Annotated in this window: 72 protein-coding genes, 3 riboswitches and 1 other annotated feature (2 of these 76 cut by a window edge); of the genes, 61 read left to right on the forward strand and 11 right to left on the reverse strand. The window is 28.6% G+C overall.

Translation table 11 applies throughout. The features are described from left to right. The 3 genes from ACYQ1T_RS11070 to ACYQ1T_RS11080 form a co-directional block, all read right to left on the reverse strand. A protein-coding gene (locus ACYQ1T_RS11070) for a tyrosine-type recombinase/integrase (protein ID WP_459834702.1) crosses the window boundary here: on the reverse strand, positions 1-728 show its 5' portion. Its footprint begins 424 nt before the window's first position; only the first 728 of its 1152 coding nucleotides appear in the window; the start codon lies at positions 726-728; the stop codon falls past the left edge of the window. Then, complete coding sequence (locus ACYQ1T_RS11075) at positions 659-859, reverse strand: hypothetical protein (protein WP_459834703.1); 201 nt, start codon at positions 857-859, stop codon at positions 659-661. Before ACYQ1T_RS11075 ends, ACYQ1T_RS11070 begins: the two co-directional genes overlap by 70 nt. Positions 860-1066: 207 nt before the next feature. Continuing rightward, positions 1067-1444: a helix-turn-helix domain-containing protein gene (locus ACYQ1T_RS11080; protein ID WP_459834704.1), complete on the reverse strand. Its 378-nt coding sequence runs from the start codon at positions 1442-1444 to the stop codon at positions 1067-1069. A 190-nt stretch (positions 1445-1634) separates the two neighbouring features. On the opposite strand from ACYQ1T_RS11080, the gene ACYQ1T_RS11085 reads away from it, so the two are divergent. The 55 genes from ACYQ1T_RS11085 to ACYQ1T_RS11355 all read left to right on the forward strand — a co-directional run bounded on the left by ACYQ1T_RS11085 (position 1635) and on the right by ACYQ1T_RS11355 (position 42405). After that, on the forward strand, positions 1635-1871 hold the full coding sequence (locus ACYQ1T_RS11085) for a helix-turn-helix transcriptional regulator (RefSeq protein WP_459834705.1): 237 nt from the start codon (positions 1635-1637) through the stop codon (positions 1869-1871). Between the two features lie 25 nt (positions 1872-1896). Then, a complete protein-coding gene (locus ACYQ1T_RS11090; RefSeq protein WP_459834706.1) occupies positions 1897-2124 on the forward strand; it encodes a helix-turn-helix domain-containing protein in 228 nt (75 codons plus the stop codon). Between the two features lie 3 nt (positions 2125-2127). Beyond that, entirely contained in the window at positions 2128-2337 is a 210-nt protein-coding gene (locus tag ACYQ1T_RS11095; protein ID WP_459834707.1) for a helix-turn-helix domain-containing protein, read from the forward strand. 4 nt (positions 2338-2341) lie between these two features. Next, entirely contained in the window at positions 2342-2641 is a 300-nt protein-coding gene (locus tag ACYQ1T_RS11100; protein ID WP_459834708.1) for a hypothetical protein, read from the forward strand. Between the two features lie 202 nt (positions 2642-2843). Continuing rightward, positions 2844-3008: a hypothetical protein gene (locus ACYQ1T_RS11105; protein WP_459834709.1), complete on the forward strand. Its 165-nt coding sequence runs from the start codon at positions 2844-2846 to the stop codon at positions 3006-3008. A 127-nt stretch (positions 3009-3135) separates the two neighbouring features. Next, positions 3136-3291 carry a hypothetical protein gene (locus ACYQ1T_RS11110; protein WP_459834710.1) on the forward strand — a complete coding sequence of 52 codons (156 nt, stop codon included), beginning with the start codon at positions 3136-3138 and terminating at the stop codon, positions 3289-3291. Positions 3292-3637: 346 nt separating this feature from the next. Continuing rightward, the gene (locus tag ACYQ1T_RS11115) at positions 3638-4501 is read left to right on the forward strand and encodes a rolling circle replication-associated protein (RefSeq protein WP_459834711.1); all 864 of its coding nucleotides are present in this window, start codon (positions 3638-3640) and stop codon (positions 4499-4501) included. Continuing rightward, the gene (locus ACYQ1T_RS11120; RefSeq protein WP_459834712.1) at positions 4498-4791 is read left to right on the forward strand and encodes a hypothetical protein; all 294 of its coding nucleotides are present in this window, start codon (positions 4498-4500) and stop codon (positions 4789-4791) included. The genes ACYQ1T_RS11115 and ACYQ1T_RS11120 overlap by 4 nt, the downstream gene beginning before the upstream one ends. 12 nt (positions 4792-4803) lie before the next feature. Then, a complete protein-coding gene (locus tag ACYQ1T_RS11125) occupies positions 4804-5322 on the forward strand; it encodes a Holliday junction resolvase RecU (RefSeq protein ID WP_459834713.1) in 519 nt (172 codons plus the stop codon). After that, positions 5323-5700, forward strand: a complete 378-nt coding sequence (locus ACYQ1T_RS11130) for a hypothetical protein (RefSeq protein WP_459834714.1) — start codon at positions 5323-5325, stop codon at positions 5698-5700. It abuts the gene before it with no gap. Between the two features lie 28 nt (positions 5701-5728). Further along, positions 5729-7321: a PcfJ domain-containing protein gene (locus ACYQ1T_RS11135; RefSeq protein WP_459834715.1), complete on the forward strand. Its 1593-nt coding sequence runs from the start codon at positions 5729-5731 to the stop codon at positions 7319-7321. A 14-nt stretch (positions 7322-7335) separates the two neighbouring features. Further along, positions 7336-8331: a DUF3102 domain-containing protein gene (locus tag ACYQ1T_RS11140; RefSeq protein WP_459834716.1), complete on the forward strand. Its 996-nt coding sequence runs from the start codon at positions 7336-7338 to the stop codon at positions 8329-8331. A gap of 20 nt (positions 8332-8351) precedes the next feature. Next, positions 8352-8678, forward strand: a complete 327-nt coding sequence (locus tag ACYQ1T_RS11145; protein WP_459834717.1) for a helix-turn-helix transcriptional regulator — start codon at positions 8352-8354, stop codon at positions 8676-8678. 129 nt (positions 8679-8807) lie between these two features. Further along, entirely contained in the window at positions 8808-9020 is a 213-nt protein-coding gene (locus ACYQ1T_RS11150; RefSeq protein ID WP_459834718.1) for a hypothetical protein, read from the forward strand. Positions 9021-9135: 115 nt separating this feature from the next. Continuing rightward, a complete protein-coding gene (locus ACYQ1T_RS11155) occupies positions 9136-9516 on the forward strand; it encodes a hypothetical protein (RefSeq protein WP_459834719.1) in 381 nt (126 codons plus the stop codon). Positions 9517-9579: 63 nt separating this feature from the next. Next, positions 9580-10125 (forward strand): hypothetical protein, encoded by a 546-nt coding sequence (locus tag ACYQ1T_RS11160; protein ID WP_459834720.1) that lies wholly within the window; start codon positions 9580-9582, stop codon positions 10123-10125. Positions 10126-10141: 16 nt separating this feature from the next. Further along, positions 10142-10387 carry a hypothetical protein gene (locus ACYQ1T_RS11165; RefSeq protein WP_459834721.1) on the forward strand — a complete coding sequence of 82 codons (246 nt, stop codon included), beginning with the start codon at positions 10142-10144 and terminating at the stop codon, positions 10385-10387. Positions 10388-10398: 11 nt separating this feature from the next. After that, positions 10399-10638 carry a hypothetical protein gene (locus tag ACYQ1T_RS11170; protein WP_459834722.1) on the forward strand — a complete coding sequence of 80 codons (240 nt, stop codon included), beginning with the start codon at positions 10399-10401 and terminating at the stop codon, positions 10636-10638. Between the two features lie 22 nt (positions 10639-10660). Continuing rightward, entirely contained in the window at positions 10661-11248 is a 588-nt protein-coding gene (locus tag ACYQ1T_RS11175) for a hypothetical protein (RefSeq protein ID WP_459834723.1), read from the forward strand. A gap of 259 nt (positions 11249-11507) precedes the next feature. Next, positions 11508-11804 carry a hypothetical protein gene (locus tag ACYQ1T_RS11180; RefSeq protein ID WP_459834724.1) on the forward strand — a complete coding sequence of 99 codons (297 nt, stop codon included), beginning with the start codon at positions 11508-11510 and terminating at the stop codon, positions 11802-11804. Positions 11805-11861: 57 nt separating this feature from the next. Then, positions 11862-12188, forward strand: a complete 327-nt coding sequence (locus ACYQ1T_RS11185) for an HNH endonuclease (RefSeq protein WP_459834725.1) — start codon at positions 11862-11864, stop codon at positions 12186-12188. A gap of 131 nt (positions 12189-12319) precedes the next feature. Then, on the forward strand, positions 12320-12634 hold the full coding sequence (locus ACYQ1T_RS11190; RefSeq protein WP_459834726.1) for a P27 family phage terminase small subunit: 315 nt from the start codon (positions 12320-12322) through the stop codon (positions 12632-12634). Next, entirely contained in the window at positions 12618-14282 is a 1665-nt protein-coding gene (locus ACYQ1T_RS11195; RefSeq protein WP_459834727.1) for a terminase TerL endonuclease subunit, read from the forward strand. Before ACYQ1T_RS11190 ends, ACYQ1T_RS11195 begins: the two co-directional genes overlap by 17 nt. A 23-nt stretch (positions 14283-14305) precedes the next feature. Further along, positions 14306-14581 carry a hypothetical protein gene (locus tag ACYQ1T_RS11200; protein WP_459834728.1) on the forward strand — a complete coding sequence of 92 codons (276 nt, stop codon included), beginning with the start codon at positions 14306-14308 and terminating at the stop codon, positions 14579-14581. 60 nt (positions 14582-14641) lie between these two features. Then, complete coding sequence (locus tag ACYQ1T_RS11205; RefSeq protein ID WP_459834729.1) at positions 14642-15799, forward strand: phage portal protein; 1158 nt, start codon at positions 14642-14644, stop codon at positions 15797-15799. After that, the gene (locus ACYQ1T_RS11210; protein WP_459834730.1) at positions 15792-16526 is read left to right on the forward strand and encodes a head maturation protease, ClpP-related; all 735 of its coding nucleotides are present in this window, start codon (positions 15792-15794) and stop codon (positions 16524-16526) included. The genes ACYQ1T_RS11205 and ACYQ1T_RS11210 overlap by 8 nt, the downstream gene beginning before the upstream one ends. A gap of 15 nt (positions 16527-16541) precedes the next feature. After that, complete coding sequence (locus tag ACYQ1T_RS11215) at positions 16542-17783, forward strand: phage major capsid protein (RefSeq protein WP_459834731.1); 1242 nt, start codon at positions 16542-16544, stop codon at positions 17781-17783. A 12-nt stretch (positions 17784-17795) separates the two neighbouring features. Then, positions 17796-18119, forward strand: coding sequence for a hypothetical protein (locus tag ACYQ1T_RS11220; protein ID WP_459834732.1), 324 nt, complete (start codon positions 17796-17798; stop codon positions 18117-18119). Continuing rightward, positions 18116-18460 (forward strand): hypothetical protein, encoded by a 345-nt coding sequence (locus ACYQ1T_RS11225; RefSeq protein ID WP_459834733.1) that lies wholly within the window; start codon positions 18116-18118, stop codon positions 18458-18460. The genes ACYQ1T_RS11220 and ACYQ1T_RS11225 overlap by 4 nt, the downstream gene beginning before the upstream one ends. Next, positions 18457-18843: a hypothetical protein gene (locus ACYQ1T_RS11230; protein ID WP_459834734.1), complete on the forward strand. Its 387-nt coding sequence runs from the start codon at positions 18457-18459 to the stop codon at positions 18841-18843. The genes ACYQ1T_RS11225 and ACYQ1T_RS11230 overlap by 4 nt, the downstream gene beginning before the upstream one ends. Beyond that, on the forward strand, positions 18830-19147 hold the full coding sequence (locus tag ACYQ1T_RS11235) for a hypothetical protein (RefSeq protein ID WP_459834735.1): 318 nt from the start codon (positions 18830-18832) through the stop codon (positions 19145-19147). The genes ACYQ1T_RS11230 and ACYQ1T_RS11235 overlap by 14 nt, the downstream gene beginning before the upstream one ends. 2 nt (positions 19148-19149) lie before the next feature. Then, positions 19150-19689, forward strand: a complete 540-nt coding sequence (locus ACYQ1T_RS11240) for a hypothetical protein (protein ID WP_459834736.1) — start codon at positions 19150-19152, stop codon at positions 19687-19689. A gap of 27 nt (positions 19690-19716) precedes the next feature. Next, entirely contained in the window at positions 19717-20043 is a 327-nt protein-coding gene (locus tag ACYQ1T_RS11245; protein ID WP_459834737.1) for a hypothetical protein, read from the forward strand. Between the two features lie 307 nt (positions 20044-20350). Beyond that, positions 20351-23050 (forward strand): phage tail protein, encoded by a 2700-nt coding sequence (locus ACYQ1T_RS11250; RefSeq protein WP_459834738.1) that lies wholly within the window; start codon positions 20351-20353, stop codon positions 23048-23050. Positions 23051-23061: 11 nt separating this feature from the next. Further along, entirely contained in the window at positions 23062-23934 is an 873-nt protein-coding gene (locus tag ACYQ1T_RS11255; RefSeq protein WP_459834739.1) for a phage distal tail protein, read from the forward strand. Positions 23935-23949: 15 nt separating this feature from the next. Continuing rightward, positions 23950-24576 (forward strand): hypothetical protein, encoded by a 627-nt coding sequence (locus ACYQ1T_RS11260; protein WP_459834740.1) that lies wholly within the window; start codon positions 23950-23952, stop codon positions 24574-24576. Beyond that, entirely contained in the window at positions 24558-25841 is a 1284-nt protein-coding gene (locus tag ACYQ1T_RS11265) for a siphovirus ReqiPepy6 Gp37-like family protein (protein WP_459834741.1), read from the forward strand. The genes ACYQ1T_RS11260 and ACYQ1T_RS11265 overlap by 19 nt, the downstream gene beginning before the upstream one ends. An 18-nt stretch (positions 25842-25859) precedes the next feature. Beyond that, a complete protein-coding gene (locus tag ACYQ1T_RS11270) occupies positions 25860-27548 on the forward strand; it encodes a hypothetical protein (protein ID WP_459834742.1) in 1689 nt (562 codons plus the stop codon). Then, the gene (locus ACYQ1T_RS11275) at positions 27548-28060 is read left to right on the forward strand and encodes a hypothetical protein (protein ID WP_459834743.1); all 513 of its coding nucleotides are present in this window, start codon (positions 27548-27550) and stop codon (positions 28058-28060) included. Before ACYQ1T_RS11270 ends, ACYQ1T_RS11275 begins: the two co-directional genes overlap by 1 nt. Before the next feature lie 17 nt (positions 28061-28077). After that, the gene (locus tag ACYQ1T_RS11280) at positions 28078-28656 is read left to right on the forward strand and encodes a gp53-like domain-containing protein (RefSeq protein WP_459834744.1); all 579 of its coding nucleotides are present in this window, start codon (positions 28078-28080) and stop codon (positions 28654-28656) included. An 11-nt stretch (positions 28657-28667) separates the two neighbouring features. Then, entirely contained in the window at positions 28668-29078 is a 411-nt protein-coding gene (locus ACYQ1T_RS11285; protein WP_459834745.1) for a hypothetical protein, read from the forward strand. After that, entirely contained in the window at positions 29078-29215 is a 138-nt protein-coding gene (locus ACYQ1T_RS11290; RefSeq protein WP_459834746.1) for an XkdX family protein, read from the forward strand. Before ACYQ1T_RS11285 ends, ACYQ1T_RS11290 begins: the two co-directional genes overlap by 1 nt. A gap of 44 nt (positions 29216-29259) precedes the next feature. After that, positions 29260-29493 (forward strand): hemolysin XhlA family protein, encoded by a 234-nt coding sequence (locus tag ACYQ1T_RS11295; protein ID WP_459834747.1) that lies wholly within the window; start codon positions 29260-29262, stop codon positions 29491-29493. Between the two features lie 17 nt (positions 29494-29510). Next, positions 29511-29762 carry a phage holin family protein gene (locus ACYQ1T_RS11300; RefSeq protein ID WP_459834748.1) on the forward strand — a complete coding sequence of 84 codons (252 nt, stop codon included), beginning with the start codon at positions 29511-29513 and terminating at the stop codon, positions 29760-29762. Between the two features lie 147 nt (positions 29763-29909). After that, positions 29910-30812 (forward strand): N-acetylmuramoyl-L-alanine amidase, encoded by a 903-nt coding sequence (locus tag ACYQ1T_RS11305; protein ID WP_459834749.1) that lies wholly within the window; start codon positions 29910-29912, stop codon positions 30810-30812. A 213-nt stretch (positions 30813-31025) separates the two neighbouring features. Next, positions 31026-32159 carry a hypothetical protein gene (locus tag ACYQ1T_RS11310; protein ID WP_459834750.1) on the forward strand — a complete coding sequence of 378 codons (1134 nt, stop codon included), beginning with the start codon at positions 31026-31028 and terminating at the stop codon, positions 32157-32159. A 460-nt stretch (positions 32160-32619) separates the two neighbouring features. Beyond that, a complete protein-coding gene (locus ACYQ1T_RS11315; RefSeq protein ID WP_459834751.1) occupies positions 32620-32817 on the forward strand; it encodes a plasmid mobilization protein in 198 nt (65 codons plus the stop codon). After that, positions 32814-33065, forward strand: a complete 252-nt coding sequence (locus tag ACYQ1T_RS11320) for a hypothetical protein (protein ID WP_459834753.1) — start codon at positions 32814-32816, stop codon at positions 33063-33065. Before ACYQ1T_RS11315 ends, ACYQ1T_RS11320 begins: the two co-directional genes overlap by 4 nt. A 530-nt stretch (positions 33066-33595) precedes the next feature. Continuing rightward, positions 33596-34660, forward strand: coding sequence for a galactose/glucose ABC transporter substrate-binding protein MglB (mglB, locus tag ACYQ1T_RS11325; RefSeq protein WP_459834754.1), 1065 nt, complete (start codon positions 33596-33598; stop codon positions 34658-34660). A gap of 85 nt (positions 34661-34745) precedes the next feature. Continuing rightward, a complete protein-coding gene (mglA, locus tag ACYQ1T_RS11330; RefSeq protein WP_459834755.1) occupies positions 34746-36269 on the forward strand; it encodes a galactose/methyl galactoside ABC transporter ATP-binding protein MglA in 1524 nt (507 codons plus the stop codon). Between the two features lie 12 nt (positions 36270-36281). After that, positions 36282-37298: a galactose/methyl galactoside ABC transporter permease MglC gene (gene mglC, locus ACYQ1T_RS11335; protein WP_459834756.1), complete on the forward strand. Its 1017-nt coding sequence runs from the start codon at positions 36282-36284 to the stop codon at positions 37296-37298. A gap of 218 nt (positions 37299-37516) precedes the next feature. Next, the gene (locus ACYQ1T_RS11340; RefSeq protein ID WP_459834758.1) at positions 37517-38569 is read left to right on the forward strand and encodes an aldose epimerase family protein; all 1053 of its coding nucleotides are present in this window, start codon (positions 37517-37519) and stop codon (positions 38567-38569) included. 110 nt (positions 38570-38679) lie between these two features. Next, a complete protein-coding gene (locus tag ACYQ1T_RS11345; protein WP_459834761.1) occupies positions 38680-39459 on the forward strand; it encodes a potassium channel family protein in 780 nt (259 codons plus the stop codon). Between the two features lie 28 nt (positions 39460-39487). Beyond that, on the forward strand, positions 39488-40618 hold the full coding sequence (locus ACYQ1T_RS11350) for a glycosyl hydrolase family 8 (RefSeq protein ID WP_459834763.1): 1131 nt from the start codon (positions 39488-39490) through the stop codon (positions 40616-40618). 242 nt (positions 40619-40860) lie between these two features. Further along, complete coding sequence (locus ACYQ1T_RS11355; protein WP_459834765.1) at positions 40861-42405, forward strand: YhgE/Pip domain-containing protein; 1545 nt, start codon at positions 40861-40863, stop codon at positions 42403-42405. A gap of 167 nt (positions 42406-42572) precedes the next feature. Here the strand turns inward: ACYQ1T_RS11355 and ACYQ1T_RS11360 are convergent, their stop codons facing one another. Then, positions 42573-43811, reverse strand: a complete 1239-nt coding sequence (locus ACYQ1T_RS11360; protein ID WP_459833147.1) for an IS256 family transposase — start codon at positions 43809-43811, stop codon at positions 42573-42575. 77 nt (positions 43812-43888) lie between these two features. Between ACYQ1T_RS11360 and ACYQ1T_RS11365 the strand changes: the two genes are divergently transcribed. The 3 genes from ACYQ1T_RS11365 (at position 43889) to ACYQ1T_RS11375 (ending at position 46434) form a co-directional block, all read left to right on the forward strand. After that, complete coding sequence (locus ACYQ1T_RS11365) at positions 43889-44575, forward strand: YhgE/Pip family protein (protein ID WP_459834767.1); 687 nt, start codon at positions 43889-43891, stop codon at positions 44573-44575. 177 nt (positions 44576-44752) lie between these two features. Next, a riboswitch (TPP riboswitch) is annotated at positions 44753-44861 on the forward strand. A gap of 55 nt (positions 44862-44916) precedes the next feature. Then, positions 44917-45414 (forward strand): energy coupling factor transporter S component ThiW, encoded by a 498-nt coding sequence (gene thiW / locus ACYQ1T_RS11370; RefSeq protein ID WP_459834769.1) that lies wholly within the window; start codon positions 44917-44919, stop codon positions 45412-45414. Positions 45415-45474: 60 nt separating this feature from the next. Then, on the forward strand, positions 45475-46434 hold the full coding sequence (locus tag ACYQ1T_RS11375) for a D-2-hydroxyacid dehydrogenase (protein WP_459834771.1): 960 nt from the start codon (positions 45475-45477) through the stop codon (positions 46432-46434). Between the two features lie 203 nt (positions 46435-46637). On the opposite strand, the gene ACYQ1T_RS11380 is transcribed toward ACYQ1T_RS11375, so the two are convergent. Continuing rightward, a complete protein-coding gene (locus tag ACYQ1T_RS11380; protein WP_459834773.1) occupies positions 46638-47429 on the reverse strand; it encodes an HAD family hydrolase in 792 nt (263 codons plus the stop codon). Between the two features lie 183 nt (positions 47430-47612). Then, positions 47613-47807 (forward strand) — a binding site (T-box leader). A 273-nt stretch (positions 47808-48080) separates the two neighbouring features. Between ACYQ1T_RS11380 and ACYQ1T_RS11385 the strand changes: the two genes are divergently transcribed. The 3 genes from ACYQ1T_RS11385 (at position 48081) to ACYQ1T_RS11395 (ending at position 52342) form a co-directional block, all read left to right on the forward strand. After that, positions 48081-49580 (forward strand): 2-isopropylmalate synthase, encoded by a 1500-nt coding sequence (locus ACYQ1T_RS11385; RefSeq protein WP_459834775.1) that lies wholly within the window; start codon positions 48081-48083, stop codon positions 49578-49580. Positions 49581-49652: 72 nt separating this feature from the next. After that, a riboswitch (glycine riboswitch) is annotated at positions 49653-49728 on the forward strand. 2 nt (positions 49729-49730) lie between these two features. Continuing rightward, a riboswitch (glycine riboswitch) is annotated at positions 49731-49813 on the forward strand. 85 nt (positions 49814-49898) lie between these two features. After that, complete coding sequence (locus tag ACYQ1T_RS11390; RefSeq protein ID WP_459834777.1) at positions 49899-51278, forward strand: alanine/glycine:cation symporter family protein; 1380 nt, start codon at positions 49899-49901, stop codon at positions 51276-51278. Positions 51279-51379: 101 nt separating this feature from the next. Continuing rightward, on the forward strand, positions 51380-52342 hold the full coding sequence (locus ACYQ1T_RS11395) for a glycoside hydrolase family 73 protein (RefSeq protein WP_459834779.1): 963 nt from the start codon (positions 51380-51382) through the stop codon (positions 52340-52342). A gap of 30 nt (positions 52343-52372) precedes the next feature. Here ACYQ1T_RS11395 and ACYQ1T_RS11400 read toward each other — a convergent pair whose 3' ends face one another. The 6 genes in view from ACYQ1T_RS11400 to ACYQ1T_RS11425 are tightly spaced (at most 23 nt apart) and all read right to left on the reverse strand, a layout consistent with a single transcriptional unit that may run on beyond the window. Then, complete coding sequence (locus tag ACYQ1T_RS11400; RefSeq protein WP_459834781.1) at positions 52373-52642, reverse strand: acylphosphatase; 270 nt, start codon at positions 52640-52642, stop codon at positions 52373-52375. Between the two features lie 23 nt (positions 52643-52665). Beyond that, positions 52666-53730 carry an ABC transporter substrate-binding protein gene (locus tag ACYQ1T_RS11405; RefSeq protein ID WP_459834783.1) on the reverse strand — a complete coding sequence of 355 codons (1065 nt, stop codon included), beginning with the start codon at positions 53728-53730 and terminating at the stop codon, positions 52666-52668. Beyond that, complete coding sequence (locus ACYQ1T_RS11410; RefSeq protein WP_459834785.1) at positions 53717-54526, reverse strand: ABC transporter permease; 810 nt, start codon at positions 54524-54526, stop codon at positions 53717-53719. Before ACYQ1T_RS11410 ends, ACYQ1T_RS11405 begins: the two co-directional genes overlap by 14 nt. Then, positions 54520-55377 carry an ABC transporter permease gene (locus ACYQ1T_RS11415; protein ID WP_459834787.1) on the reverse strand — a complete coding sequence of 286 codons (858 nt, stop codon included), beginning with the start codon at positions 55375-55377 and terminating at the stop codon, positions 54520-54522. The genes ACYQ1T_RS11410 and ACYQ1T_RS11415 overlap by 7 nt, the downstream gene beginning before the upstream one ends. Continuing rightward, positions 55370-56419 (reverse strand): spermidine/putrescine ABC transporter ATP-binding protein, encoded by a 1050-nt coding sequence (gene potA / locus ACYQ1T_RS11420; RefSeq protein ID WP_459834789.1) that lies wholly within the window; start codon positions 56417-56419, stop codon positions 55370-55372. The genes ACYQ1T_RS11415 and potA overlap by 8 nt, the downstream gene beginning before the upstream one ends. A gap of 22 nt (positions 56420-56441) precedes the next feature. Next, positions 56442-56464, reverse strand: the final stretch of a protein-coding gene (locus tag ACYQ1T_RS11425) for a helix-turn-helix domain-containing protein (RefSeq protein WP_459834791.1). Its footprint extends 517 nt past the window's final position; the window shows 23 of its 540 coding nt (coding positions 518-540); its start codon lies beyond the right edge, outside the window — the gene reads right to left on this strand; the stop codon is at positions 56442-56444.

Here is a 56464-nt window from a genome sequence, read left to right on the forward strand (position 1 = left end):
TTTAGATCACTTAATACATAATTATTTTTAATACGTATTAGGGCCTGTTTTAAGGTTATTGTTTTATTTTTTAAGTCTATATCATTCCAGGTAAGACCACACATTTCTCCACGCCTAAATCCAGTTTCTAGAGTTATATCTAATGCAAGCTTAAAAATATAATCTTCATAATTACTATCATCTAAACTATTATAAATTTTCTTATACTCTTCTAAAGTTAAAATATTAGCTTTAAATTTACCTCTTTTAGGAGTATCTATAAATCTACAAGGGTTATCTATAAGCATTTGTAATTTAACTGCTTTATTAAGAGCAACATTTAATGTTGTATAATACATTTGGATAGAAGTATTTGATAGTTTTTTACCATTTCCAAAAGTACTTTTCTTTAAAGTTTTTAAAAATCTTTCTATATGTACAACCTTTAAATCACATAGCTTTATAGTACCTATAGCTGGATTTATTCTATTATGTATAGCTCCTTTATATTTATCATATGTATTTTTAGCACGCTCGTCTTTTATATAGTCCTCAAGCCACATTTCAAGATAATCACTAAGTAACATTTCAGTTGGTCTTTCAAAGCCTTTAAATTGCCTATTAAGCTCTTCATTTAGAGCTTGCAATGCTTCTTTTTTTGTATTACCTCCAACCTTTTCTATTTGTCTAGTACCTTCATAAAATCTATAGTACCATCTGTTTCCTTTTTTTCTAACACTTCCTTGCATTCTAAAATCACATCCTTATCTAAGTTTTTTGCTTGAAAAATTAAATCAGTTATATTAATTTTTATTTTTTTACAATCTATCTGTAAAAACTCTATGCCATCCAATTTCATTATTAAATCGATAATTTGCATAATACCACCTCACTAAAATGAACTTATGCTTCAAAAATAGAACATTATGATATGTTTTTTTTAATAAAGTACATATTTCACAACTATTATTACACAAAGATATAATTTTAGTGAAGTGTCGCTATAGCGAATCGTTGGACAAATAACGACATTTTTTTTAATTAGACAAATAAAAAAACACCTGAATCTATATATTTCAGGTGTTTTTTATTTATTTTCAATTTCAGCAGGGAAAACAAACCCTTTTTCTTCTAAATACTGAATTATTTTTATTTTTTCAAGTACTTCTTCAGTGGTTAGCCCATTAGGAAAAATTTTAGTAGATGTTTCTGCAAGTATTTTTTTATCATCTAAATCAAATGTATTAATTGAATTACTTCTATTATTAGTCTTACCTACAAGGAAATCTACTGTACATTTGTATAAGTTAGAATATTTTAAAAGCATTTCTATAGAGGGTTCTCTTCTATCATTTTCGTGGTTAGCTATAGTACTTCTACCCATATTCAATAAATTAGAAACTTCTATTTGGCTAAGGTTTGCTTCTTCACGTAGATACTTTAATCGTTCTCCAATGCTACTCATAAAATCACCACCTAATATAGTTTTAATAATATAATTATACTATTTTAAATTAAATTAGTAACTTTTTGTCACGCAATGAAACAAAAAGTTAGAAAAATATAATAAAAGTATTGACAGGTTTCGTAATGAAACACTATAATAAATGCAAGAGGTTTCGAAATGAAACAGAAGGGAGTGTGAAGTCTTAAATATGATTCTAAAAATTTTAAGAATAATAAATAATTATAGCCAACAAAAGGTTGCAGATATTTTAGAAATAACAAAAGCAACTTACAACAAAAAAGAAAATGGGAAAGTAGCTTTTTCTATTTCTGAAGCTAAGCAATTAGCAGACCTTTTTAAAGTACCATTAAAAGTAATTATAAATTCTGAAGATGAGAATGGTATATATATATCAGCTATATTAGATAGTTTAAGCAAGTTTTAATTAACATATACAAGGAGTGAGTATTTTGAATACTCTTGGTGAAAATATTAAATATTATCGTGAATCTATGGAGTTAAGTAAAAAGGAATTAAGTTTAGTAAGTGGTCTAGGTAGGAGCACAATAATAGAGATAGAATCTAATTTGAAAAATAATATAAAATTAAGTACGTTATGTGGATTATGCAAAGTTTTTAATATAACGCCGAATGATTTAATACCTGAACATTTATACCAAAAAGAATGGGGAGAGTAAGAAGTGGAGTTATTTACAGTTAAAGAAGTGGCTCAAAAGTTAAAAACTACTAAGAATGTAGTTTATGACTTATTAAGAGCCAATCATATACAAGGCCTTAAGTTAGGGAATATAAAAATTACATCAGTAGAGCTTGAAAGGTTTATCTTAGAAGCTGAAGGGAAAGATTTTTCAAACTTAAATGATATTAGGGAATTTAGTTTGAGGGGGTGAATAGATGGACTATAACGAAATTGAAGAAAAATATATAAAGGCTAACATTAGAGGATGTTATAAATTTCAAAATGCTTTAGAAGTAAAAGAAGTTTTAGGTTATGACTTTAGAACAATACGAGGGTTTTTAAATTTATCTACAGAGCATAAGAAACTAGCTGAAAGATTAATTTGTAATTTTATTAATGGGCATGGTTTAAAAGCAAGAGAGAATATAAGACCTACAAGTATAAAAAGAGAAATAAGAAAATTTAAAGTTAAGTTTAAAGGTGGGATCTATAGGGTGATTTTTTTTAAAAATTAATTTGAACACATGAACTATTTGTCTATTTGATATAACTTTATAAAAAGCATGTGTAGATGATTTAATAGGTATTTATATAGATGTAAACCGTATTTCTCATATAGATATTAACAAGTTTTAATTGAAATATATATATGATGAGAACATGTATGGAACAGTAGAAAAATACTAGCTCGATTGAGCTAGATTATTTTTAAACGTTATGGCGAAAAATGCTGTAGTAAAAAATAAAAATAAAAAGAAATTAGAGGTTGATATGAGTATTTATATTTTACTTACATACATTGAAGAAGAATGTAATCCAAAAGGAATCAAACCAACGTGGGCAGGCTTAAAGAAATTCAAAAAGGGGTGCTGGAGAAACTAATGAAAAAGATATTAATAATAAATAGTAATTCTATTCAAATAGAAAAGGCTAAGAAAAATGGTATTTTAGAAAAGTTATATAAGATTTTTAAATAAATACAAATAAATAGGATAGAGAGGGTTTTAAAATGAGTAATACTCAAATTATGTTAGATGAAGCAATTAAACATTTTGGGACAAGCGACATAGTAACTATTATGCTAAGTAATAGAAGAGATAAAGAAGTAGCTGAAGAGCAAAAAATGAAATATGAGAAATGGAAAAGAGAAAATTTAAATGTATAAGTGTGAATTATGCAATGGTGATAGTAACTCATGGATCCATTGTAACAAATATAAACTTGTATGTGATAAGTGCTGTGGTAAATGCAAGTATTTAGATTATAGTACAAGCTTTATAAGATGCACTTATAAAAATAAACACATTACTAAAACCATGTGGTAGGTGAGTAGTAATGTGTTTTCAAGATAAGTATAAAGAAATTATTTTTATACTTATTCTATAACTAAAAAGTAGGTATGTCAAATACCTTATTATTTTTTTACTTTTTTTAAGCTTTTACCGAGCTTGTAATATGTATTATTATCTCGGACATATACAACTAAAACATAGATAAAATGAGGGTTATAGATGAATAAGAATAAGATAAGAAAACTATATGAAGATTATGACTATGAAGAAATATACAATAAGCAAATAGAAAAATTAGAAGAGTATGAAGATTTAAGAATTAATAATAATTATGTCTATGTAGTTAAAACAATAGTAAGTGGAGAAATGGTAGAAAAAGAAATTTATCCAGTATGGAAATGCAAAGGGGATATACCAAGGAGTAATAAAAATAAGAAGTCAAGTAAATCACAACAAAATCTTAATAAGAAAAATAAAATAAAAGAGGTAGTTAGGTTAGTAAATACTAATTTTAAAAACGGAGATTTATATGTAACTTTATCTTATTATGGAAAACCACCAAATAAAGATAGGGCAAAAAAAGATATTGATAATTATATAAAAAGAATAAAGCGCTGGTGGAAAGTAAATAAACCAAATGAAGAGTTTAAATATATTTCAGTAATTGACTATGTAGATGATCCTACAAAAAGCAAAAGGACTAGAATACACCACCATTTAATAATGTCAAGGATGGATAGGGATATAGCAGAAAAGAAATGGGGACTAGGAACAGCTAACGCAAATAGACTACAAGCGGATGAAATTAAGTTTGAAAAAGTAGCTACGTATATAGCTTCTCAAAGTAAAACAAGAATAGGGAAATCAAAAAACTTAAAGAAACCAACAGTAACTATAAATAGAACTATATTAACAAGAAGAAAAGCTGAAAAGATAGCAAGAGATGAAAATTGCCATAAAGAGTTTTTTGAAAGTAAATATAAAGGTTTAGATTTTATAGATACTACAACATATATATCAAATAAATTCTCAGGAGTATATATTTATACGAAAATGAGAAAACGGGAAAGGGTGAGTAAATGAATATAGAAGAAGATTTAAAAATATGCAAAGAAATATTGCAGCAATATAAGAAGTTAACAACAGAAGATGGAGAAGGAGCATTTAAATTAAGTCAGCTGTCTATAGCTATGTATGACAGACTTAATGAAATTAGATTACAAGTAAATACATTAGAAGTCAAAGAAAGACATACAAAGTCAGATATAAAGGAATTTCTACGAAGTAAAATGAAGGTTATGGAATATATACATGTAGAAAGTAGAGCGATTTTTAATGCTGTTAACAATGATAAAAAATTCAAAAGAGAATAGGAAGGTGAGAACATGCCAAAAAATCTAGACATGGCAAACAAGGGAAGAGCATTTGAAGAAGAGGTAATAAGAGCAAATAGGTATTACAAAAACATAGGACAAGCGTTAATTCAAAAAATAAGCACTCCTTGGAATGTAATAAGAAGAGGAAGTCAAATAGTATCAGCATTTCCACAAGGAAAGAGTACTCTTGACTTTAGGGGAACGATTAAAGGGGGAATTTCTATATCCTTTGATTGCAAGGAATCAGAAGATGAAAAGGGACTTCCATTAAAACATATTCAGGATCATCAAATAGAATATATAAGATTTGCTTTAGAAATGAATGAAACAAGCTTCATATTATGTTCAATGAAAAAGCTAGATAGAGTTTTCTATATACCAGGTGAAATAGTCCTTGAATATTGGGACAGATGGCAAGAAAACAAAGGGAAAAGAGGATTTAACTATATACCAGTATTGGATATGAAAGAAATTTTCTATGAAGAAAATGCTAATTTAAATTATTTAAAAGTATTGGAGGATAAATAGATGTTAAATAAGGCTATTAAAAAGATAAACGATGAAATTGAAAAGGAAAATAATCCTTACGTAAAAATTATAGGGGAGTATCTATTAAGTGTAATAGAAAATAATGAAGATGCGGCAGAAAAGATATTAGAAAAAGATAAAACTATTATGAAAAGTTTAGAGTCTATGAGAAAAGAAGCTGAAAAAAATAAAGTAGGAAATATGGCCATGATTAGTGATGAAGAAGGATTTGCAATAGTTTTAAAATATTTTGAAATTAAAAAAGCAAAAAAAGAGAAATTAAAGGTTAATGAAAGTATTAAAGTTATAAATTTTAAATCTAAAAAGGAAGAAAAAGAAGAGGATATATTTAATGTTTCATTAGATGATTATCTGTAAAATTTAAAGGATTTATGAGGGTGAGAACATGGAGAATGTAATAAGTGATTATTTAAAACATTTTGGTAAGGACCTTATAACAAAAGAAATAGAAGAGTATGCAACAGAGGTAGCATTAAAAGATAGCAGATATATGTTTATAGAGAGAAGAGGAAAAGAAAGATATTCAATAGATCCAGTAAGTTTAAAAAAAGTAAGGTTAGGAAAACAACAGTACGGTTATTGCACTTATTGTAATAAAGAATATGAAACAGAAGGATTAGAACATAACGGCAGAGTTCTTTGTCCAGGATGTGGTAGTAAAGTAAAAATAAAATCAAGCGGTATAAGTAGAAAATATTTATACGATAGTGCTTATTTTGTACACTATGAAAAATCTAAAATAGATAAAGATGTGATAGTAGCTAAAGGAATATATACCAGTAGAACTTATAAAGGTGATTATAAAAATATAAAAAACTATTACAAAGTAGAAGCGTTATATATTTTCAAAATTAAAAATCCTATAATGCTTACAAATGATACATGGGGAGAACAAAAAAATATAAAGTGGAGAAAAAGGCAAAGAATATATTCTTTAGAAAGCATATATTCAGGAAGAGTTTACAAAGGAACCAATTTAGAAAGTATAGAAAATGCTATAAAAGATACTCCATATCAATATAGTATGTATGAAAAATATAAAAACTGTGGAGAAGATAGTTTAAAATATTTTGAATTATTCAGTAAATATCCAAGAGTAGAGGATTTAACTAAGCTAGGGTTTGAGGAAATAATAAAGACTAAACTTTTTAATGGCCAAACACACAATGCTATTAATTGGAGAGGGAAAACAGTTTTCAAAATGTTAAAAGTAAATAAAGCAGAATTAAAAGAGCTTATGGCATTTAATGGGGGGAAAGATACTTATTTCTTGAAACTATACCAGCTTAATAGTAATCAAAAAAATAAAGTAAGCTTAAATGATTTAAAGGAGATAGAAAGACAAACAGAATGCAATCCTGGACCATTTAAAGAAATATTGAGATATACAACATTTTATAAAGCGTCTAAATATATAAAGAAACAAGAAGAATTATATACAAAGAAATTTTACAGAAGATTTACAGGCGTAGTAACTGATTGGAAAGATTATATAGAAGATTGTAGGAAGTTGAAAATGGACATTACCAAAGAAAGTGTATTATTTCCAAAAGATTTATATAAAGCACATCAAAATACAATAAAACAAGTAAAATACAATGCAGATAAAATATTAGATGAAAAGTTTAAAAAGAGGGAAGAAGCAATAAATAAAAAGTATTACTTTGAAGATAAAGACTATATCATAAGAGCGGTTAAAAGTACAAAGGAAATAATAGATGAAGGAGCTGCATTGAATCATTGTGTGGGTGGATATGCAGAAAAACATGCCAAAGGTGAAACTAATATCTTAGTAATAAGAGAAAAGAAGAATATAGACAAGCCATACTACACCATGGAAATTAAAAAAGGTAAGGTTATTCAAATAAGAGGAAAAAACAATATAGATCCAGGAAAAAAATTAGAAAGATTTATAAATAAATTCAAAACATTAAAAGTTGGAAGTGTAAATAAAACTGAAAAAACTAAAATAGCATAGGGGGAATTGAGAAAATGGAGAATTTGAAAGTAATTAGAACAGCTGAAGTGATAGCTTTAGAGATAAATAGTATAAAGGAGCAAACAAGGACTATAGTTTTATACAATTCTATAGAAATTGGAAGAAGATTAGTAGAAGCAAAAGAAATAGTAGGACATGGAGAGTGGTCAAGCTGGTTAGAAAAATCAGTAGATTATAGTCAAAGAACAGCTAATAATTTGATGAAGATTTTTAATGAATATGGATCATCACAAATAAGCCTTTTAGGAGATAATTTAAATTCGCAAACGTATGCGAATTTGAGTTATAGTCAAGCTTTAGCACTTATTGGACTACCTGAAGAAGAGAGAGAAGAATTTGTAAAAGAGAACAAAATTGAGGATATGAGTACCAGGGAATTACAAGCAGCAATAAAGGAGAAACAAAAATTACAGGAACAGTTAAAAGCTAAAGAAGAAGAGGTAAATAAAAATAAGGAAAAGCTTAAAAAGTACCAGGAAGAAAATAAGAAAATAAAAAGTAAAATAGAGGAGGTTAATTTCAAGAAACAAGAGGAATTAGTTAATAGAGAGGCAGAGATAGAAAATTTAAGAACACATATAAAAACTTTAGAAAAAAATCTAAAGGAGCAAAAAGCAAGATCTAGTAGTCCTGAAACAGAAGAAGAAATATTACTAAATAGAAAATTACTACAAGAAAAAGCAGTTGAATTAGGAGAAGCTTTAAAAGAGATAGAAAATCTTAAAAAAGAACTAGAAGAAAAACCAATAGAGATTAATGCAGAAATACCAGAAGAAGTTACTAGAGAATTAGAAGAATTAAGAGGAAGAATAAATAAAGCAACCAGAAACAATGAATCTTCTTTAAAATTTAAAATATACTTCAATGAATTAGCTAAAGGATTTTCAGATTTATTAAAGGCTTTAGCAGAAATAGAAGAAGAGGAAGTAAAAGAAAAGTATTCAGGAGCAGTTAAAAAACTAATAAATGACATGGAAGATAAACTGTAAAAGGATAAAGGTATAAAGAGATGAGTAAAAATAAAAAGTTAACAGAAGATGAAAGGAATGTAATAAGAGAATATATTAAATCAGGAATGAGCACTGAAGAAATAATTAAAAGAACAAAAGTTTCAAGAAGTACTGTTAATAATTATATAAGAAAATATAAATCAAATTTAAGTAATACGATAAAACCGGATAGTATAGAAAATTGTATTAAAATAATTGAGATTTTAAATAGTGAAATAAAATTACAGAATAATAAACTAGATAGAGTTCTAGACGAAAATATAGAGCTTAAGGAACAAAATACATTTTTATTAAAAGAAATTAAAGCATATAGGAGATGTAAGTAATGAAAAGTAAATAATCTGATTATATTGTTCACTAATTAAAACAAAAAATCGTTCATTGAAAACTGAATAATGTGGTGCTATCTTTACTGTGTACTTAATGATATAATCATAGTATGTAGGAGGTGTAATATGAAGAACGAACATAGTGAGGGGACTTTTATTTTAGGGTCTTACTACTCATCAGAAGAAGTAACTGAAATAGAAACTAATCCTGCATTTAAGAATTCATTAGCTAAGAACATATTAGATTTAAGGCGTGCTAGTGAGGAGTTTAGGCAGGAAATATTCAAAACTAAATTATTTAAGTTGATAGATAAAATTCTTAAACAAATTATTAAGTAAAAAAAGATAGTGCCACATTTTCAGTAATGAGAATGTGGCTTTTTTTATTACGCAATTCAAATAGAAATTGAAACTATTACGAAATAAGAAAATAAATAAAAGAGAGGTTATTTAGATGGAAAACTTAAAAGTTTATAAATTAAATGATTATGAATGGTATGTAACACCTTGGAATATAGCAAAAACCTTAGAATGGTACAATGAAGAGTTTGGTGATGATTTAACAGAGGATAACGTAGAGGAACGAGATTTATATAATGATGGAATGTTCCTTCTAACAGAAGATGAAGGTGATATTTCTGACCTTGAGGGAAAAGATGAATTAATAAGTTATATAAAGGTAGATGGTAAATGGAAACAACACCCTAAGTTTGGAGATTTAATGAGGATAGATGGAATGGTTCATAAATACCGTTCATTAAAAGTTGCAATTGAAGAATTATATGGAGATAAAGAATTACTTGAACCAGAAATAATTGCTTCTACAGATTTTTAATACGTATTTCAAATAAATTAAGAGTGGACTGCATAGTAATCCATTCTATAGGAGGAAGAAAAAATGATTAAGAAAAAAACATTTAAAAAGACCATAGAAATATTTCTTGTTTTAATCATATTTACTTTTAATAAAACTTGTTTAGCTGCAACTGTAGTAAGGAGCTCTCCAGCTAGAGTTGCTACTAGATCTTCTACAAGTAGTTTTAAAAGTGGATCGTTTAAATCTAGTAGTAAATCAAGTTCGAGCACTAGCAAAACAAATAAAGTGAAAAATAATTCAAGCAATAAGGAAACAAGTAAAAATAATAAAGCAAATACAAAAACAGAATCAAAAAATAAAACTACAGTAATTAAAAAGACATATATAAATAATAACAATACAACTTATATAAATGATAGAGGGGAAAGCTACAGGACAAGCTTCTGGGACAATTACTGGTTATATAGAATGGCAACTAGTCATAATACAGCAGTTATTACAACGAATGGAACTACTGAAACAATTAACTATGGATTCAGTGGAATATGGAAAGATATCTTAACAGGAGTTATCATAATTTCAACAATAGCCGGTGTAGTATTTTGGGTAAAAAGGAAAAAATATTAAATAGGAGTGATAATAAATGGATAAAGAATTATTGAAAATAAAATTAAACATAACAGATGAAGAACTTGAAAAGTTAGAAAAAATACTTAATGAAATAGCAACAGCATTTAAAAGGGCATGTATAGGAATAATAGATACATTTAAAGAAACGATGAAAAATATAGATATAAATAAATATAAGGCTCAAAAGAAATATAGAAAAAGGGTAGAAAATAGAAATAAGCTTCATAAAAGAAGAAAAGCCAAGTACGGAAAGTATTAGGAGGGCAAAAAGTGGAAGATATAAAAGGGAAAATATTAAATAGGAGAAGAGGATATATGTATAAAAATATAATCACATATGAAGAATGTAAAGTAATTTGGGATAGAACAAAGAATCCACTAGAAAGAAAAACTGCAATAAAAAAAGTATGTGAAAAGCTTCATATACCAGTTTTAAAGTATAGTGAATTTATAGGTAACTATTGGGATAGATACATTAATCAAGCATTTAATAAAAAGAACTATAAATAATGAACTATAGGAGGCAAGAGTAATGAGTAAGGAAAAAACAAATTTAGATATAATCAACGAAAATGTAAAAAAGACAATAGAAAAAACAATAGAAGCAAAAACTATAGATATAGCAGATAAAATAATAGAGAAGTTAAATAGTTCAAATAAAATAAAAAATGAGTTGTCTTTTTATAAAAGAGTAGAACTATTACTATATAATTACGAGAATTTAAAAGAAGCAGTAAATCAGAAGGAAGAAGCGATAAAAGATTTAGAAAAATTTGGACTACCTGAAAAATCAAAGAGTATTGTTATTTTTAGTTCTGCTAACAGATCTACTCAAGGGGATAGATATACAGAATTAAAAGAAAAGTATATGTTAGAGAAGTTAGAAACTGAAAGAGATTTAAAAAGAATAGATAATGCATTAGATAAAATAAGAGAAGATAGATACTTTAATATTATTAGATATAAATATTTAAACGAAGAGGAAGAAAAGATAAGCACAGATGAAGAAATTGCTGAAGCATTTAACAAAGAACGAACTACAATATTAAGAAATAGGAAGAGGTTAATAAATAAACTTGTAACTATTCTATTTCCAGAAAGTATAAAGGACGTTATATAAATGCAACAAACTATGCACAAACTATGCTATTGAGAGCAGTAACCTTACGTAGTAATATGATATTGAAAGAAGTTTACTTAGAACTCTCATAAATCCTTAAAACCCAAAACCCTTTATAAACATCAGTATAAAATATTAAAAATTAAATAACCCTCAAATGGACAAGGATTACAAAGAAAAGCACTTAATGATTATTCATTAGGTGCTTTACTTAATTGTGAAAATAATATAATATTGTAAATATAAGGGGGTGGGAAGTTTGGGTTTTTTTAATAGAGCACAAAAGGAAGCAGCTTTAAGTATGTATGAAAGTCAAATAAAACCAAGACTTAAAGAGAAAGATGGGTTAGTTCATATATTAATGGTAAATAGTTTCAGTAAATGGCTTAATCAAGGTTTTGGATGCGAAGATAAATATACAACACAAATTGACGAAGTATTAACAGGGCTTCAAAAAGATGGCTATGAGATAATAGATGTAAAGTTTAATAGCATACAAGGACAAGGATTAACAGGACAAAATGAAGGTTTCCATACTTTAATTACATACAAGTAATTATTAGAACTCTAGAGATAGGGTTCTTTTTATTTTATATAAAGAAGGGGATAAAGATTGAATGCTATAGAACTAATACAATGGATAGCAAAGCTATTTAAAGAAGATAATATTCATGCCTTTTATGTATCAACATTATGGAAACATTTAAGAAAAGAAGTATTAGAAGAGCAAAATTATGAGTGTCAAATGTGCAAGGCTAAAGGTAAGTATAGAGCAGCAACAACAGTTCACCATATTAAACACGTTAAAGAATTTCCTTGGTTAGCATTGACTAAAAGTAATCTTATGTGCGTATGTAATGAATGTCATAATATTCTTCATCCTGAAAAATTTAAATGTAAATATAAATTTAAAGAACAGATAAATGAAGAAAAATGGTAGATACCCCCGGGTCAAAAAACTCAAAAAACTCCAGGCATGGAGAGAACGGGTAGTAAGGGACGACAAAACGTCTGCCTCGCGTACGTGAGAAAAAATAGAAAAAATATAGCAGATTTGAAAGGAGGGATAATATGGCAAGTGCTAAGAAAATCAAGGATTCGCTATTAAAACAATTAAAAGAAAAAGGGGCAAATGTTGAGCATTTTTTAGGTTTAATTGATGATTATATTTGGTATTTTAATCAAGAAAAAGCTATGCAAAAGGACATAAAAGAGCGTGGATTAAGTTATGAAACCTATTCAGCTTCAGGAAATCCTATTACTAAAGAAAACCCCTCCGTAAAAAATGCTATAGCGTATAACAAACAAAAGTTAGCTATATTAAAAGAACTACAACTTACTACTAGCAACTGTAATGTTGGTGGTGAAGATGATGACGATTTGTAAAGAGATTCAAAATTATATTGACTTAGTTAGAAGTAGGAAAATTGAAGTTTGTGAAGAACAGATACAATTGGTTGACTATGTAGAAGAATGTTTTCAGAAGGAAGACATATATGTTGATGAAGAAGAATTGTATAAATATTTAAGTTTACAAAAATACTTTCCTTTTGAATTATTTGAATGGGAAGTATTTTGTTTTACTCTTCATAATTGTACTTATAGAAAAGATGGATCATTAAGATGGCCAGATTTATTAATATTAGTCGGAAGAGGGGCAGGGAAAAATGGATATTTAGCTTTTGAAGATTTTTGTTTGATAAGCCAATACAACAAAGTTAAGAAATATCACATTGATATATGCGCAAATTCTGAAGAACAGGCGATGACTTCTTTCAATGATGTTTATGATGTTTTAGAAGATAACAAGAATAAGCTAGAAAAACATTTTTACTGGAATAAAGAAGTAATTAGAAATAAGAAAACAGGTTCTGAATTGAAGTTCAGGACTAGTAATGCAAAAACAAAGGATGGAGGAAGACCAGGTAAAGTTGATTTTGATGAATACCATCAGTATGAGGACTATAAAACAATCCAGGTATTTAAAACTGGACTTGGTAAAAAGAAAAATCCAAGAACTACAATAACAACAACTAATGGAGATGTTAGAGATGGACCATTGGACAAGATTATTGCTAGAGGAAAACAGATTCTAAAAGGAGCTATAGGGGATAATGGATTATTGCCCTTTATGTGTAAACTTGATGATGAAAAAGAAGTTGATAATCCTAAAAAGTGGGATAAAGCAAATCCGTCGCTTCATAGAAACAAGGATCTTCAGGAACAAATGAAGAGGGAGTATATAGATTATAAAGATGATCCTATAAGCAACTCTTCATTTATGACTAAAAGAATGAACATCCCTAAAGGAAATGCCGACAAAGAAGTTACAAGTTGGGAAAACATATTAGCTACTAATCAACCATTCCCAGATTTGGAGGGGAAAACTTGTGTAGTTGGAATAGATTACGCTAAAACAACTGATTTTGTAAGTGCGGGGCTATTGTTTAAACATAAAGGAAAATATTGTTGGTTAACGCATTCATGGGTTTGTAAAGAAAGTAGAGATTTACCAAGAATAAAAGCACCGTTGGAAGAGTGGGCATCAGAGGAGGGAGGGGAATTACTAACTTTTGTTGATGGTCCTGAAATACCACCAGAAACACCAGCTAATTGGCTATGGGAAATGTCGCAGAAGTATAACTTAACTATTTTAGGAATGGATAGCTATAGATGGACTTTATTAAGAAAAGCCTTAAATGCAGTGGGATTTGATACTGATAAAAAAGGAGCTAACAATGTTAGGTTAAATAGGCCGAGTAATCAAATGCTTATGTACCCAGTTATAAATAGTGCATTTACAAATCATAATATTGTATGGGGAGAAAATCCGTTGATGAGGTGGTATGCAAATAATGCTTGCCTTAAAGCAGAAGCTCATGACAATTATAGTTTTGGGAAAATAGAACCTAAAAGTAGAAAGACTGATGGGTTTATGGCTTTTGTTGCAGCTATGTGCGTAAGTGAAGAATTAGAAGACTGTGGAGAGGAAATAGATATTTCAGATTTAGGACTAGGTGTTTACACATATTAAAAATATTAAGAGGTGGTGATATTTTGAATAAATTAACAGCATATAGATGTTTTGAATGTGGACACTATACTATATCAAAAAGAGATGGTAGAAGATGTTCTGAGTGCAATGGAGCATTGCAACCAATGGGGCATGCAACTTATGCTGATAAAGAGCATGGTACAAAACTAGAAGTTAGCTTAAAAGATACAAAGTTATTTGAAAAAATGTTAATGGTATTTTCGGCTTTAGTGGATGATCCACATACTCCAAATTGGATAAAGGTAAAAATACAAGAACTTATTTTAAAAGAAATATAGATAAAGTTACAAGTCTTATTTAGTAAGGCTTTTTATTTTGCCCTGAAAGGGGGTGAGAAATTGAAAATATTAGATTGGTTTAGAGATTTCTTTGGTGATAAAGAAGTAATTTACCTTGATGAAAAAATTGCTAGTCTATCAACTCGAATAGCTATAGAGGAATTCGCCATAAATATTGCTATTAATCTTATAGCGGGATCTATTTCAAAATGTGAGTTTCAAACATATATGAATGGTAAGAAGACTAAAGGCGACGAATATTATATCTGGAATATTGAACCTAATAAAAATCAAAATTCAACTGAGTTTATTCAAGAACTTATTACAAAATTGTTGTATAAAAATGAATGTTTAGTAATTGAACATAATGGACAATTAGTAATAGCAGATAGTTTTAATCAAAAAGAGTATGCAGTTGTTGAAAACATATTTGAAGATATAACAAGAAAAGATTTTACTTTTCAACGAACTTATAGAATGAGCGAAGTACTATATTTTAAATACAATAACAAAAATACTAAAAGTTTATTTTCAAATCTTATGAGTAATTATAATGATTTATTAGAATTAGCAATTAAGAAATATAAGCGATCTGGTGGAAGAAAAGGTGTAGTAGAACTAGAGTCAATAATCAAAGGTGATGAAAATAGGAAAAAAGAAATTGAAGATATGTTCCAAAGAAAATTTAAAAATTACTTTGAAGCAGAAAATGCAGTTTTAGACCTTCCAAAAGGGGTTAAGTATGAAGAAAAAAATGGTGATGGAAATAGAAAATCTACTAGTGATATGGTAGATATTCAAAATCTAATTAAAGAAGCTTTTCAAAGAGCAGCACAAGCATTTAAAATTCCACCACCACTTTTAAATGGAGATATTGCAGGAGTACAAGGTGTAACAGATAATTATTTAACATTTTCTATAGATCCAATAGTGGATTTATTATCGGAAGAGGCTAATCGTAAGAGATATGGTAAAAAAGCTTATTTAAATGGTTCATATTTAAAAATAGATACTACATGTATAAAACATATTGATATATTTAGTATTGCAGAAAAAATAGACAAGCTTATATCTAGTGGGATGTATAGTATTGATGAATTATTAGAAAAAATAGGAGATACACCTTTAAATACAGAATGGAGTGTGAAACATTGGATAACAAAGAATTATTCAGAAATTACAAAACTAGACCAGGAAGGAGGTGGTAAAGATGAATAAGGCAATGTACTTAATAAAGCAGTCGGTAGCTAATAATGCATTAGATTTATATATTTATGATTATGTTGAAGGTGATAGTTACGATTGGTGGACAGATGAAAAAATAGAAAGCCAAACATCTGCAAATTACATTCAAAAACAATTAGAATCAGCAAAAGATATTTCACAAATTAATATTTATATAAACTCTTATGGTGGAGAAGTTAAAGAAGGGTTGGCAATTTATAATCAGTTGAAAAGGCACTCAGCAAATAAAACAGTATATGTAGATGGATTTGCATGCAGTATAGCTTCAGTAATTGCTATGGCTGGAGATAAGGTGATTATGGGACCTAATACTTTGATGATGATACATCATGCATCAAGTGGAGCTTGGGGAAACTCAGAGGAGTTACGAAAAGCAGCTAATGATTTAGATGTAATTGATAAAGCTAGTTGTTCAAGTTACTTAACAAAGGCTGGAAATAAGTTAACAGAAGAGATATTAAATCAACTTCTAGATAATCAAACATGGCTTAATGCAGAACAATGCTTGCAATATGGCTTATGTGATGAAATAGCTGGACAAGATAATGAAAATATTATTAAGGCACAGCAAAGGTTTAATAATGCAATAAAGCAACAATTAGATGGGTTAGCACCTAATCCTAAAGTGCCACAGCAATATCAAAATAATAGAACAAATGCTGAAAAATTAATGAAAGCATTTAGAAAAAATATAAAATAGAAAGAAGGAAAAGAAATGAAAAGTAAAGATTTAATAAAGCAAGAACTAATGAATGATATGAAGGTTGCAATGCAAAGTGAAGATGGTAGTGCAATTGTACAAGTGTTAACTGATTTTGCAGATTCAATACAGCAAAATGTACTTGAAGATGTAAGAGCTTATCAAAAGACACAAGATAAAGAGATACTTCAAAAGAGAGGTATTCATCAATTAACACAAAAAGAAACTGAGTTTTATCAAAGTTGGATAGATGCAGCAAAGAGTTCAAATCCTAGACAAGCAATAACTGACTTAGACATAGCTTTACCATTTACAGTTATAGATAATGTTATGGACGATTTAAAAGCTAATCATCCATTGCTAGATTTAATAGATTTTCAAAATATGACCGCTGTAAAAAAGATGCTTTTTAATAAAAAGGGTAAACAATTAGCAGTATGGGGAACAATTTCAGAAGCTATTACAAAAGAACTTTCAGGAGCAATTGGCCAAGTAGATATAAGTCTTAATAAATTATCTGCATTTATGCCTGTATCTAAAGATATGTTAGAAGTAGGCCCACAATGGTTAGATGCATATGTAAGAGCTATTTTAAGCGAATCAATAGCGTATGGACTTGAAGAAGGAATAATAAACGGTACAGGTCATAATCAACCTATAGGAATGATAAGGGATATACATGAAGGCGTTTCTGTATCTTCTAGTACTGGATATCCAGCTAAAATAAAAAAAGCTATAACAGATCTTTCATGCGAAACTGTAGGTGGGTTATATGCAGATCTTACAAGGGATCCTATTGATTCAAATAAGGCTAGGACAGTAAATGCTAATGATGTTGTTTTAATAGTTAATCCATTTGATTATTATAAAAAAGTATTACCTTCTTTAATAGCAAATAAGAGAAGGAATGTTGCAGATGGAATTGGTGATACCCCATTAGATATAAAGAATGTAGTACAATCAGAACAGATGGGAGAAGGGGCAGCTATTTTGGGAATAGCAAGTAAATATAAGATGGGAATAGGAAGCGAATCATCTAAAGGTGGTAAGATTGAGTATTCAGACGAATACAAGTTCCTTGAGGACCAAAGATATTACTTAGTAAAGGTATTAGGAAATGGTCGTGCTACATCTGATAATGATTTTATTTATTTAGATATTAGTGGATTAGCACCTTCCAATCTTAAAGTGAATATAGCTAATGATGTTACAGTTGCAGAGGTAAAAGGAACTGTTAAAACTAAAGAACAAGCTTAATGAGGTGATCTTATGCCAGAATTAAGCGAAAAAGAGGCTAAGCTTCTTATTGATGTAAAAGATTATTTAAATATCACATGGGAAGATGAAAAAACAAATAAGAATTTAATAGGAATTATGAAAAGAGGAATGACACGCTTGAAGAATATTGCAGGAGTGTCTACTCTTGATTTTACAGAAGAAGGTTCAGCAAAAGAATTATTGTTGGATTATTGTAGGTATGCTAATAGTCATGCTTTAGAAATGTTTGAAATTAACTTTATTGGTGAATTACAATCATTACATTTTGAGTATCAGGCTAAAACTCCATCACAGATAGAAGGTGCTACAAGTTGAAAATAAAAACAAGAAATATTCAATTTGAAAGCTTTAATGATGGGGTTTGTGATATTTATGAAGAGGATGAGGAAGGAAATAAAAATTATAAATACAAGGCCCTTAAATTTTCTAAAAGGGTATTAGGATTTAATAGACATTTTGCAGCAAAGGCAGTACAAGTAAAGACTAGTGCAGTAATAAGGATACCACAAGTTAAGGGTATAAATAATCACGATACAGTATTAATAAATGGACTTGGAATATATAGTATAGAGTTAATACAAGAAATAGATACAACTAATCCTAAATGTTTAGATTTAACTTTAAATCAATTAGAAATGTTTGAGGTGGTTAAATGACTGTAGATGAGTTTGAAGCTGCTTTAGTTAAAGAATTAGAAGGATATACAAATGAAGTGACCGATAAGATAAAAAATGTAGTTGATAAAGTATCTATGGAAACAAATGAAGAAATAAAAAGAAGAGTAACGTTTAGACAACCAACTGGTAAATATGTTAAGGCATTTAGAGTGAAAACATCATTTGAGGATAGACGTAATAAAAGAAGAACTTGGTACGTAGCAAATGGACAACATAGATTAACTCATTTATTAGAAAATGGTCATGCAGTAGTACAAGGAGGAAGGACCAAGGCATATCCACATATTGTATATGGAGAAGCGTTAGCAAAAAAGAGAATGGAAGAGTTATCAAAGGAGGCAATAAAAAGTGTTAGACGTTAAAGGATTATTAAAAATGACTGGATTAGCAGTAGCGGAAACTAGCTTTTTAAAAGCTCCGCAACTTCCATTTATAATATTTTTAGAAGGTATTGAAGAAACGGGGGCAGATATTAAAAATAATATAGTTGAAAGAGATATAATTATAGAGTTCTATTCAGCAAGAATTGATAAGGAAAAAGAAAAAAATATAGAAGATCTATTAAGAGAAAAGTTAATAAAATTTAAAAAAGAGAGGGTATACGTTGATAGTCAAAAATTTTTTGAAACGATATATACTTTTTCTTTATATGAAAAAGAGGTGTAAGCATGGCAACAACAGGAGAAAAAATTGTCTTAGGTAGTGGAAAACTATATGTAGCTGAATTTTCAGGAGAAATTCCAGAAAGCAGTACTATTGAAACAGAAAATAATCTTTTGGGTCTTATACAAGGTGGAGCAACATTAGAATACAAGCCTAATTTCTACAGTGTAAAAGATGATTTAGGATTAGTTGAAAAAGAAATTCTAACAGATGAAGAAGTGACATTTAAAAGTGGAATAATGACTTGGAATGGAAAGACTTTGAAAAAACTTTGCAGTACAGCAAGAATAACTGAATCTGCAGGGAAGAGAATTGTAAAAATAGGCGGTATAACAAATTATGATGGCAAGGATTATATAATACGATTTGTTCACAAGGATAAACAAGATGGTGATATAAGAACAACTATAGTTGGTAAGAATCAAGCTGGGTTTTCTTTAGCATTTGCAAAAGACAAGGAAACGGTTATAGATGCTGAGTTTAAAGCAAAACCATACGATAAAGAAGGAACAAAAATTATATTTGAGGAAGAAATAGCGCAATAAAAAGCATCTTAGAAAGGGAAGTAAAAAATGTTTGATATTAGTGGAGTAAACAAGAGATATTTTGAAGTAACATTATATGAAACAACAGATGAAGGTGAAATAAAAGATAGTATTAAGTTAGAAGTAGAGCCACCTAAATTAAAAGTATTAAAGAAAATAACTAGGCTTTCAAAGTCTAAAGAAGAAAATACTATAGAAGAATTAACTGATTCTATAAGGCTTATATTAAATAAGAATAAAGCTAGAGTAAAAGTACCAGAAGTATTTATAGAAGATTTAGACATGGATCAAATGGATATGCTAATGACGAAATATTTTGATTGGCTAAATAATACTAAAAACTCCCCAAACTAAAAATCCCCTATTATCCAGGGGAAGAAGAGGAACAACATTATGAAGTAAATACAATAGAGGAAAAGCTAGTAAATGAATATACAGGTTATACATTTAAGGAAATAGAAGAAATAGAAGTATTTGAATTTTGGTTATACCTAAGGGATGCAGTAATTTATAAGTATATGAAAACCGAAGATGGAAGAAAGTACTTAGAAAATTGTTGGAGAGTTGAACAAACAAGACCTGATAGACAGGCTATAAGAAGGAAAATGGAGAAGAGCTAATATTATATTAGTTCTTTTCTATTTTTAGAAAGGAGGTAACTATGGCAAGTAATATCAAGGGTATTACTATTGAAATTGGTGGAAATACTGGGCCACTGCAAGAAGCTTTGAAAGGTGTAAATAAGACTAGTAGAGATTTACAAAGTGAATTAAGGCAGGTAAATGCACAGTTGAAGTTTGATCCTAATAATACTGTGTTATTACAACAAAAACAAAAATTATTAGCTGAATCTATTAGTAATACAAAGGATAAATTAGGAACCTTAAAAGAAGCAGAAAAACAAGTTCAACAACAATTTGAAAATGGGAAAATTGGAGAAGAACAGTATAGAGCTTTACAAAGAGAAGTTATAAAAACTGAAAAGGAATTAAAAAGTCTTGAAAGTCAGGCTACAAACTGTAATTCTACTTTAAAAAACATAGGTGATACTGCTGGTAAAGTAGCATCAGGAGCTGGTAAAGTATCTAGCACTATGATGCCAGCTACTATAGCAATAGGTGGATTAAGTGTAGCAGCAGGAAACTTAGGAACAGATTTATTAGAATCATTGAATAAAGTTGAAGTAGCTTGTGGGGGCGGAGCTGAAGAAGTAATTAGATTTTCAGAAACTACACTAGATAGTTTCGGTATTGCTAAAGGTTCAGCACTAGATATGGTAGCACAATTCTCAGATATGGGAACTGGAATGGGGATAGGAACTGAAGCTGCTAACAGTATGAGTATGTCTTTAGTTGGATTAGCTGGAGATTTAGCAAGTTTTAAAAATGTAAGAATTGATGTAGCTAAAACAGCTTTAAATGGTATATATACTGGAGAAACAGAAAGTTTAAAGCAACTTGGAATAGTAATGACGGAAGCAAATCTTCAAGAGTATGCACATTCACAAGGGATTAATAAAAAAATAAATGAAATGAATCAAGCTGAAAAAGTCCAACTTAGATATAACTATGTATTAGATAAAACGAAAAATGCCCAAGGTGATTTTGCTAATACTAGTGATGGTGCTGCTAATAGTATGAGAGTAGCTTCAGAAGCTATAAAAGAAGCAGGAGCATCTATTGGAGTTATGTTAGCACCAATTATTGCAAAGGCAGCTCAATATTTGGGTGATCTTGTTAAAAAGTTTACTGATTTAGATAATGGAACAAAGAAAGTAATATTAGTTATCTTAGGAGTTATTGCAGCTATAGCGCCACTTGCAAAAATAATACAAGGAATATCTATATTGACTGGAGGATTAACCACAGCTGTAACAACAGTAACTGGAGCGTATTCTATTTATACAGGAGCTGCTACAACTGCTACAACTGCATCTAAAATATTAGCTGGGGCAATTAAGTTCTTAACTGGGCCTGTTGGGATAGTTATAACAATAATAACAGCATTGGTGGGAGTTTTTATATATCTATGGAATACTAGCGATGAGTTTAGAGCATTTTGGATTAACTTATGGGAGAAGATTAAAGAGATAACAGGAGTTGTAGTAGATGCAATTATAGTATTTTTTAAAGAAACTATACCTAATGCAATTGAAAGTCTAAAGAATTTTATTATGGGTATACCTGAATTTGTTAAGGTGATATTTGATAATATAAAAACTACAATAGAAAACATATTGAATAGTGTAAGTAATTTTATTTCAAATGTATGGAATAGTATAAAAGAAATATTCAGCAGTGCATTAGATGCTATATTAAATTTTGTAAATGAAAAGTTTGGTTGGCTTATACAAGCAATAAGTACAATATTTGAAGGTATAAAAACATTTTTTCAAGGATGGTGGGAGCTCCTAAAGAATATATTCTTAGGAGCTTTACTATTGCTTATAGACTTAGTTACTGGAAATTTTACTAAATTAAAGGAAGATGCAAGTAATATATTAAATAATTTAAAAGAAGCTTTAAACATGATTTGGGAAGGTATAAAAATGGTGTTTAAGGGTGCAATAGATTTTATTGTGGGATATTTGACAATAGCATGGAATGGAATTGTTAATATATCAACCTTAATATGGAATGGGATTAAGGATTTCTTTACTGGATTATGGACAGCTATAAAAGAAGTAGCAAGTTCAGCTTGGAATGGATTTAAAGAAATAGTAGTTAACATATGTTCAAGTATAAGCTCTACAGTGGTTTCAATATGGAATGGAATATTAGATTTCTTTAAAAATTTACCTAGCACTCTATATAATTTAGGAGTTAATATATTCACAGGATTAAGAGATGGAATAACAAGTATTCTAAGCACTTTAGGAAGTATCATTTCTAATGGATTTCAATCGGCTATAAGCTTTATAACAAATTTACCGAGTCAAGCATATACGTGGGGAGTGCATTTTATAGAAGGGTTAATAAATGGGATAAAAGCAATGATAGGAAAAGTTCAAGATGCAGTAGTTGGAGTTGCGGAAAAAATAAGAAGCTTTCTTCATTTCACAGTTCCGGATGAAGGTCCGCTTACTGATTATGAAACATGGATGCCTGACTTTATGGAAGGTTTAGCTAAAGGTATAAATAACAGCAAATACTTAGTAACTAATGCTATTAAAGGATTAAGTACTGATATGAGTATAGGAGTTAAATATGGAAATGGAGGTAGTGGAAATATAGGAAGTAATATAGAAACTCATAATATTAATGATGTAAAAGTAACAAATAATTATTATGCTAAAACAGAAAGTCCGTATGAAATTACAAAGGCTACTAAGAAGAGTATGAAAGATTTGAAATTTACATAGGAGGATAGAAAATGCAAATAGAAATAATAAATAAAAGAACAAATAATTCTATAAATCTTGACTCCTATGTATATTCAAGTGGGGTTTTAATAAATGTTTTTAATTCAGGGAAGGTAGGAGCAACATTTAATAAATCAAGAGGTATAGGACAACATGGCTACACTTTATTATCTACAACTTTAGAAGATAGAGAGGTATATATTAAGGCAACTATAATAGCAAATGACAGGACAGAAAGAGATTCTATAAAAAACAATATAGATGATGTAATAAATCCTTTAGATAATATTATTATAAAATATGATAATGCAGGTATAAGCAAAGAAATAGAATGCTCTGCAGAGGAATCTCCTGAATACTCAACGGAATATAAAACAAATAATGACTTCATATTAGAATTTGAGGTTTCATTTGAATGTTTCAAACCTTTTTGGGTAGATCAGAATCGAAAAGTAGTTAATGTTGAAACTTGGGAAGGTGGATTTGAATTTGATTTTGAGTTAAGTTCTTTGGGAATAGAATTTGCACAAAAAGGAGCTAATGAGATTGAAATAAATAATATTGGGAATATAGATTCACCATTAGAAGTTTATTTTAAAGGACCTGCTTTAAATCCATGTATAACTCTAAATAATAATAAATTTATAAAGGTTAATAGAAATCTTACAGAAGAGGAAGTACTTTATATTAATACTTCTTTTGATAATAAAGCAGTTGAAGTTATAAGAGGAGATATAGTAGAACGAGCATATCATTATATAGACATAGAGAGTTCGTTTTTTAGCTTGAATCAAGGATTAAATAAAATAAGTTATGCTACAGACGGTGATTTTTTACCACAAAGCGTAATTATAAAATATAAATGCCACTATTTCAATTTATAGAAAGGAGGGGTTGTTATGGCTGAATTTGGAGGCTTTTTTAATAGTGTAAATGGAGATAGAAAATATAAGAGTGAAGACTTTGCAAATTATTTTAAAACATTTATAAGCACAGGAATTAATCCAACTACAGATAATCTAAGAGTAATAAAAGTAAGTAATACTCAAATTAAAATCTTGCCTGGAAGTGCTTGTATAAATGGATATTTATATTTAAATACAATTGAATTAACTAAGACGATAGTTAATAGCATATCAAAAGTAAGTAGAGTTGTTTTAAGGCTTGATTTAACAAATAGGACATTAGCTATAGTAATAGTAGAAGGAACTGCTACGGAAACACCTAGCCTTACTAGAAATAGTAGTATATATGAATTATCTTTAGCAAAGATAATAATTAAAGATGGGACAGTTACTTTAGAAGATGAAAGAGGACAAAGTTTATTATGTGGTTATATGAGTTTTTTAGGAAAAGATGATCTACAATCAATGTGGAACTTATTTAACCAACAGTGGGGAATACAAAAGGAACTATGGCAGGATTGGTTTGCTAATATGCAAGGACAAAGCATAAGAGGAATATATATTCAGAAGATAATTCCAGTATCAAATAAGGTGGGAGATATATGGATAGAATTGCATTGAAAATATTAGATAATGAGCTTACATTTGTAGGGGATATAGAAGATTATATATCCTTCTATTTTGTAAGAAGCTTTTTTTATGCTAAAGAATTTCGATTAGTTGCTCCTATAAAATATGCTGAAATTCTTAAAGAAGATAATTATATTTATTTAAGTAAATATAAATCTATGATTATAGAAGATATAGAAATAGATGAAGATAAAGAGCAGATAACAGTAAAAGGTAGAGATATAAAAAGTATAATAGAAACTAAAATAACAATACCACCTGAAGGAGAAGCCTACGATAAAATAATTGGTTCATCGGAAGTTGTTATAAAACACTATATTGAAAAAAATTGTATAAACCCTAATGATTTAACAAGGAAGATAGAAAATTTAGTTTTGGCAGAAAATAAAAATAGAGGGTCTAAGGTAAGTTGGCAGAGTAGATATAAAAATCTTTCAAGAGAAGTTGAAACTATTGCAAATAGTACAGGCTTAGGGTGGTTTATTTATTTAGATGTTAAAGCAAAGAAATTAATTTTTGATGTAGAAGTTGGAGTAAATAGAACAATAAGCCAAAGTATTAATTCGAGGGTAATCTTTAATAGTGATTTTGGGAATATATCTAATATTACACATAAGCGTAGCTCAATTAATTATAGAAATGTTGGATATATTGCAGGACAAGGAGAAGGAGCAGAAAGAGAAATACAGATAGTAAGCAAAGGGAACTTTACAGGATTAAAAAGAAGAGAAATTTTTATAGATGCTAGAGATATTTCAGAAGGTTCTAATTTGCAAGATAGAGGGTTAGCTAAATTAAGTGAGTATGATTATATATTAAATACTGAATGTACTATAATTAATAGAAACCTTGTATATGAAAGAGATTGGGATCTAGGGGACTTAGGAACTGTAAAAAACAATTTGGGAACTACTGATTTAAGAATAACAGAAGTTAGAGAAATTTATGAAGATAATATAAGTATAGAAATAACAGTGGGGAAGGTAGAAGGAACTGTAATAGATAATATTAATAATAGTATTTCTAATATATCTAATGAAGGTGGTAGTAGTGGGGGTGGAGATAAAGCATATACACATACTCAAATAGCTCCTAATGAAACATGGAATGTTATGCATGGCTTAAATAAGTATCCTAATGTAACTGTAGTGGATAGTTCAGGCGATAAAGTTATGGGTGATATAAGATATATAGATAAAAATAATGTAATAATAAGCTTTACAGCTGCATTTGCAGGTATAGCTTATTTGAATTAGAAAGGAGGGTGATAGAGATTGAAGCATTTAACAAATTTTGATTTGTGTAAAAATGAGCTACAAAATGCTAGAATACAAAATTTAGCTACAGCTCCAGCGACTCCAGTACCAGGGCAGATATATTATAATACAGCAGACAATGCTTACTATGGCTTTAATGGTAGTGCATGGATTAACTTAAGTTATATTTATAATGGAGAAGATTTTACTACAGTCCTATTAAATAAACTTAATGGTATAGAAGATAATGCCAATAATTATTTACATCCTGCGAATCATCCAGCAACTATGATAACTGAAGATGCAACTCATAGGTTTATGACAGATACTGAAAGAACAAAGTTAAACGGAATAGCTACAGGTGCTAATAACTATGTGCATCCAGGAAGTGGAACTAATCCACATGGAACAACAAAGACTGATATTGGACTTGGAAATGTAGAGAATAAATCTAGTGCTACTATTAGAGGGGAACTAGTTACAGCTGATATAAATAAAGCTTTAGGATTTACACCTAAGAATATACTAGAAGGGTTAGAAAGTGCAAGACCTACTGCAACAGGATCATTAAGAGTTTATATAGCTACAGATACTAAAAAAATATGGTATGACCAAGGAACTAACAATTGGCTACAGATAGGTGGACAAGATACCATTGCTTGGAATAATGTAACTAACAAACCTAGTACATTTACACCACCTATAGCAAGCTCCACAATGCTTGGAGGAGTTAAAGTAGGGGCAAATCTTACTGTAGATGCAAATGGTATGCTTAATGCTAATGATAATCCTACAAGCTATATTATCAAGCAAGAAAAGTTTATAGCGACAGAAGGGCAAAAATTATTTAATTTAACTAAAGGTAGTTATAGACAAGGTTTAGGAGCATTATCTATTTTTATGTATGGAAGTAAATTAGCAAATGAAGCTTTTGATGAAACATCTAGTACAAGTTTTACAATGAAGAATGGACTTAGTGCAGGAGATGTGGTTTTAACTGAATATATTCAACTGATTAATGTTCAGCCTTACCCGATTCATGCATCTGAACATTTGCCGGGAGGAGCAGATGCTATTCCACTTGCAACTATAACAATAGCTGGATTAATGGCTGCAACTGATAAGAGTAAGTTAGATAATTCTTATACTAAAACGCAAGTAGAAAGTGCAATATCTACTGCTATAAATAATCTTATAAACGGTTCTCCTGGTGCTTTAGATACTCTTAAAGAACTAGCAGATGCAATGGGAAATGATCCTAACTTTGCAGCTAGCATGACTAATGCTTTAGCTGGAAAAGTTGATAAAGTAACAGGGAAGGGATTAAGTACAGAGGACTTTACTAGTGCTCTATTAGCTAAATTAAACGGAATAGCAGCAGGTGCGAATAACTATACCCATCCTGGCACACATCCAGCAACTATGATAACAGAAGATAGCACCCATAGATTTGCTACAGATACTGAAAAAGTTACATGGAATGCTAAAACAGGTAAGTATGCTGCTAATATAGGGAACGGCACTGCTACAGAGATTACAGTAACGCATAATTTAAATACTGCAGATGTTACAGTAGCTATACGAGAGGTTGCAAGCCCTTACAATGGCGTTATGACAGATTGGCAGATAATAGACGCTAACAACATTAAATTATTATTCGCAGCGGCTCCAACTTCAGGACAATATAGAGTGGTGGTGGTTGGATAATGAAGTATCTAAACACGCTACAGGATAAAGCAGGAAAGAATGTTAATGTGGATGGACATAAGCATACTAAAGGCGACATAACAGATTTTCCTAGCAGTTTACCAGCTAATGGCGGAAATGCAAATTCGATAAATTATTTAGATACGAGAAGTGTAAATCACAATGGATTTGATTATAAAGGGATAACAACTCATTTGAAATATAACTCAACGGATGGGTTAAATGATGGGGGAACATACCATGGTGTAGTTCATATGACGCAATGGGGAGATATTTCTGGTGGAAGAGCACACCAATTTGGATTTAGTGATAATGGTAACGTATGGTATAGAGATTGGAATGGAACCGTTTGGAGTTCATGGATCAAACTTGCAAAAGTAACAGATATACCGACTAAATTATCTCAGATAACAAATGATGTAGGATTTACTAAAAACGCATTAATTCAAACAGTAGCTAATACTGCTCCAACTGCTCCGGTTGTTGGTCAAGTATGGATACAAACATATTAAAAGGAGGAATAAATTAAATGGGAGTACAAAAAAATGCAACTTATAAAGTTCATAATGGAACTGATTTTGATGAAATTAATTTTAAGACTATACTTGAACAAGTAAAATTTCCAGATGGAACTTCACTCTTAGACTTTTTTAATAAAGGTGGAACTATAAGCGGAAATTTAGATATAGGAAACAATGAAATAAAAGGTAATGGGGTAATGCTTATAAAAAGATTTGAGAGTGGTACTGTTGGAGTTGGTAGTACACAACAAGAAAGTCAAATTATCTCTAAAAGTCGTCCAACCATGTTAACTTTACAAGGGAAAGATGAAATAGTAGGAAAAGCAGACTTCAGTCGTGGTGGAAGTGGGAATGCTACTTGGAACAAAGATGCTAATGGCGTTATAGTACAAAGAGGAGAAATAAGTATAAATAGTGGTCAAACGATAGTAAATTTACCAATTAGATTTACAGATAATTATCAAGTTGTAGCTAACGATACGAGTTCTTCTGTAAATGCAGTAACTGTAAATAAAAGAGATAATACTTCGTTTAATGTATATTCTAGTAAAGCAGGCTATATTCGATGGATAGCAGTAGGAGAATAAGGAGGTAATTTATGAAATATTGTTGTGAAATTTTAAATAATAAAATTGTAAGCATATTTTGTGCAGAACATGAAGGTAAAGAGATTCAAGAAGAGATAATAAAAAATGGTGGAATATTTATAGATGAAAATTTGCATAAGTATTTAACTGGATTAACAGGGGTAAGAACTGTAGATAAGGAAAGTTTAAATAAATACACTTCTAATAATTTAAATGATTTTATATTCGGAGTAGAAGCAAAGGAGTGTTTTAGAGTTATAAAAGAAGAAAATATAACTCTAATACCTAATGCGATTAATATTTTAGAAAAAGAAAATGCAGATTTATTAAAAGATAGTGCATTAAAAGATTTTAAAATAGAAAGTCTACAAAATGATATAGCGGACATTATAAAAGAAGTAGCTAAAGGAGGGCAAATATAATGGATTGGTTTGAGAAAATAAAAAGATATTATGACTTAAAATGTTATAGTGATACAGATGTAAAATTATTTGTTAAGTTGAAAAAAATTAATGAAGAGCAATATAAAGAAATAACTAAGCAGGACTATGTAGCGTAAATGCAATGTAGTTCTTTTTTATTTTTAAAAATAAAGGAAGGTGTATGATGGCAGATGATAACGTAATTTATGAGATAAGAGAAAATGTAGTAGAAATTAAAGCTACATTAACAAGCATTGTACAAAATACAGATTTAAAATTTCAAGTTCAAGAAGAAAAAATAAAGGTTGCTAATAATAGGATTAAAGACTTAGAAGATAGCAACAGATGGTTATGGAGAGCAGTTGCGGGGTCTTTAATAAGCGCAGTAATTGCTCTTTTAACTAAATTCAAATAAAGAGGAGAGGTGCAAAAATGGAATTTGTAAAATTTATAATTGAAAATGCCTTAATATTAGTACCTGCAATATATGTAATTGGATTAATACTAAAAGGAACTGAAAAGATAGAGGATAAGTATATACCGGTAATATTACTTATATTTGGTGTTTTAGGAGCGGTAGCTTTATTAGGCTTTAATATAAATGCGGTAATTCAAGGGATTTTAGTTACTGGTGCTGCAGTCTATACCAATCAATTATTTAAACAAGTAAATAAGCAAGAATAAAAAGAAGAGAATAGTAAATTAATTCAAGAAAATCAAGATTTAAAGAGTAAATTAAATAGAATTTCAGAAGTGGTCCCAAAAGAGCAAGAATAATATCTTGTTCTTTTTTAATATAAAAAAATTTAAATAAGGAAGGAATGATATAATATGAAAATTGCTTTTAGAGGTGGACATAATGAACAAGCTACTGGAGCGAGAGGAATTATAGATGAATTAACAGAAGATAGAAGAGTATTAGCAGAATGTATTAATGTTGCAAAAGAACAGGGACATGAGGTTTTAGACTGTACTCCTGGACCATGTGATGTAAATACAGATTTAGTAGCTGGAGTTAATAAAGCGAACGCATGGGGAGCAGATATATATATCCCTATACATTTTGATAAGGCATATAGTTATTACGAAGGAGCTATAGGTACAGGAACATTTGTATATAGTAAAAATGATTCTATTAAAGATGAAGATATAGCTCAAAGAATCTCAAATAATATAGCTGTATTAGGATTTAAAAATAGAGGTGTAAAAGAAGCTGATTATTATGATTTGAGAATGACTAAAATGCAGGCTGTATTAGTTGAGGTATGCTTTTGTGAAGCGACTGAAGATGTAGCTTTATATAGAAAGTTAGGACCAAGGAAGATTGCTGAAGCAATAGTAGGTGGAATATTAAATAAGAATATATCAGGAACTAATAATCAAAATAACATAGAAAAGGTGGAATACAAGATGGAAACAATAGTATTATATACGAACCCAATAGATGAATGTGGAGCTAAATTTTTAGCATATGCTGTGGGGGGCATGGCTTATGATGCAAAAGTACCGTTTAATTTCGATGGAGGAAAAGTTGCTAAAAGAATAATAGCTGTAGGTGGAGATAATCCACGTAAGGGAGAAGCAGGTCAATTTGGATTTACAGGGTATATAACTCATAAAATTGCAGATGGAGATAGATTTGATACATTAAATGTTTGTAATGATATAGCTAAGAGGGTTTCAAAAGGTGAAAATATAGATAATTTATTATCTAAATATAAAATTAATAAGTAATGTGAAAGGTAGCACTTAGGAGTAATTATCCTAAGTGCTACCTTTTTTTATTTTATGGACAAGATTACCAATTATATTGTAAAATAAAAGAAAAAGAACTCGCATTCTGACTACTAATCTATACGAGTTCAAAAAACAATAATATATTTCATTGAATATACCTCTATTATAGCATATTTTCAATGAAGTATAAACAAAATAATGGAGGATAGAATGAGCGAATTCAACTACAATGAAATATTGAATATTAAGGACGTAAAAAGTAATATTAAATTTTGGTTAGTTAGAAGTAAGAGTGGTGTATTTTATGACGAATTTAAAAATGAGAATTATATCGCATTAGGATGGAATTATATAGATAGAAAAAATATATATGAAAAAAATGAGGAAAAATTAAAAATTATTAAAGAGGAAATAGAGCGAATCTATAAGAATAAGCAGGGTGGAGCCATATTCAATAAATGTGATAGATTTATAAATAAAATGGGCGAAGGGGATATTGTAATGGTTCCTAGTTCGGAAAATAAAGAAATATTATTTGCGACTGTAGGGGCGTATTATGAGGATAATCAAGACTATATAAAAGAAGTAGAAATTATAAATAGAATAGACAGTAAAGAAGATTACGGAATAGAGGTTAGATGCCCTTATAAGAAAAGAAGAAAAATTGAAATAATTAAGATTGTAAAAGGCAATAGATTAAATCCAAATCTATATAAGGCACTAGTTTCATATCATGGACTAAGCAACATAGATAAATACTCTAAATTTATACTAAGTTCAATATACAATTTATATATTTGGGACGGGAAGTTGAATTTTGTACTAAATATAGAAGAAGAAAAAGGAATAGATGCGAGGGACTTTTCAGGATTAATATATTCAATTTCCAACTTATTAAGTATAAAAGATGATAAAATTAAAATAACTACTAGAGCAAATATAAATTCTCCTGGAGATTTGGTAATAACTATTCAAGAACTTGCTAACAATATTTATGGTTACGTCAGAGATAATGTGCTTGTCTTTATTTTATTGTATGGAGCAATAGCTGGAATTAAAATAGGGCCTTTAGATATGCCATCAATTACTAGTACAATTCTAAATATATGTAAACATAAGTCTGACAAAAAAGAGCAAGAGGCTAAGATTCAATCACTTGAAATTGATAATGAAATAAAAAAATTTGAATTAGATATTAAAAAAAGCAATTGGACTAAGGAGAAGTTAAAAGGTGCAGAAGAGCAATTAGCTATAATAGAAGAAAAAGCAACTAACCTAAATATAAATAAAAAGGATAGTTGCAATGTTATAAATGTTAATTTCGGTAAAATAAATGATGAGTAGAAAATTTATAAGATTTTTTCATAATAAGTGATACTATAAATATGTTCAAAATTAAAAATAAAGGATTTAAAGAATCCCTATAATTCCAATATAATTTCGGAAGTGTAAATTTGAATGTTGAATCAGATACAAAAATAAATAATGATAATAACATTAAAAATGTTAGCATAAAACAAATAAAATCATAAATTTTTTTCAACTACTACACCTCCTTTTAATATAATTATATAATTTTTGTAAAATAATTCAATAATTATATTGAAATTAACAACAATAATTTTAAATTATATAAAAAGTACTTATAGGAAAATCAAGTTTTCCTTTTATTTTATTGTAATATTACCACACTTTTATGAATAGAATTTAATAAAGTAAGAGTGTGGTAATACCAGTGTAAACCGTAAAAATAGTTAGGATTTACTACAGCTTACTTTCATGAATAGTAGGGGAGTGGTACAAGTTGTTAAAGGAAAGGAAATTTAGGAAGAGAGAGGAAGATTTAAGACGGTATAGGATTACAGTACAAGTAACAAGTAAAGAAAAGGATATGCTCTATTCATTAGCTGCAAAAGAGGGGTTAACTCCAAGTGATTATATTAGAAGTGTATGTATTTATAAAGCCTGGAATAATCTTTTTGAAAAGGAAGAAATAATATGAATGTAGCAATAGTAGTAGCATTACCAATTAATATATTAATATTTTATTGTATATATATAAATATTAATGAGTATATGGATTATAATAAGAGAAAAGAAAAAAGATTAGAAAATTTACTAAATAATACTATATATATTGATGTATCAGAAGAGGAAAAATATATGATTGATAGTTTAACTAAATTAAATAAGTTTAAAAGTAATAATCAATATATAAGAAACACTTTGAAATCCATAAAAAATATTTAATTTGCCCTTGTTTTTCCCTTAAATCAATAAAATTAATAGAAATACAAAAAAATATAAAAAAATAGACAAGCATATTATAAAAATAGTATTTCCAATGCGTACATATTATTTTATGTTATATTATCTTATAACATAGTATAAAATAGGACAAGCTAACTAGGGTACAGAACTCCGCTTACGGCTTATCTCGTATATGAAAAACACTAGGTTAAGGTCTAGTGTTTTTCTTTATATAATTAATAAAGTAATATACATTAAAATGAATTCACAGTGAATTATTACTTTAATATAGAAGTTTTTAGACAGTAATTTAATGATAGAGAATATAAATTCAGAAAGGTCTTTTAAGAAAAAAATAATAATACGAACAGAGCTAAAAGTAAGAGAAAGTAGTTCTAATATTTCTAACAAATAAAATTTGTAATATTGCCCGAAAATAATTGACAATAATTAACATATTTACTAAAATATAACTTGTAAAGGTTTTAAAAAGAGGAAAATATGATGGGATTAATGGGAGGGTATTTATTATGAAAAAGAAATTTTTAGCATTACTACTTACTAGTACAATGGTTTTAACATCAGTTGTTTTTGCAGGGTGTAGTGGAAAAGCAGAGGGAGACGGAGATTCAAAAACTTCTAAAGATGTACCTAATATTGGTATAACTATTTATAAGTATGATGATAACTTTATGTCCTTTGTTCGTAGATCAATAGAAAAGGCAGCAACAGATAAAGCTGAAGTTAGTATGAATGACTCACAAAATGACCAAGCTAAACAAACTGAACAAGTAGACACTTTAATAGCTAAAGGTGTAAAAGCATTAGCTATTAACCTAGTTGACCCAAAAGCAGCTCCAACTATAATAGATAAAGCTAAGGCTGCAAAGCTTCCAGTAATATTCTTTAACAAAGAACCAGAAGAATCTGCAATGAAGAGTTATGATAAAACTTGGTATGTAGGAACAGATTCAAGTCAATCAGGAGTACTTCAAGGTGAATTAATAGTAGAGGCATGGAATACCAATAAGGATAAATGGGATAAGAATAAAGATGGAAAAATTCAATATGTTTTATTAAAAGGAGAACCTGGACATCCAGATGCAGAAGCACGTACTAAATATGCCGTTGAAACTATAAAGGGAAAAGGTATAGAAGTTGAAGAACTAGCAATAGATACAGCTATGTGGGATTCTGCAAAGGGAACAGATAAGATGGATGCATGGATTTCAAAGTTCGGTGATAAAATAGAATTTGTAATTTGTAATAATGATGCAATGGCATTAGGAGCTTTATCATCAGTACAAAAAGCTGGTTACAATAATGGTGGAGATAAATTTATGCCAATAGTTGGTGTTGATGCTATACCAGATGCTTTAACTAAAATTAAAGAGGGACAAATGGTTGGATCAATTTTAAATGATGCTAAAAATCAAGGGGCTGCTACTGTACAAGTTGCAATAAATGCAGCTAATGGTAAAGATCCTTTAGACGGAACAGAATGGAAATTAGATGATAAAAAAGCAGTTCGTGTACCTTATGTTAAGATAACTAAGGAAAATGTAAAAGTAGCTGAAGATACTTACGCTCAATAATATAAATAATAATAGGTGCATAGATAAATTACTATGCACCTATTATATAGAAATATAAATTTATTATTTTCAGGGAGGTGGTATCATGAATAAAGCTGCTAATAATGAAGTTCAGGAAAATTATTTACTAGAAATGGAAAATATAGTTAAAGAATTCCCTGGAGTTAAAGCTCTTGCAGGTGTTACTTTAAAAGTTAGAAAGGGTACAGTTCATGCATTAATGGGAGAAAACGGAGCGGGAAAATCTACATTAATGAAGTGTTTATTTGGTATATATCATAAAGATGAAGGTGAAATAAGATTAAATGGAAAAATAATAAATTTTGAAAATTCAAAGCAAGCATTAGAACATGGTGTTTCTATGGTTCATCAGGAATTAAATCAAGTAAGACAAAGAAATGTTATGGATAATATATGGCTTGGACGCTACCCTAAAAGTGGATTATTTATAGATGAAAAAAAGATGTATATGGATACGAAAAATGTCTTTGATGAACTTGATATAAATATAGATCCAAAAGAAAAAATTAAAAATTTATCTGTATCTCAAATGCAAATGGTTGAAATAGCTAAAGCCGTATCATATGATTCGAAGGTTTTAGTTCTTGATGAGCCCACTTCATCATTAACTGAGAAAGAAGTAGCACATCTATTTAAGATTATAGAAAAATTGAAAAGTAGAGGTGTAGGAATTATTTATATATCTCATAAAATGGAAGAAATATTAAAAATTTCAGATGATGTAACTATAATGCGAGATGGAGAATGGGTAGCTACAAAAAAAGCAGGAGAGTTAACAACTGATATAATTATTAATTTAATGGTTGGTAGGGATTTATCTAATCGTTTCCCCGAAAAAGATCATAAGGTTGGAAATGTTATATTAGAATGTAACAATATTTCTTCAGAAGGAAAAAATGGTGCAGTAGATGTAACCTTTAACTTAAGAAAGGGAGAAATATTAGGAGTTGCAGGTCTAGTTGGAGCAAGAAGAACTGAACTTTTAGAAACTTTATTTGGTATGAGAAAAATGGCAAGTGGGGAAATATTTTTACATGGAAAAAAGATAGTAAATAGAAGTCCACAACATTCAATGGAAAATGGATTTGCAATGGTTACTGAAGAAAGAAGAATAACAGGTATATTTGAAAAACTTAATATTAATTTTAATTCTATTATAGCAAATATAGACAGTTATACTAATAGTTTAGGATTTGTTTCAAGTAAGCAAATGGAAAGTGATACTAAATGGGTAGTTGATTCTATGAAGGTTAAAACACCGACTCAAAAAACTCTTATAGGAAATCTTTCAGGAGGAAACCAACAAAAGGTTATAATAGGAAGATGGCTTTTAACAAAACCAGAAGTATTATTGATGGACGAGCCTACAAGAGGTATAGATGTAGGAGCAAAATATGAAATATATCAACTTATGAATAACTTGGCAAAAGAAGGAAAAGGAATTATTATGGTTTCATCAGAAATGCCTGAACTTTTAGGTACAACTGATAGAATATTAGTAATGAGCAACGGAAAATTAGCAGGTATAGTTGATACTAAGACCACTACTCAAGAAGAGATAATGCGTCTATCAGCTAAGTACTTATAAGGGGGAGTTAAAATGGAGAATAGTTTGGGAAAGTTTAATAAGAAGAAAATAGGTAGTTTTATGATGAATAATGCTATTTATATTGTTTTAGTAGCATTACTTATAGCTATAATAATAGTTGATCCTAAATTTTTATCAATTACTAACTTTAAAAATATACTAGCACAATCATCACCTCGTATGTTTATAGCTTTAGGTGTTGGAGGAATATTAATAGTTCAAGGGACTGACCTTTCAGCAGGTCGTATGGTTGGGTTATCAGCTGTAGTTTCAGCATCTCTTCTACAAGCAACAGACTATGCATATAAGATGTATCCTAATTTACCTGAACTTCCAATAATTGTTCCTATATTGATAGCAATGCTTGTATGTGCTTGTATTGGTACAATTAATGGTGTAGTTGTTTCTATATTTAATGTACCGCCATTTATAGCAACTATGGGTATGATGATTATAGTTTATGGATTAAGTTCAACATATTTTGATAGACCACCATATGGTGCTCAACCTATTGGTGGACTAAGTAAAACTTTTACTGATGCAGTAACTGGAAGTGTATTTAACATACCGTATTTGATTATATATGCTTTAATAGCAATTGTATTAATATGGTTTTTATGGAATAAAACTAGGTTTGGTAAAAATATATTTGCAATAGGAGGAAATCCTGAGGCGGCTAAGGTTTCTGGGGTAAATGTTGTTAAATATTTAATATTAGTTTATATGTTAGCTGGAGCTTTATATGGTTTTGGGGGAGCACTAGAAGCAGGACGTGTAGGTACAGCAACTAATAATACTGGTAATATGTATGAAATGGATGCCATAGCAGCTTGTGTTGTTGGTGGAGTTTCTACATGGGGTGGTGTTGGTACTATTCCTGGAATAGTAATAGGAGTTTTAATATTTACTGTTATTAATTATGGTTTGACATTTATAGGAATTAGTCCATATATGCAATTTATTATAAAGGGATTAATTATAGTAATTGCAGTAGCAATAGATATTAGAAAGTATGTAAAGAAAAATTAAATTTTATATTAAAAAGGATATTAGTCTTTGTGCTAATATCCTTTTTACTTTATAATTAGTATGAAGATAATTATTAAAAGGAGTTATATTAAATACTCTTTTCAAATTATGTATATATATGGTAAAATTATTAAGAATGAACAATTTGTAAAGGGTAAAATTATTTTAGATTAGAATTGTAATCGAAAACATTAATTTTTAGATTGTGGGTGGTATTTATGGAAATATTAAATGAGGTAGTAGCTAACTTTGATTCGCAAGAGGTTATAAGTTATAATTTAAGAAATTCCAAAGGCTTTGGAATAAATGTTTTAAATTATGGTGGAATTATAACAGATGTTTTAGTACCAGATAAAAATGGTATAATTGAAAATGTAGTTATGAAATATAAAGACATTAATTCTTATAAAGAAAATCCATCTTATTTTGGAGCTTTAATAGGAAGAACATCAGGTAGAATTTGTAATGGTAAAGTAGAGTTAAATGGGAAAATATTAGAATTTAATAAAAACTATGGAGTAAATCAAGGGCATGGCGGAACTATTGGATTTAACAAGAAGTTTTTATCTGCAACTACAGATAAAACAGAAAATGAAGTTTATGTAGAATTCAAATATTTAAGTCCAGCACTAGAAGAAGGATATCCTGGAAATTTTAATTTAACAGTTCGTTATACAGTAACTGAAAATAATGAATTTAAAATAAGTTATAAGGGGATTAGTGATGAAACTACATTAGCTAATCTTACTAATCATAGTTACTTTAACTTAAGCGGAAATAAAAAAGAGAGTGTCTTAAATCAACATTTATATATTGATAGTGATTTTTTAGTAGAAATTGATGAGACTCAAGTACCAACAGGGGAAATAGTGAGCATTGAAGGAACACCCTTTGATTTTACAATTCTTAAAACAATAGGAAGAGATATTGAAGAGGAAGATCCACAGCTTAAAATTGGACAAGGATATGATCATCCATGGATATTAAATGGAGGAAAACAATTAAAAATTAAAATGTATCATAAAGGGTCTGGAAGAGTTATGGATGTTTATACTAATGAAAAAGCAGTAGTATTATATTCATTAAATTATCCAGATAATGAAATATTAGAGTGTGGAAAAAAGGCAGAAAGAAGAGATGCTTTAGCTATAGAAACTCAAAGCCCTCCAATAGGTATAAATAATGCTTTCTTAAAGTATTCTATTCTTAATAAAGGAGAAGAGTATAATAAAGAAACGGTTTATAAATTTAGCATAAGAGAGAAAAAATAAATTTTAATTAAAACAGTGGATTTACCACTGTTTTTTTTGCTAAAATTTCATTTTATTTAATTATAAATTATAGAATATAAGGAGCAGAAAAATATATAAAGGAGAATAAGATGAGTAAGAGAGCAACCTATGATATTTTTTCAGCTGGACTGGCTTTAATGGCAGCTATTATACTAATAATAGATATTACAATTGAAATGCCACCTACAGTTAAGGAAAGCTTTTATTATATAGACTTAATAATTTGGTTTATATTTTTACTTGATTACATAGTAAGATTAATATTTTCAGATAATAGATTTATATTTATTATTAATAACTTTTTAGATTTAGCAATTATTATTCCTACCAATATCTATTTTAAAGCCTTTTTATATTTAGGAATAAATGATTTTTTAAATGCAGTATTACTTTTTAAAATATGTAAATTAATAAGATTAATGTGTTTAGTTGCAAAGTTTAGAAAAAATATAAAGAAGGTTTCAAAAATAAATAAATTTAATTATATGATTATTTTAACAACAATTGTTATAATTATGGGGGCAGTAGTAATATCATTACTTGAAAATATGAGTTTAGGAGATGCTTTGTGGTGGAGCTTTGTAACCTTTACTACAGTTGGATATGGAGATATACTATTAACAACTTCAGTTGGTAGAATTGTAGCTGTTTTATTAATGATATTTGGTATAGGGTTTATAGGAATAACAACAAGTACATTAGCAGCTTATATAATTAATGATGGTAAAATGATTCAAAAAAGTGATTTTAGAGAAGAAACTATAGAGAATATAAAATATAAGTTAGATAGATTAGACTATTTATCAGATGAAGAATTAGATGCAATGTATAAAACATTAAAAACTTTAAAAAAGGATAAAAAAACTTAAAGATAATAAAAAAGGAGAGAGGTAATAAATGAATAAAAGTTATAAGATTATGATAATAAGTATAGTTATTTTAGTAGTAATAGGAATAGGAATCTTTTCATCTTTAGATTATATAAAACCTATTAAAAATATAAGAGATGTAAAGTCAAATGAAGTTATAACAATAGGAGAAGAAGCGCTTTATAAATTTGTAAAAGAAAGTTTGATGGATGAAAATGGTGGGATTTATACAAATTTTAAGGATTCTATAAGTGAAGGAGATATTACTAAAGGACATAATGTATTATCAGAGTCTCAAGGTATGTTATTAAATTATTATTTATACAAAAATGATAGTGAAGAATTTAAAAATAATTTTAAATATATAAAAGAAAATATGATGCTTAAAAATGGATTAATAAGCTGGAGAATAGAAGGAAAAGAACCATCAGAGGTTTCGGCTACAATAGATGATTTAAGAATTTTAAAAAGCTTACTAATTGCATCAGTGCAATTTGATAGTTTTACATATAGATATAATGCAATGAAAATTTCAAATGGAATTTATAAAAAATTAATTACAGATGGAAAATTAATTGACTTTGAAGATAATTATGGAAAAAGTAAATTATCAACTTTATGTTATCAAGATTTATCAGCAATAAAACTATTATCTTCTGTTAATAAAAAATGGGATGAAGTGTATAAAAACTCTTTAAATATAATTAACGAAGGATTTATAAGCAAGGAGCTTCCTTTATATAAAAAGTATTATGATAATGAAAACAAAAGATATGATGATGAAGATAATGTAGAAACCTTATTATCTATGTTAGTTATATTAAACAAAATAGAAGCTTTAGAAGATGTTAAAGTAAGTATAGATTGGATAAAGGAAAATCTTAAATATAAAGGATATATATCAAATTCATATAATATTTCAAATAATACAGAAAGTAAAATTGAATCAACATCTATTTATGCTGTTATTGCTAAAATTGCTAAAGAAATAAATGACGAAGAGCTATATAATATGGCTATAAATAAGATGAATGTATTTCAAGTTAATAATAAAGAAAGTAAGATTTATGGTGCCTTTGGTGAAGAGTCAAGAGAGGAAGTTTATTCTTATGATAACTTAAATGCATTATTAGCACTTAGAAGTAAGTGGAATAAATAATTAAATTATAAACTTTAAGATAAATATGGTAATTGTAAAGTTTTTATTAATATAAGAGAAATGCCATTGATATCATTGACTGATGAGTCTAAAATTAAATAAAATTTATTCTTTATAAAAGTAGTGCTATATATAGTACTACTTTTATATATTTTAGTTTATAAAATTTTAAGAGTAATAATTTATAAGTAATAGGTGAAAAATAATAAAAAGCCTAATTACGGAAATTGGAGGCTCAGGTAATGAGAAATATACTAAGGATATTTAAAAGAGATTTTAAAAATGTAATTAATAATTGGGTTGCATTAGTTGTTATTTTAGGTTTAATGATGTTACCAGCGTTATATGCTTGGTTTAACATAAAAGCAGGATGGGATCCTTATTCTAATACTAAAGGGATAAAGGTTGCAATTGTTAATAAGGATTTAGGTGAAAAGTTAGAAATTGATGGAGAAATTGGGGAAAGAATAAAAAATAAAAATATAAATGTTGGAGAGGAACTAGTTAGTAAACTAAAAGAGAATGATGCGTTAGGGTGGCAGTTTGTTGATGAGCAACAAGGAATTTCTGGAGTGGAGAGAGGAAAATATTATGCAACTATAATAATTCCAGAGGATTTCACTAAAAAGACTACATCAATATTATCAAGCAATATAGAAAAGCCAGAACTTATATATAAAGTTAATCAAAAAAGCAATGCTATAGCTCCTAAAATAACAGATAAAGGAGTAAGTACTATAAAAACTCAGATAGATAGTACAATAGTTGAAACTATTGATGGTGTTATATTTAAAGTTTTTAATGAAGCTGGAGTAAGTATTGAAGAGTTAAAACCTAAATTATTAAAGATAGTTGATGGAATTATAAAATTAAATGATAGAATGCCTGAAATAGAAAATTTAGTAGATAAAGCATATACAGGTACACATGAGGCAGAAGATATAACTAAAAAAATAAATGAAAATATGCCATTAGTAGAAGAAACCTTAAATGACACTTTAAAGTTACTTTCTAATACGAAAGAAGCCTTGAAAAAGGCAAAAGAAGGTTTAACTGAAGTTACACCTATTGTGAGAGATGGATTAAATACTTTAAATACTACTTTAGATTCTATACAAGTAATATTAAATGATTTATCAAGTGTTACGGTAGATAAAAATAAAGTTATAAGTTCTTTGGATAATATTATTGTAAAGCTAACAGAACTTAAGGATAGTTTAAATTCAATGATTAAAGTTTTAGAGCCATTAGGAAAGTTAAATCCTCAAGTAGCAAAACTTACTGAGGAATTAAGAATAATAGAAGGTAAACTAGATGGAATTTCAACTTTCATAGTAGAAGTGAAAAATTCAGTTAATAATAATGGACTAGTAGATAAAAGTAAATTAGAAAATTTAAAGAATTTAATTTCAGAGGTTAATGGAATAATAGATCAAATAATAAGTAAATATGATTCTGAATATGTTCCAGAAATAAATAAGGCAATAGAAAGTCTTGGAGGTATTATTGATAATAGTATAATATTAGCTAATGAAGCAGAAACTTCAATGCCAGAAGTAAAAGATCTTATTAATAAATTAGGGTCAGGAGTTACCTTAGGTAAAGAAGAACTTTTAAAGCTAAAGGATGATATGCCACAAATAAAAAATGAAGTTTCTAATATAGCAAACAAAGTTCAAGGATTAAATAATGATGAAAAAATAGAAGAAATAGTAAAGATATTACGAAATGATTGGGAGAAAACAAGTAGCTTTTTAGGAAATCCAGTAGATGTAAAGAGAGAATAGATAATTCTGTGTAATTATCATTTTTATTATTTTAATATTACTGGAAATTTTCATTTCCAGTAATATTTTTTTATATTTAAGAAATACTAATAATGTTTCTTTTTACCTTTTTTAGTATTTCAAAAAAATCTAATAGTATGCATATAATTTATAAAAAGTACAAGCTTTTAAGCTAATTCATCTTTTAATTGATCTTCAAATATTATTGATAGCTCCGCTAGCGTAGCACCCCAATTATGTATAGGCTGAGTCCATTTTTCTAGTATCTCCATCGTTGCTAAGTAAACACACTTATTTAAAGATTCATCAGTTGGGAATATGACTCTAACTTTAGTGAATTTACGTATTTGACGATTAAAACCTTCTAAGATATTTGTAGTATAAATCATCTTTCTTATAGTTGGAGAGAAGTCAAAAAATGTTGAAAGATTACTCCAATTGTTATACCAGGAATCTATTACTATTCCATATTTATCTCCCCATCTCTCCTTTAAATTATCTAGCTGTGCTAACGCAAGTTCCTCTGTTGTAGCCTTATAAACCTCCTTCAAATCTTTCATAAATGCTTTTTTATCCTTTGAAGCTATGTATTTTATTGAATTTCTTATTTGATGAACAATACATGTTTGAATATTTACTGATGGAAATACTGTTTTTATAGCTTGTGGAAGCCCTTTTAATCCATCCATACAAGCAATTAAAATTTCTTTTACACCTCTATTTTTTAAATCATTGCAAATTCCTAACCAGAATTTAGCACCTTCAGCTTCATCAACCCATATACCTAAAATATCTTTATACCCTTCCATAGTGTATCCTAAGCATATATAGACAGCCTTGTTAACTATCTTTCCATTACTTCTAACTTTAAAGTACATAGCATCTAAATAAACTATTGGATATATTTTATCTAATGCTCTATTTTGCCATTCGGCGGCGCTAGCAAGCACTTTATCAGTTATTTTAGATACCATCGATGGTGATATAGTTATTCCATATAAGTCTTCAATTTCAGCCTGAATATCAGATGTTGACATACCTTTAGCATATAAAGATATAATCTTTTTATCTAACTCAGTACACACAGTTTCATATTTTTTTATAATTTGTGGCTCAAATTCAGCATTTCTATCACGGGGTACGTCTAAGTCGACGTCACCGAAGGAACTCCTTAAGTTCTTAGTACTATAACCATTTCTATAGTTCTTTTTTACTTCATCTAAAGTTTCAGTTCTTTCATATTTATTTCTACCTAAATGTTCTTCCATTTCTCCTTCTAATATATTTTCAAGAACATCTTTTACTAATCTTTGTATAAGTCCATTTTTCCCCATAACATCATCAATAGTCTTACACTTCTTTACCTCCTCATTGTAATCAAAGTTGGTATCAATTTTCTTTGGCATAATATTTCCTCCTAAAATTTATATAGTATATTATTCCAAAACTACCATCTGTTCATACAAAAAAACAGTAGTTAGTTTTGTTTTTACACAAAGCTAACTACTGTCCCGATGTAAAAGAAGATATACTATTTCCTATTCCTAATTATGGATCAGCAATGTCACCATTTTATTCTACATTATCATTATGGGTTGGAGCATTAATACTAGTGTCTTTATTAACTACTGATACAGAACCTTTGGAAAAAGGATTAGAATTAAAACCATATGAAAAATATTTTGGAAAGTTTTTAACATTTGCATTTATAGGAATATGCCAATCATTAATAGTTAGTATTGGAGATATTCTTATATTAGGAACATATGCAGTTAATCCAGTAGTATTTGTTTTAGTTAGTGTATTATCTAGTTTAGTATTTATAATGATTGTTTATACACTAGTATCAATATTTGGTAATGTAGGTAAAGCTATTGGGGTTATATTATTGGTAATACAAGTAGCTGGATCAGGTGGAACATTTCCTATAGAAGTAACAACACCTTTTTTCCAAAAAGTAAATCCACTTCTTCCATTTACATATGCTATTTCTGCAATGAGAGAAACAGTTGGGGGAATAGTTCCACAAGTATTAATCAAAGATATTGTATTTTTAATAAGTTATTTTATAATTGCAGTATTAATGGGGCTATTCTTAAAAGGTCCAATAAATAATGTAAGTAAAAAGTTTGTATTAAAATTAAAGGAATGTGGTTTGATAGGACATTAAATTAAAAGTATTTCTATTAAAAAATATAAATATAATTTGAAATTAATTTAACAGTAAATAACTACTGAAAAAGCAGTGGTTATTTATAATAAGTAATTTTTATTTTAAGTTTTAACTCTAATAATAAGCAGGTTTTACAATGAAATTGACAAAAGTTAGGAAAAATGTTATATTTGATTAAAAATATAGGGGAGCTTGTTTTAGTGGGCTGAGAGGAAGTAATCTAACTTCGACCCTTAAACCTGATTTGGATAATGCCAACGTAGGGATAAGACTGCTTTAGTTGCGGAGAGCCTTATATTGGCATCTTCGCATTTTATTTTAGAGGGAGATGTGTAAAAATGAAAAATTCAAGAAAAATCACATTAGCTGGAATACTAATTGCAGTAGGGGTAATATGTTCGACATTTTATATTCCAATAGGATTTACTAAGTGTTTTCCAATTCAACATATGATTAATGTTATTGCTTCTGTTTTATTAGGTCCTTTATATGCTGTAATTATGGCATTTATAACTTCATTAATTCGTCTGTTTATGGGAACAGGAACACTATTAGCATTTCCAGGTAGCATGGTAGGTGCATTTACTTGTGGTATATTATATAAGTATAGTAAGAGGCTAACCTTTGCATATATTGGTGAAGTTATTGGTACTGGAATATTAGGGGCTATTATTGCTGTTCCTATAGCGGTAGTTCTTATGGGAAGAGAAGCGGCAATTTTTGGTTTTATTGTGCCATTTATGATAAGTACATTAGTAGGTGCTGCTATTGCGGTTATTCTTATACAAGCACTTAAGAAAACAGAAGTTTTTACTCAAATGAGTATTAAAAATTAAGAGATAAATTTAGAACTTTAAATATAAATTATAAAATAACTAATGAAAGTGGAGGATAATATGAGAAAAATAGTGCTTTTAGATGGAAAGACATTAGGAAAATTAAACTTTGATCTATTAAAGGAATTTGGAGATGTTAAGTATTATGATACTACAAAGCCAGAGGAGGTTATTGAAAGAATTAAAGATGCAAATATAATTTTAACTAATAAAGTACTTTTAAATGAGAGTAATTTAAAAGAAGCTAAGAATTTAGAGTTAATTTGTGAAACAGCTACAGGGTTTAATAATATAGATGTAGTTTATGCTAAAAATAATGGTATAGCAGTTACAAATGTAGCTGGATACTCTACTAATACTGTAGCACAGCATACTTTTGCAACTGTATTAGCTTTATATGACAAGATTTCTTATTATGATAATTTTGTTAAATCAGGACAATATGCTAAATCAGGATTATTTACAGATGTAACAAAGCCTTTTTATGAGTTAGAAGGAAAAACTTGGGGTATAATTGGTCTTGGAGCTATAGGAAAAAGAGTTGCAAAGATAGCAGAAGCATTTGGTGTTAATATTATTTATTATTCAACTTCAGGAAAGAATAATAACTCTGAATATAATCAAGTTAGCTTTGATGAATTACTATGTAAATCAGATATAATATCAATACATGCACCATTAAATGATAAAACTAATGGATTAATAAATTATTCAGCTATAAGTAAAATGAAAAAATCAGCAATATTAATTAATATGGGAAGAGGTCCTATAGTTGTAGAATCTGATTTAGCAAAGGCTATAGAAAATAATGTTATTGCAGGAGCAGCTCTTGATGTTTTTGAAGTTGAACCAATGAAATCAGAGAACCCACTTATTAATATAAAAAATAAAGAAAATTTAATTCTTACTCCTCATATAGCATGGGCAAGTGTAGAAGCTAGAGAAAGATTATTTGTTGAAATATTAAAGAATATCAAAGCTTTTTACAATGGTGAAATAAGAGGAAGAGTAGAACTATAAAAAAATAAGGGGCTATATAGAAAATATTTTTGTGTAAGATAGAAACTTAAAATATACTAAAACAGGCTATTGGTAGCTTTAAGCTTACCAATAGCCTTAATTTTTTCTTAATTTAATAATAGAGTTTGTAAATTTAAATTTACTAGTTAAGTTATAAGATAAGCTATTTTAATACTCATCTTAATAAAGTAATTAATAAAAGTCTAAAAGTTTTCAAATTTATTTTTTAGAACTTTAATAACCCCATCATAAGGTACTCCTTCTATTATGTATTTAGCATGCTCTTTAACCTTATCAGGCGAATTTTCCATGGCATAACTAAAATAAGCTCTAGAAAATAAGGATATATCATTATAGTAGTCGCCGAAAGCTAATGTTTCTCCATTAGTTATTACATATTTTTCTTGAATTTTTTTTAACGAGTTTCCTTTGTTAGTATTAAGACTTGTTAAGTCCAACCAAATTTCTCCAGATAAAGACATTTGTAAGCAGTCTTCAAAACCTGGGTAAAATATATCGGTATAATCTTTGTTTATATTGTTAAATTTGCAAAAAGTAATCTTTACAATATCATCTTTAACATCTTCTATATTTTCTACCACATCATACTTATAAAAATATTTTTCCATTTCATTTATAAAATCTTTATCGGTATTATCAATATAAGCACAATTTTTACCACATAAAATCATATAAATATTATTTAGTTTTTTATATACTTCTATAACCCTTTTTAAAACATCAGGTTTTATTGAATTACAGTAGGTAATTTCATTATTTTCAACTATTGTTGCTCCATTATCTGCTAAAAAAATTAACTTATTACTTAGCTCTTCAAAATCCTCTTTTAAGGTATAGTAAGGTCTTCCAGAAGCAATAACAAATTTAATATTTTTATGAAGTATGTGTTTTAATAAGTGATTAAATTCAGATGGAAGTTTATTTTCCTTGCTAAGTAATGTTCCATCTAAATTAGTAGCAACTATTTTTATCATTTAATCAACCTTCTAACTTTTTAATTTATATATATATTTTCCAACAATGTAACATTTTATGTGTAATAGTAAACTTTTTATATTTATTAGAATAATAAATATAAAATAAAAGCATAAATATAATTATAAAGGATATATTGACACTAATGTTTATAAATGGTATATTAGTAAATAATTTAATATTAAATGGCAATGAATGAGAGTAGTAGAAAGTAAGAGATATTAAAGAGAGTAGGGGATGGTGAAAGCCCGCATATTATCATTTTTGAACTAGCTCAGGAGCTATAAGACTGAAATTAAGTAGGTTTTATCGGCATTTTTATGTCGTTAACTAAATTAAGTTTAACTTTGGATGGTACCGCGTAATTCGCTCCAATTATTGGAAGAATTACGTTTTTTTATTCTTTAGGTAATTATATTTACAGACTAATTGTGAATAAGTACAACATATTAAGAAATATAAGTGATTTGTCCTAAAGAATAAAAATAAATTAAGATAACAAAGGGAGATATAGCCTTGATAATAATAACTATTGAATTAATTTAATTAAAGATGGTAGTAAACTTATAAGTTATTTTATGGAGGCTTGCCACTTTGGTTTCTAGATATAATCTGATTTATATAAAATAATTTTAAAGGGGGATATTTATATGACAAAAAGAATTTATATCTTTGATACTACGTTAAGAGATGGGGAGCAAACACCTGGTGTGAGTTTAAATCCACAGGAGAAACTTGAAATAGCAAAGCAACTTGAAGCTTTAGGAGTAGATGTAATTGAAGCTGGTTTTCCAATTGCGTCTAATGGGGACTTTGAAGCTGTAAAATTAATTGCACAAAATATTAAAGAATCTACGGTAAATGCATTAGCAAGAGCAAATAAATCTGATATAGATAGGGCATATGAAGCAATAAAGTATGCTCCTAAAAAAAGAATTCATACATTTCTTGCAACATCAGATATTCATATGAAATATAAATTAAATATGACTGAAGATGAAGTTCTAGAGAAAGCTACATCTATGGTAGCATATGCAAAAACTTTAGTAGATGAAGTAGAATTTTCACCAGAAGATGGTTCAAGAACAAGAAAGGAATTTTTATATAGAGTTTTAGAATCAGTAATTGATGCTGGTGCAGATATAGTAAATATACCTGATACGGTAGGATACTCTACACCAGAAGAATTTGGTTTACTAATAAAAGGAATAAAAGAAAATGTGAAAAATATTGATAAAGCTATAGTAAGCGTTCATTGTCATAATGATTTAGGGCTAGCGGTTGCAAATTCTCTAGCAGCTATAGAAAATGGTGCAAGACAAGTTGAATGTGCTGTAAATGGTCTTGGAGAAAGAGCGGGTAATGCGGCTTTAGAAGAAATAGTTATGGCTCTTAGAACAAGAAAAGATATTTATGGATATGAAACAAATATAAATACAGAAAGAATATATAGAGTATCAAGTTTAGTATCACACTTTACAGGAATAACGGTTCAACCTAATAAAGCAATAGTTGGAGCAAATGCATTTGCTCATGAATCAGGAATTCATCAGCATGGTGTATTAAAAAATAGAGAGACTTATGAAATTATGACTCCAGAATCAGTAGGATTTAAAACTAATAACATGGTTTTAGGAAAACATTCAGGTAGACATGCTTTTGAAGATAGATTAAATACACTAGGATATGAATTATCAAAGGAACAAGTAAATGATGCCTTTTTAAAATTTAAAGATTTGGCAGATAGAAAAAAAGAAGTATCAGATAGAGATATAGAAGCTTTAGTAAATCAAGGAGTAGTAATAATAGAAGATGTATATAAATTAATTAATTTTAATGTTACTACTGGAAATAATATAGAATCTACAGCTACAGTAAAGGTTGCATATAATGGAAAAGAAAAGGTAGAAGCAGCTTGTGGGGAAGGTCCGGTAGACTCATTATTTAACGCATTAGAAAGAGCTATAGATATTAGTCCTAAGTTAAATGATTATTCTATAAAGGCTATTACTAGTGGTACAGATGCTCTTGGAGAAGTAAGAGTTAAAATGAGTTTAAATAATAAAAATGTACTTGGAATAGGTGTTAGTACAGACGTTATAGAAGCAAGCTTAATGGCATACATGAATGCAATTAATAAACTAAATTGAAAAATATTAGAAAAAAAGTTGCATTTTTTATAAGATATTAATATAATATCTATATAATTTCATATTGTTCGGATGAAGGTAGCGGGAGAGTGATTATTTAATCCACCGAAGAAGCAAATCTTTCAGGTATTAGGACCGTTACTGGACGAGCCTCTGGAGAGACTCAGAAAAGAGCACCGAAGGAGCAAGGTAAATTTATTATTTACTGAAACTCTCAGGTAAAAGGACAGGGGATAAGATTAACGCTTATGCTATTTTTGTTATATAGTTTTAGTTAATCTATTCTCCTCCATAAATTTATTTAAGGGGGATTTTTTTATGTCAAATCAAATACAATCATTTTTACAATCAGTGGATAACATAGTTTGGGGTCCACCATTACTAATTCTTTTAGTTGGAACAGGTATATATTTAACCTATAAACTAAAATTACTACAAATCTTAAAATTACCATTAGCATTAAAGTATGTATTTTCAAAGGATGATGAAGAGGGAGATGAAGATGCAAAGGGAGATGTTTCAAGTTTTGGAGCACTTTGTACTGCATTATCAGCAACTATAGGAACTGGAAATATAGTAGGTGTAGCAACAGCTATTAAAGCAGGAGGACCAGGTGCTTTATTTTGGATGTGGATAGCAGCATTTTTTGGTATGGCAACAAAATATGCAGAAGGAGTTCTTGCTATTAAGTATAGAGAAGTTGATGAAAATGGAGAAATGGCAGGAGGACCAATGTATTATATAAAAAATGGTCTTGGACTAAACTGGCTTGCAAAGTTATTTGCAATTTTTGGAGTAGGTGTTGCTTTATTAGGAATAGGAACATTTGGGCAAGTAAAGTCAATAGCTGATGCAGCTTCAATTGGGTTTAATATTCCAATAATAGTTACAGCACTAATAGTAACTATTTTAGTTGCTTTAGTTACTTTAGGAGGAATAAAGAGAATATCAAAGGTATCAGAAAAGGTAGTTCCATTTATGGCTGCATTATATATTTTGGGAGTGATAATTGTATTGATATTTAACTTTACGGCTATACCAGAAGCTATTTCATTAATAATAAAAAGTGCTTTTAATCCACAAGCAGCTCTTGGAGGAACTGTTGGTATTACAATTTCAATTGCCATGCAAAGAGGAATTGGAAGAGGTGTATTTTCAAATGAAGCAGGTCTTGGAAGTGCTCCAATAGCAGCAGCAGCAGCAAAGACTAAATCACCTGTTAAACAAGGACTTATATCAATGACAGGTACATTTATAGATACAATAATAATTTGTACCATGACAGGTCTTGTTATAGTAATTACAGGAAGTTTTAGAAGCAGTTTAGAAGGAGCAGCATTAACAACAGCAGCTTTTGAATCTGGGCTTCCTGTAGCTTTAATAGGAAAGTATATAGTTAATATAGGCCTTATGTTTTTTGCCTTTACTACAATTTTAGGTTGGAATTATTATGGTGAAAGGTGTATGGAATATTTAGTTGGAGTAAAGGGAATAAAACCATATAAATTTATATTTATTGCATTTGTAGCAGTAGGGCCATTTATGCCACTAGAAACAATATTTATAATTGCAGATATAGTTAATGGACTTATGGCGTTGCCTAACTTAATTGGATTAATAGGTCTTAGAAAAGTAGTTATAGAAGAAACAGAAAATTTCTTTATGGAATGCGATAATAAAGAGAAAATTTTAGCATAAAAATTAAGAAAATATGAAAATTAGGTTTCATATTAAAATTTAGGTTATATAAAGTCTTATTTTAATATACAATAGAAGTGTATATTAAGTGAGGTGGGATAATGGATTTTAAAGGAACCTACAGAGGAATTGGGCAATATAAGAATTATGAAATTAATAAATCTATAAAAAAGCATATATTAATTACAGTATTTTTTATTGTACTTATAGTAACTTTATTTATTGGAGGTTTTAGAGCCTTTAAAGGAAATGAAGAAATAGTATTAACGTATAAAGCTATTAGCAAATATATTGATGTTTCTGATGAAATGAGTAAAGATAATATGCAATTAAATTGGCAAGAAATAGCTGCAATAGATGGATATATTAATAATAAGGATTTTGAAAAAAGTAGCAAAGAAGAATTAAAAACAATAGCTAATAAATTTTTTAATATAGATAGTAATAACAAAGCATCAATTAAAAATTTTAAAGAAGTTCTTATGGATTTTAAATTTAAAGAAGATGAAGAAAATAATGCAACAAAAATTTTAAATGGAATTAGTACAAACTATTTGCATAAAGAAATAGCACATGATAAAGAAAAATTAGATTTTATAAATTTTGTGTCTAAAGAAGCTATTAAAAATTATAATCAATATGGAATTTTACCTTCAATTACAATAGCTCAAGCTATATTGGAGTCTGGATGGGGAAACTCACAATTATCTGATAAATATAATAACCTTTTTGGAATAAAAGCAGATGAGCGTTGGAATGGAGATAAGATAAGTATGAGAACAGGTGAAAACTATAATGATGTTATTGATGACTATTTTAGAACATATAAAAATAAAGAAGCATCAATAAGGGATCATGGTAAGTTTCTATCTGAAAATGAAAGATATGGGGCAAATGGAGTCTTTGAAGCTAAAACATATAAGGGACAAGCAGAGGCTTTAGAGAGAGCTGGATATAGTACTGCAAAGGATGAAACTGGAACTTTAATATATGCAGAAAAGTTAATAAGAGTAATAAGAGAAAATAATTTAATGTTATTTGATTATGAAGCTCAGAAAAAATAAAAAATCCAAGGAAAAATCCTTGGATTTTTTTTATAAAACTTTAAATGTTTTTTCATTAGCAACTACATTTAATTCTTTTATAGAAAGATCAGTTACTCTTATAAAAAAGTTGCCTTTTTTAATTGTAGAAATAAATTTATTAATATTAATATCTGTTCCTTGAACTTCTATTTCTACTGATCCGTCTATCATATTATGTGCAAATCCAGTTAAGTTAAGATTTGCTGCGTTAAGCTGACAAAAATATCTAAAACCAACACCTTGGACTCTACCATAAACTATAAGATAGTATCTAATCATAATATATCCTCTAAATTATAAAACTAGTTTGTTTTTATAATTGTCCATGCATCATCATAAAGCTTTAAGTTTGAACCTAAGTCAGTGAAAACTTCACATTTATCAAGAACTTCTTTACTTGGATAAGCACCTTTATTATTTTTAACTTCATCATCTAATAAATCTAAAGCAGCAGTATTAGGCGTAGAATATCCTATATATTCAACATTTTCTTTTGCATTTTCAGCATCAGTTAAGAAGTCGATAAATTTTTCAGCACCATCTTTATTTGGAGCATCTTTTGGAATAACCATAGCATCGAACCATTTATTTGAACCTTCCTTTGGAACTATGTATTTAAGGTTTAAGTCTGATTCATTCATAATATACATAGCATCTCCAGACCAAACAGTTGCAAGCATTGCTTCACCATTAATCATTTTATCTTTAACTTCATCCACAATATATCCTGGATTAACTGATTTCTTTTGTTTAATTAACTCTTCTTTAGCTTTGTTAATTTCTGTTTCATTTACAGAGTTTAAAGAATAGCCTAATCTTTTAAGGGAAATAGCGATAGTATCTCTTATTGAATCAAACATAAATACTTCATTTGCATATTTTTCATCCCAAAGTATATTCCAGCTATCAACATTTTCTTTAACTTTATCAGCATCATATATTATACCGATTGTTCCCCACATATAAGGAACTGAATATTCATTTTTAGGGTCATAAGATAAGCTTTTATAAGAATCACCAATATTTTTATAGTTAGGAATATTATCAAAGTTGATTTTTTCAACCATATCTTCTTTAACCATTTTTTCTATCATATAATCTGATGGGAAAACTAAGTCATATTGACCTGGATTACTTTTAACTTTTTGATACATATTTTCATTAGTATCATAAGTATTATAAACAACTTTAATTCCAGTTTCTTTTTCAAATTTTTTTATTAAATCTAAATTGATATAATCAGCACAATTATAAACGTTAATAGTACCATTTTCACCTACAGAAGAATTATTTTTACAACCAACAAATAAACTAGTAGTTAATATAGCAGAAGCAACTAATGCTCCAAGTTTTTTAAATTTGTTCATTTTTTTCACTCCTTGTAAATTCTTTTCTATTTGCAATTAATAATAATATTAAAACTGATATAAACATTAAAGTTGAAAGGGCATTAATTTCTGGTTTTATACCTCTTCTAGCCATTGAAAATATTTCAATAGATAAATTAGTAACACCAGGTCCAGTAGTAAAGAAGCTAATTACGAAATCATCTACGGACATTGTAAAAGCCATAAGCATTCCAGCAAATATTCCAGGCTTTATCTGAGGTAAGATTATTTTTCTTAATGCGTAAGAAGGTGTAGCACCTAAATCTAACGCTGCTTCAGTAATATTTTCAGGTAATTGCTTTAATTTTGGAAGTACTGCTAAAATTACATATGGAATATTAAAAGTAATATGAGCAAGTAGCATAGTTGTAAATCCAAAATCAAGATTTGATAAAGGTCTAATAAATATAAATAAACTCATAAGAGCAATACCAGTAACTATATCAGGATTTAAAACAGGTAAATAATTTATATTTAATAAAAATTTCTTTTTAGGTCCAGACATTTTATTTATTCCTATAGCAGCAAATGTTCCTATTATTGTAGCTACTATAGAAGATATAATTGCAATAATTACAGTATAAAACAATGCTTGCATTATTCTTTCATTTTTAAATAATTGGCTATACCATTTTAATGTGAAGCCTGACCACTTACCCATGGACTTTGAATCATTAAATGAAAAGATAATTAAGGTAAATATAGGAGTATATAAAAATATAAATATAATAAGTAGATAAAATCTTTTAATAAAGTTTTCTAATCTTTTTACCATAATTGTCCTCCTGTTCCTTCTTTATCATCACCAGCATCAAATTTATTCATTATAGCCATGGAGATTAAAATAATTATCATCATAAAAATTGATATTGCAGAACCAAAGTTCCAATCGCCCATAGTTGTAAATTGCTGCTCTATTAGATTACCAAGAAGCATGTACTGACCTCCACCTAATAATCTTGATATTACGAAGGTAGAAACAGCAGGCATAAATACCATTGTTATACCAGATACAACTCCAGGCATACTTAATGGAAGAATAATCTTTTTAAAGACCTCTTTTTTATTTGCACCTAAATCTGCAGCTGCATTTATAAGGTTTTGATCCATTTTAATTAAAACTGTATATATAGGAAGAACCATAAATGGTAGGAAGTTGTAAATCATACCAAGTATAACTGCTCCATCATTATAAAGGAATGTGAATGGACCAAATCCAAAATTACCTAGAATATTATTTATAAATCCGTTCTTGCCTAAAATAGGTAACCAAGCATAAGTTCTAAGTAAAAAATTCATCCACATTGGTACTATAAATAACATTATTAATATATTTCTTTTACCAGAAGACATCTTTGAAATTATATAAGCAACAGGGTATCCTAATATAAGACATCCAATTGTAGATAAAAGGGCTAAAGATAAACTTCTAGTAAATACCTTTAAATATTGAGATTGAAATAGTCTTGTGAAGTTTTCTAAGGAAAAAGCATAACTTCCATCTGTAGTTTTAACTGAAAATCCAAAGAAAAGAACAATAAATAATGGGATAACGATAAATAAGGCGCTCCAAATTATAAATGGAGAAGCTGAAACCAAACCATTATCTTTTTTAAACTTACTCATTTATAGAAACCTTTCTCATTATATGTATATCTTGAGGTTCTATTTCTAAGCCTATTATTGAACCTATCTTTGCTGATTTAGTATTATGAATTATCCAATTATTACTTCCTTCTTCAACTTCAATCTCGTAATGAACTCCTTTAAAAATTACAGATTTTACTTTCCCTTTTATCATTCCCTTATCTTTACTTACAATACTAATATCTTCAGGTCTTATTACAACATCTATAAGTTCATTTTCATTAAAGCCTTTATCAACACATTCAAAGACTTTATTACAAAACTCAACTTTAAAATCTGAAAGCATTATACCGTCTACTATATTACTTTCTCCAATAAAATTAGCTACAAAAGCGTTTGATGGTTCGTTATATATATCTTCAGGAGAACCCATTTGCTGAATAACTCCTTTATTCATTACGATTATAGTATCTGACATTGTTAAAGCTTCTTCTTGATCATGAGTTACAAAGATAAAAGTAATTCCTAATCTTTGTTGAATTCTTTTAAGTTCTATTTGCATCTCTTTTCTAAGCTTTAAATCTAATGCGCCTAAAGGTTCATCAAGAAGTAAAACCTCAGGTTCATTAACTAATGCTCTAGCTATTGCAACTCTTTGTTGTTGACCACCACTTAATGAATCTATATTTCTATTTTCAAACCCACTTAATGAAACTAGTTTAAGCATTTCTTTAACCTTAGCATCAATTTCATTTTTGGGAGTCTTTTTTATTTTTAACCCAAAAGCTACGTTTTCATATACATTCATATGAGGAAATAAAGCATATTTTTGAAATACGGTGTTTACCTGCCTTTTATATGGAGGAAGATCTAATATATCAGTTCCATTAAAAAGAACCTTTCCTTCATCTGCTTCCTCAAACCCTGCTATAATTTTCAAAGTGGTAGTTTTTCCACATCCACTAGGGCCTAATAAAGTTAAAAATTCATTTTTTCTAATATTTAATGAAAGATTATCTAAAACTGTATTGTTTCCATAAGATTTAGAAATACCTTTAATTTCTATAATATTCTGTTCCAAAATAAACACCTCTCTCTATAGTTTAAAATGATGGTGGAGTACTAA

The organism is Clostridium carnis, from assembly GCF_054657435.1.

What these genes read in the sequence shown, in the direction of transcription:
- ACYQ1T_RS11345 (WP_459834761.1), top strand. Translation starts at nt 38,680, where the DNA reads ATGAGTAAGAGAGCAACCTATGATATTTTTTCAGCTGGACTGGCTTTA.
- ACYQ1T_RS11110 (WP_459834710.1), top strand. Translation starts at nt 3,136, where the DNA reads ATGAGTAATACTCAAATTATGTTAGATGAAGCAATTAAACATTTTGGG.
- ACYQ1T_RS11265 (WP_459834741.1), top strand. Translation starts at nt 24,558, where the DNA reads ATGGATAGAATTGCATTGAAAATATTAGATAATGAGCTTACATTTGTA.
- ACYQ1T_RS11390 (WP_459834777.1), top strand. Translation starts at nt 49,899, where the DNA reads ATGTCAAATCAAATACAATCATTTTTACAATCAGTGGATAACATAGTT.
- ACYQ1T_RS11405 (WP_459834783.1), bottom strand. Translation starts at nt 53,730, where the DNA reads ATGAACAAATTTAAAAAACTTGGAGCATTAGTTGCTTCTGCTATATTA.
- ACYQ1T_RS11250 (WP_459834738.1), top strand. Translation starts at nt 20,351, where the DNA reads ATGGCAAGTAATATCAAGGGTATTACTATTGAAATTGGTGGAAATACT.
- ACYQ1T_RS11375 (WP_459834771.1), top strand. Translation starts at nt 45,475, where the DNA reads ATGAGAAAAATAGTGCTTTTAGATGGAAAGACATTAGGAAAATTAAAC.
- ACYQ1T_RS11230 (WP_459834734.1), top strand. Translation starts at nt 18,457, where the DNA reads ATGACTGTAGATGAGTTTGAAGCTGCTTTAGTTAAAGAATTAGAAGGA.
- ACYQ1T_RS11175 (WP_459834723.1), top strand. Translation starts at nt 10,661, where the DNA reads ATGAGTAAGGAAAAAACAAATTTAGATATAATCAACGAAAATGTAAAA.
- ACYQ1T_RS11380 (WP_459834773.1), bottom strand. Translation starts at nt 47,429, where the DNA reads ATGATAAAAATAGTTGCTACTAATTTAGATGGAACATTACTTAGCAAG.
- mglC (WP_459834756.1), top strand. Translation starts at nt 36,282, where the DNA reads ATGGAGAATAGTTTGGGAAAGTTTAATAAGAAGAAAATAGGTAGTTTT.
- ACYQ1T_RS11415 (WP_459834787.1), bottom strand. Translation starts at nt 55,377, where the DNA reads ATGAGTAAGTTTAAAAAAGATAATGGTTTGGTTTCAGCTTCTCCATTT.
- ACYQ1T_RS11275 (WP_459834743.1), top strand. Translation starts at nt 27,548, where the DNA reads ATGAAGTATCTAAACACGCTACAGGATAAAGCAGGAAAGAATGTTAAT.
- ACYQ1T_RS11135 (WP_459834715.1), top strand. Translation starts at nt 5,729, where the DNA reads ATGGAGAATGTAATAAGTGATTATTTAAAACATTTTGGTAAGGACCTT.
- ACYQ1T_RS11295 (WP_459834747.1), top strand. Translation starts at nt 29,260, where the DNA reads ATGATGGCAGATGATAACGTAATTTATGAGATAAGAGAAAATGTAGTA.
- thiW (WP_459834769.1), top strand. Translation starts at nt 44,917, where the DNA reads ATGAAAAATTCAAGAAAAATCACATTAGCTGGAATACTAATTGCAGTA.
- ACYQ1T_RS11085 (WP_459834705.1), top strand. Translation starts at nt 1,635, where the DNA reads ATGATTCTAAAAATTTTAAGAATAATAAATAATTATAGCCAACAAAAG.
- ACYQ1T_RS11100 (WP_459834708.1), top strand. Translation starts at nt 2,342, where the DNA reads ATGGACTATAACGAAATTGAAGAAAAATATATAAAGGCTAACATTAGA.
- ACYQ1T_RS11140 (WP_459834716.1), top strand. Translation starts at nt 7,336, where the DNA reads ATGGAGAATTTGAAAGTAATTAGAACAGCTGAAGTGATAGCTTTAGAG.
- ACYQ1T_RS11075 (WP_459834703.1), bottom strand. Translation starts at nt 859, where the DNA reads ATGCAAATTATCGATTTAATAATGAAATTGGATGGCATAGAGTTTTTA.
- ACYQ1T_RS11305 (WP_459834749.1), top strand. Translation starts at nt 29,910, where the DNA reads ATGAAAATTGCTTTTAGAGGTGGACATAATGAACAAGCTACTGGAGCG.
- ACYQ1T_RS11245 (WP_459834737.1), top strand. Translation starts at nt 19,717, where the DNA reads ATGTTTGATATTAGTGGAGTAAACAAGAGATATTTTGAAGTAACATTA.
- mglB (WP_459834754.1), top strand. Translation starts at nt 33,596, where the DNA reads ATGAAAAAGAAATTTTTAGCATTACTACTTACTAGTACAATGGTTTTA.
- mglA (WP_459834755.1), top strand. Translation starts at nt 34,746, where the DNA reads ATGAATAAAGCTGCTAATAATGAAGTTCAGGAAAATTATTTACTAGAA.
- ACYQ1T_RS11290 (WP_459834746.1), top strand. Translation starts at nt 29,078, where the DNA reads ATGGATTGGTTTGAGAAAATAAAAAGATATTATGACTTAAAATGTTAT.
- ACYQ1T_RS11320 (WP_459834753.1), top strand. Translation starts at nt 32,814, where the DNA reads ATGAATGTAGCAATAGTAGTAGCATTACCAATTAATATATTAATATTT.
- ACYQ1T_RS11145 (WP_459834717.1), top strand. Translation starts at nt 8,352, where the DNA reads ATGAGTAAAAATAAAAAGTTAACAGAAGATGAAAGGAATGTAATAAGA.
- ACYQ1T_RS11340 (WP_459834758.1), top strand. Translation starts at nt 37,517, where the DNA reads ATGGAAATATTAAATGAGGTAGTAGCTAACTTTGATTCGCAAGAGGTT.
- ACYQ1T_RS11355 (WP_459834765.1), top strand. Translation starts at nt 40,861, where the DNA reads ATGAGAAATATACTAAGGATATTTAAAAGAGATTTTAAAAATGTAATT.
- ACYQ1T_RS11115 (WP_459834711.1), top strand. Translation starts at nt 3,638, where the DNA reads ATGAATAAGAATAAGATAAGAAAACTATATGAAGATTATGACTATGAA.
- ACYQ1T_RS11395 (WP_459834779.1), top strand. Translation starts at nt 51,380, where the DNA reads ATGGATTTTAAAGGAACCTACAGAGGAATTGGGCAATATAAGAATTAT.
- ACYQ1T_RS11150 (WP_459834718.1), top strand. Translation starts at nt 8,808, where the DNA reads ATGAAGAACGAACATAGTGAGGGGACTTTTATTTTAGGGTCTTACTAC.
- ACYQ1T_RS11285 (WP_459834745.1), top strand. Translation starts at nt 28,668, where the DNA reads ATGAAATATTGTTGTGAAATTTTAAATAATAAAATTGTAAGCATATTT.
- ACYQ1T_RS11210 (WP_459834730.1), top strand. Translation starts at nt 15,792, where the DNA reads ATGAATAAGGCAATGTACTTAATAAAGCAGTCGGTAGCTAATAATGCA.
- ACYQ1T_RS11410 (WP_459834785.1), bottom strand. Translation starts at nt 54,526, where the DNA reads ATGGTAAAAAGATTAGAAAACTTTATTAAAAGATTTTATCTACTTATT.
- ACYQ1T_RS11310 (WP_459834750.1), top strand. Translation starts at nt 31,026, where the DNA reads ATGAGCGAATTCAACTACAATGAAATATTGAATATTAAGGACGTAAAA.
- ACYQ1T_RS11120 (WP_459834712.1), top strand. Translation starts at nt 4,498, where the DNA reads ATGAATATAGAAGAAGATTTAAAAATATGCAAAGAAATATTGCAGCAA.
- ACYQ1T_RS11240 (WP_459834736.1), top strand. Translation starts at nt 19,150, where the DNA reads ATGGCAACAACAGGAGAAAAAATTGTCTTAGGTAGTGGAAAACTATAT.
- ACYQ1T_RS11350 (WP_459834763.1), top strand. Translation starts at nt 39,488, where the DNA reads ATGAATAAAAGTTATAAGATTATGATAATAAGTATAGTTATTTTAGTA.
- ACYQ1T_RS11130 (WP_459834714.1), top strand. Translation starts at nt 5,323, where the DNA reads ATGTTAAATAAGGCTATTAAAAAGATAAACGATGAAATTGAAAAGGAA.
- ACYQ1T_RS11255 (WP_459834739.1), top strand. Translation starts at nt 23,062, where the DNA reads ATGCAAATAGAAATAATAAATAAAAGAACAAATAATTCTATAAATCTT.
- ACYQ1T_RS11220 (WP_459834732.1), top strand. Translation starts at nt 17,796, where the DNA reads ATGCCAGAATTAAGCGAAAAAGAGGCTAAGCTTCTTATTGATGTAAAA.
- ACYQ1T_RS11280 (WP_459834744.1), top strand. Translation starts at nt 28,078, where the DNA reads ATGGGAGTACAAAAAAATGCAACTTATAAAGTTCATAATGGAACTGAT.
- ACYQ1T_RS11215 (WP_459834731.1), top strand. Translation starts at nt 16,542, where the DNA reads ATGAAAAGTAAAGATTTAATAAAGCAAGAACTAATGAATGATATGAAG.
- ACYQ1T_RS11400 (WP_459834781.1), bottom strand. Translation starts at nt 52,642, where the DNA reads ATGATTAGATACTATCTTATAGTTTATGGTAGAGTCCAAGGTGTTGGT.
- ACYQ1T_RS11155 (WP_459834719.1), top strand. Translation starts at nt 9,136, where the DNA reads ATGGAAAACTTAAAAGTTTATAAATTAAATGATTATGAATGGTATGTA.
- ACYQ1T_RS11195 (WP_459834727.1), top strand. Translation starts at nt 12,618, where the DNA reads ATGATGACGATTTGTAAAGAGATTCAAAATTATATTGACTTAGTTAGA.
- ACYQ1T_RS11300 (WP_459834748.1), top strand. Translation starts at nt 29,511, where the DNA reads ATGGAATTTGTAAAATTTATAATTGAAAATGCCTTAATATTAGTACCT.
- ACYQ1T_RS11260 (WP_459834740.1), top strand. Translation starts at nt 23,950, where the DNA reads ATGGCTGAATTTGGAGGCTTTTTTAATAGTGTAAATGGAGATAGAAAA.
- ACYQ1T_RS11125 (WP_459834713.1), top strand. Translation starts at nt 4,804, where the DNA reads ATGCCAAAAAATCTAGACATGGCAAACAAGGGAAGAGCATTTGAAGAA.
- ACYQ1T_RS11165 (WP_459834721.1), top strand. Translation starts at nt 10,142, where the DNA reads ATGGATAAAGAATTATTGAAAATAAAATTAAACATAACAGATGAAGAA.
- ACYQ1T_RS11160 (WP_459834720.1), top strand. Translation starts at nt 9,580, where the DNA reads ATGATTAAGAAAAAAACATTTAAAAAGACCATAGAAATATTTCTTGTT.
- ACYQ1T_RS11190 (WP_459834726.1), top strand. Translation starts at nt 12,320, where the DNA reads ATGGCAAGTGCTAAGAAAATCAAGGATTCGCTATTAAAACAATTAAAA.
- ACYQ1T_RS11080 (WP_459834704.1), bottom strand. Translation starts at nt 1,444, where the DNA reads ATGAGTAGCATTGGAGAACGATTAAAGTATCTACGTGAAGAAGCAAAC.
- ACYQ1T_RS11385 (WP_459834775.1), top strand. Translation starts at nt 48,081, where the DNA reads ATGACAAAAAGAATTTATATCTTTGATACTACGTTAAGAGATGGGGAG.
- ACYQ1T_RS11105 (WP_459834709.1), top strand. Translation starts at nt 2,844, where the DNA reads ATGGCGAAAAATGCTGTAGTAAAAAATAAAAATAAAAAGAAATTAGAG.
- ACYQ1T_RS11360 (WP_459833147.1), bottom strand. Translation starts at nt 43,811, where the DNA reads ATGCCAAAGAAAATTGATACCAACTTTGATTACAATGAGGAGGTAAAG.